55 protein-coding genes (1 of these 55 running past the window's edge) are annotated in these 57671 nt (G+C 59.3%); 21 read left to right on the forward strand and 34 right to left on the reverse strand.

Annotation, left to right across the window (positions count from 1 at the left end; genetic code table 11):
• Positions 1-139: 139 nt before the first annotated feature.
• From E1297_RS22750 to E1297_RS22795, 10 genes are all read right to left on the reverse strand, one after another.
• Positions 140-892 (reverse strand): SDR family oxidoreductase, encoded by a 753-nt coding sequence (locus tag E1297_RS22750; RefSeq protein ID WP_155142576.1) that lies wholly within the window; start codon positions 890-892, stop codon positions 140-142.
• A gap of 42 nt (positions 893-934) precedes the next feature.
• Positions 935-1819 (reverse strand): dihydropteroate synthase, encoded by an 885-nt coding sequence (locus tag E1297_RS22755; RefSeq protein WP_155142578.1) that lies wholly within the window; start codon positions 1817-1819, stop codon positions 935-937.
• 23 nt (positions 1820-1842) lie between these two features.
• A complete protein-coding gene (folK, locus tag E1297_RS22760) occupies positions 1843-2367 on the reverse strand; it encodes a 2-amino-4-hydroxy-6-hydroxymethyldihydropteridine diphosphokinase (protein ID WP_368669648.1) in 525 nt (174 codons plus the stop codon).
• Between the two features lie 67 nt (positions 2368-2434).
• Positions 2435-2839: a dihydroneopterin aldolase gene (locus E1297_RS22765; RefSeq protein WP_155142582.1), complete on the reverse strand. Its 405-nt coding sequence runs from the start codon at positions 2837-2839 to the stop codon at positions 2435-2437.
• 113 nt (positions 2840-2952) lie between these two features.
• Positions 2953-4083, reverse strand: a complete 1131-nt coding sequence (locus tag E1297_RS22770) for a thiolase family protein (RefSeq protein ID WP_155142584.1) — start codon at positions 4081-4083, stop codon at positions 2953-2955.
• Entirely contained in the window at positions 4080-5534 is a 1455-nt protein-coding gene (locus E1297_RS22775; protein WP_155142587.1) for a class I adenylate-forming enzyme family protein, read from the reverse strand. Before E1297_RS22775 ends, E1297_RS22770 begins: the two co-directional genes overlap by 4 nt.
• Positions 5534-6088, reverse strand: coding sequence for a biotin transporter BioY (locus E1297_RS22780; RefSeq protein ID WP_155142589.1), 555 nt, complete (start codon positions 6086-6088; stop codon positions 5534-5536). The genes E1297_RS22775 and E1297_RS22780 overlap by 1 nt, the downstream gene beginning before the upstream one ends.
• Complete coding sequence (locus E1297_RS22785) at positions 6085-6771, reverse strand: energy-coupling factor transporter transmembrane protein EcfT (RefSeq protein WP_155142591.1); 687 nt, start codon at positions 6769-6771, stop codon at positions 6085-6087. Before E1297_RS22785 ends, E1297_RS22780 begins: the two co-directional genes overlap by 4 nt.
• Positions 6768-7544: an energy-coupling factor ABC transporter ATP-binding protein gene (locus tag E1297_RS22790; protein ID WP_155142593.1), complete on the reverse strand. Its 777-nt coding sequence runs from the start codon at positions 7542-7544 to the stop codon at positions 6768-6770. The genes E1297_RS22785 and E1297_RS22790 overlap by 4 nt, the downstream gene beginning before the upstream one ends.
• 86 nt (positions 7545-7630) lie before the next feature.
• Positions 7631-9034, reverse strand: a complete 1404-nt coding sequence (locus tag E1297_RS22795; protein WP_209015940.1) for a PLP-dependent aminotransferase family protein — start codon at positions 9032-9034, stop codon at positions 7631-7633.
• A gap of 90 nt (positions 9035-9124) precedes the next feature.
• Here E1297_RS22795 and E1297_RS22800 point away from each other — a divergent pair, with 90 nt between their 5' ends.
• The gene (locus E1297_RS22800; RefSeq protein ID WP_155142596.1) at positions 9125-9721 is read left to right on the forward strand and encodes a LysE family translocator; all 597 of its coding nucleotides are present in this window, start codon (positions 9125-9127) and stop codon (positions 9719-9721) included.
• Positions 9722-9732: 11 nt separating this feature from the next.
• Here E1297_RS22800 and E1297_RS22805 read toward each other — a convergent pair whose 3' ends face one another.
• Positions 9733-9972, reverse strand: a complete 240-nt coding sequence (locus E1297_RS22805) for a hypothetical protein (protein WP_155142598.1) — start codon at positions 9970-9972, stop codon at positions 9733-9735.
• A 148-nt stretch (positions 9973-10120) separates the two neighbouring features.
• Complete coding sequence (locus E1297_RS22810) at positions 10121-11320, reverse strand: MFS transporter (protein WP_155142600.1); 1200 nt, start codon at positions 11318-11320, stop codon at positions 10121-10123.
• A gap of 169 nt (positions 11321-11489) precedes the next feature.
• On the opposite strand from E1297_RS22810, the gene E1297_RS22815 reads away from it, so the two are divergent.
• The gene (locus E1297_RS22815) at positions 11490-12422 is read left to right on the forward strand and encodes a LysR family transcriptional regulator (protein ID WP_155142602.1); all 933 of its coding nucleotides are present in this window, start codon (positions 11490-11492) and stop codon (positions 12420-12422) included.
• A 24-nt stretch (positions 12423-12446) separates the two neighbouring features.
• Here the strand turns inward: E1297_RS22815 and purU are convergent, their stop codons facing one another.
• The 3 genes from purU to E1297_RS22830 form a co-directional block, all read right to left on the reverse strand.
• Complete coding sequence (purU, locus tag E1297_RS22820; protein WP_368669649.1) at positions 12447-13304, reverse strand: formyltetrahydrofolate deformylase; 858 nt, start codon at positions 13302-13304, stop codon at positions 12447-12449.
• A gap of 75 nt (positions 13305-13379) precedes the next feature.
• Positions 13380-14168, reverse strand: coding sequence for a 3-keto-5-aminohexanoate cleavage protein (locus tag E1297_RS22825; protein WP_196223388.1), 789 nt, complete (start codon positions 14166-14168; stop codon positions 13380-13382).
• A 4-nt stretch (positions 14169-14172) separates the two neighbouring features.
• Positions 14173-15489, reverse strand: coding sequence for an aspartate aminotransferase family protein (locus tag E1297_RS22830; RefSeq protein ID WP_155142605.1), 1317 nt, complete (start codon positions 15487-15489; stop codon positions 14173-14175).
• A 245-nt stretch (positions 15490-15734) separates the two neighbouring features.
• Between E1297_RS22830 and E1297_RS22835 the strand changes: the two genes are divergently transcribed.
• Positions 15735-16151 (forward strand): D-Ala-D-Ala carboxypeptidase family metallohydrolase, encoded by a 417-nt coding sequence (locus tag E1297_RS22835; RefSeq protein ID WP_155142606.1) that lies wholly within the window; start codon positions 15735-15737, stop codon positions 16149-16151.
• Positions 16152-16160: 9 nt separating this feature from the next.
• On the opposite strand, the gene E1297_RS22840 is transcribed toward E1297_RS22835, so the two are convergent.
• Positions 16161-16520, reverse strand: coding sequence for an ArsC family reductase (locus tag E1297_RS22840; RefSeq protein ID WP_155142607.1), 360 nt, complete (start codon positions 16518-16520; stop codon positions 16161-16163).
• A gap of 128 nt (positions 16521-16648) precedes the next feature.
• Between E1297_RS22840 and E1297_RS22845 the strand changes: the two genes are divergently transcribed.
• The 8 genes from E1297_RS22845 (at position 16649) to E1297_RS22880 (ending at position 26645) form a co-directional block, all read left to right on the forward strand.
• Complete coding sequence (locus E1297_RS22845) at positions 16649-18397, forward strand: adenylate/guanylate cyclase domain-containing protein (RefSeq protein ID WP_209015941.1); 1749 nt, start codon at positions 16649-16651, stop codon at positions 18395-18397.
• Positions 18398-18438: 41 nt separating this feature from the next.
• Positions 18439-19590: an acetylornithine deacetylase gene (gene argE / locus E1297_RS22850; protein WP_368669650.1), complete on the forward strand. Its 1152-nt coding sequence runs from the start codon at positions 18439-18441 to the stop codon at positions 19588-19590.
• Between the two features lie 134 nt (positions 19591-19724).
• On the forward strand, positions 19725-21311 hold the full coding sequence (locus E1297_RS22855) for an ABC transporter substrate-binding protein (protein WP_155142608.1): 1587 nt from the start codon (positions 19725-19727) through the stop codon (positions 21309-21311).
• 70 nt (positions 21312-21381) lie between these two features.
• The gene (locus E1297_RS22860) at positions 21382-22356 is read left to right on the forward strand and encodes an ABC transporter permease (RefSeq protein ID WP_155142609.1); all 975 of its coding nucleotides are present in this window, start codon (positions 21382-21384) and stop codon (positions 22354-22356) included.
• A gap of 13 nt (positions 22357-22369) precedes the next feature.
• Positions 22370-23317 carry an ABC transporter permease gene (locus tag E1297_RS22865; RefSeq protein ID WP_155142610.1) on the forward strand — a complete coding sequence of 316 codons (948 nt, stop codon included), beginning with the start codon at positions 22370-22372 and terminating at the stop codon, positions 23315-23317.
• Positions 23318-23321: 4 nt separating this feature from the next.
• Positions 23322-25043 (forward strand): ABC transporter ATP-binding protein, encoded by a 1722-nt coding sequence (locus tag E1297_RS22870; RefSeq protein ID WP_155142611.1) that lies wholly within the window; start codon positions 23322-23324, stop codon positions 25041-25043.
• Positions 25044-25385: 342 nt separating this feature from the next.
• Complete coding sequence (locus E1297_RS22875) at positions 25386-25667, forward strand: SCP2 sterol-binding domain-containing protein (RefSeq protein WP_155142612.1); 282 nt, start codon at positions 25386-25388, stop codon at positions 25665-25667.
• A 144-nt stretch (positions 25668-25811) separates the two neighbouring features.
• Complete coding sequence (locus E1297_RS22880) at positions 25812-26645, forward strand: oxaloacetate decarboxylase (RefSeq protein ID WP_155142613.1); 834 nt, start codon at positions 25812-25814, stop codon at positions 26643-26645.
• A 69-nt stretch (positions 26646-26714) separates the two neighbouring features.
• Here E1297_RS22880 and E1297_RS22885 read toward each other — a convergent pair whose 3' ends face one another.
• Positions 26715-27884: a citrate synthase family protein gene (locus tag E1297_RS22885; protein WP_155142614.1), complete on the reverse strand. Its 1170-nt coding sequence runs from the start codon at positions 27882-27884 to the stop codon at positions 26715-26717.
• Positions 27885-27966: 82 nt separating this feature from the next.
• Here E1297_RS22885 and E1297_RS22890 point away from each other — a divergent pair, with 82 nt between their 5' ends.
• Both E1297_RS22890 and E1297_RS22895 read left to right on the forward strand, forming a co-directional pair.
• On the forward strand, positions 27967-29079 hold the full coding sequence (locus E1297_RS22890; RefSeq protein WP_155142615.1) for a citrate synthase/methylcitrate synthase: 1113 nt from the start codon (positions 27967-27969) through the stop codon (positions 29077-29079).
• Between the two features lie 166 nt (positions 29080-29245).
• Complete coding sequence (locus E1297_RS22895) at positions 29246-30427, forward strand: glycoside hydrolase family 3 N-terminal domain-containing protein (protein WP_155142616.1); 1182 nt, start codon at positions 29246-29248, stop codon at positions 30425-30427.
• Between the two features lie 10 nt (positions 30428-30437).
• On the opposite strand, the gene E1297_RS22900 is transcribed toward E1297_RS22895, so the two are convergent.
• Together E1297_RS22900 and E1297_RS22905 are read right to left on the reverse strand one after the other, a co-directional pair.
• Positions 30438-31208, reverse strand: coding sequence for a class II aldolase/adducin family protein (locus E1297_RS22900; protein ID WP_155142617.1), 771 nt, complete (start codon positions 31206-31208; stop codon positions 30438-30440).
• A complete protein-coding gene (locus tag E1297_RS22905; protein WP_155142618.1) occupies positions 31205-32335 on the reverse strand; it encodes a TauD/TfdA family dioxygenase in 1131 nt (376 codons plus the stop codon). Before E1297_RS22905 ends, E1297_RS22900 begins: the two co-directional genes overlap by 4 nt.
• A 171-nt stretch (positions 32336-32506) precedes the next feature.
• Here E1297_RS22905 and E1297_RS22910 point away from each other — a divergent pair, with 171 nt between their 5' ends.
• The gene (locus tag E1297_RS22910; protein WP_155142619.1) at positions 32507-33406 is read left to right on the forward strand and encodes a LysR substrate-binding domain-containing protein; all 900 of its coding nucleotides are present in this window, start codon (positions 32507-32509) and stop codon (positions 33404-33406) included.
• Here E1297_RS22910 and E1297_RS22915 read toward each other — a convergent pair whose 3' ends face one another.
• The gene (locus E1297_RS22915) at positions 33407-34285 is read right to left on the reverse strand and encodes a LysR family transcriptional regulator (protein WP_155142620.1); all 879 of its coding nucleotides are present in this window, start codon (positions 34283-34285) and stop codon (positions 33407-33409) included.
• A 112-nt stretch (positions 34286-34397) separates the two neighbouring features.
• Between E1297_RS22915 and E1297_RS22920 the strand changes: the two genes are divergently transcribed.
• From E1297_RS22920 to phnX, 7 genes are all read left to right on the forward strand, one after another.
• Positions 34398-35372 carry an NAD(P)-dependent oxidoreductase gene (locus tag E1297_RS22920; protein WP_155142621.1) on the forward strand — a complete coding sequence of 325 codons (975 nt, stop codon included), beginning with the start codon at positions 34398-34400 and terminating at the stop codon, positions 35370-35372.
• A gap of 24 nt (positions 35373-35396) precedes the next feature.
• On the forward strand, positions 35397-36821 hold the full coding sequence (locus E1297_RS22925; RefSeq protein WP_155142679.1) for an aldehyde dehydrogenase family protein: 1425 nt from the start codon (positions 35397-35399) through the stop codon (positions 36819-36821).
• A 269-nt stretch (positions 36822-37090) separates the two neighbouring features.
• Positions 37091-38347, forward strand: a complete 1257-nt coding sequence (locus E1297_RS22930) for an MFS transporter (RefSeq protein WP_155142622.1) — start codon at positions 37091-37093, stop codon at positions 38345-38347.
• A 40-nt stretch (positions 38348-38387) separates the two neighbouring features.
• Entirely contained in the window at positions 38388-39635 is a 1248-nt protein-coding gene (locus tag E1297_RS22935) for an SLC13 family permease (protein ID WP_155142624.1), read from the forward strand.
• Positions 39636-39674: 39 nt separating this feature from the next.
• Positions 39675-40562 carry a LysR family transcriptional regulator gene (locus E1297_RS22940; protein WP_155142627.1) on the forward strand — a complete coding sequence of 296 codons (888 nt, stop codon included), beginning with the start codon at positions 39675-39677 and terminating at the stop codon, positions 40560-40562.
• A 120-nt stretch (positions 40563-40682) separates the two neighbouring features.
• Positions 40683-41810 carry a TIGR03364 family FAD-dependent oxidoreductase gene (locus E1297_RS22945; RefSeq protein ID WP_155142629.1) on the forward strand — a complete coding sequence of 376 codons (1128 nt, stop codon included), beginning with the start codon at positions 40683-40685 and terminating at the stop codon, positions 41808-41810.
• A 10-nt stretch (positions 41811-41820) separates the two neighbouring features.
• Positions 41821-42603 (forward strand): phosphonoacetaldehyde hydrolase, encoded by a 783-nt coding sequence (gene phnX, locus E1297_RS22950; RefSeq protein ID WP_155142630.1) that lies wholly within the window; start codon positions 41821-41823, stop codon positions 42601-42603.
• A 43-nt stretch (positions 42604-42646) separates the two neighbouring features.
• On the opposite strand, the gene E1297_RS22955 is transcribed toward phnX, so the two are convergent.
• The 14 genes from E1297_RS22955 to E1297_RS23020 form a co-directional block, all read right to left on the reverse strand.
• Complete coding sequence (locus E1297_RS22955) at positions 42647-43288, reverse strand: DUF1062 domain-containing protein (RefSeq protein ID WP_155142632.1); 642 nt, start codon at positions 43286-43288, stop codon at positions 42647-42649.
• Between the two features lie 492 nt (positions 43289-43780).
• Positions 43781-45382, reverse strand: coding sequence for a TRAP transporter large permease (locus E1297_RS22960; RefSeq protein WP_155142633.1), 1602 nt, complete (start codon positions 45380-45382; stop codon positions 43781-43783).
• Between the two features lie 6 nt (positions 45383-45388).
• Positions 45389-46021: a TRAP transporter small permease gene (locus E1297_RS22965; protein ID WP_155142635.1), complete on the reverse strand. Its 633-nt coding sequence runs from the start codon at positions 46019-46021 to the stop codon at positions 45389-45391.
• Between the two features lie 122 nt (positions 46022-46143).
• A complete protein-coding gene (locus E1297_RS22970; RefSeq protein WP_155142637.1) occupies positions 46144-47145 on the reverse strand; it encodes a DctP family TRAP transporter solute-binding subunit in 1002 nt (333 codons plus the stop codon).
• A gap of 230 nt (positions 47146-47375) precedes the next feature.
• A complete protein-coding gene (gene sigJ, locus E1297_RS22975; protein ID WP_155142640.1) occupies positions 47376-48299 on the reverse strand; it encodes an RNA polymerase sigma factor SigJ in 924 nt (307 codons plus the stop codon).
• The gene (locus E1297_RS22980) at positions 48299-48730 is read right to left on the reverse strand and encodes a carboxymuconolactone decarboxylase family protein (RefSeq protein WP_155142642.1); all 432 of its coding nucleotides are present in this window, start codon (positions 48728-48730) and stop codon (positions 48299-48301) included. Before E1297_RS22980 ends, sigJ begins: the two co-directional genes overlap by 1 nt.
• Positions 48731-48804: 74 nt before the next feature.
• The gene (locus tag E1297_RS22985; RefSeq protein ID WP_155142643.1) at positions 48805-50148 is read right to left on the reverse strand and encodes a sigma-54 dependent transcriptional regulator; all 1344 of its coding nucleotides are present in this window, start codon (positions 50146-50148) and stop codon (positions 48805-48807) included.
• A gap of 4 nt (positions 50149-50152) precedes the next feature.
• The gene (locus E1297_RS22990) at positions 50153-51943 is read right to left on the reverse strand and encodes an ATP-binding protein (RefSeq protein WP_155142645.1); all 1791 of its coding nucleotides are present in this window, start codon (positions 51941-51943) and stop codon (positions 50153-50155) included.
• A gap of 8 nt (positions 51944-51951) precedes the next feature.
• Positions 51952-53073 carry a molybdenum ABC transporter ATP-binding protein gene (gene modC, locus E1297_RS22995; protein ID WP_155142646.1) on the reverse strand — a complete coding sequence of 374 codons (1122 nt, stop codon included), beginning with the start codon at positions 53071-53073 and terminating at the stop codon, positions 51952-51954.
• Complete coding sequence (gene modB / locus E1297_RS23000) at positions 53066-53773, reverse strand: molybdate ABC transporter permease subunit (protein WP_368669652.1); 708 nt, start codon at positions 53771-53773, stop codon at positions 53066-53068. The genes modC and modB overlap by 8 nt, the downstream gene beginning before the upstream one ends.
• Positions 53774-53792: 19 nt before the next feature.
• Positions 53793-54569 carry a molybdate ABC transporter substrate-binding protein gene (modA, locus tag E1297_RS23005; protein ID WP_155142648.1) on the reverse strand — a complete coding sequence of 259 codons (777 nt, stop codon included), beginning with the start codon at positions 54567-54569 and terminating at the stop codon, positions 53793-53795.
• Positions 54570-54646: 77 nt separating this feature from the next.
• Positions 54647-56251: a GMC family oxidoreductase gene (locus tag E1297_RS23010; RefSeq protein WP_155142650.1), complete on the reverse strand. Its 1605-nt coding sequence runs from the start codon at positions 56249-56251 to the stop codon at positions 54647-54649.
• Positions 56252-56349: 98 nt separating this feature from the next.
• Positions 56350-56808 (reverse strand): DUF1203 domain-containing protein, encoded by a 459-nt coding sequence (locus tag E1297_RS23015; protein ID WP_155142653.1) that lies wholly within the window; start codon positions 56806-56808, stop codon positions 56350-56352.
• 78 nt (positions 56809-56886) lie between these two features.
• Positions 56887-57671: the 3' portion of a LacI family DNA-binding transcriptional regulator gene (locus E1297_RS23020; RefSeq protein ID WP_244327857.1), read on the reverse strand. Its footprint extends 244 nt past the window's final position; only the last 785 of its 1029 coding nucleotides appear in the window; the start codon falls outside the window, past its right edge — the gene reads right to left on this strand; it ends in the stop codon at positions 56887-56889.

The following is a 57671-nucleotide window of genomic DNA, read 5'->3' on the forward strand; positions in this document are numbered from 1 at the left end:
CTTATAGGCCCCTCACCCCAACCGGTCAACGGCCTTTTTGAATTTTATTCGACAAAAGTGTGACAAACGCCCAGGGCCGGTGGATAAGGTTGAATAGTAAGGGTTTGGTAAGGCGGGAAATGGCGGAAATCTGCCGATTTCATGAAATCGCGTTTCCGAAGCCCATCAAACGCTGCCCGCCATCAACCACCAGAGTGTGGCCGGTGACATGGCGTGCCTCCAAAAAATAGCGCACCGCACCGACCACATCTGCAGGCCCGAGCCCCGGCCCGCGCGGTGTCAGCGCCTGACGTCTGTCAAAGTCTTCCTGGGATTGATCACTGGGCAGGATCAGGCCGGGGGCAATCGCGTTGACGGTCGTGCCCCGTGAACCCAATTCATAGGCCGCGAGCCGCATGGCACCGTCGAGCGCATACTTGCTGCAGAAATAGCTGAACCGGTCCGGCGAGGCCGAAGTCATCTGGGTATCGAGCATGTTGATGATGCTCCCCTCCGCCGGATAGGGGGTTTGGCGGGCAAAGGCCTGCATCAGGAAGGCGGGAGCTGCCGCATTCACATTCATCAAAAAGTGCCAGCTGCGTTCCGACAGGGTTTCAAGGTTATCCGTATCGAAGGCGCTGGCCGAGTTGACCAGAACCGAGACGGGCCCGCCGAGCGCGGCAGACGCCCTTGAAATCAAGTCACCGGCGGTCCCGGGCTCAGACAGGTCCTGTCGAATGCAGTCTGCCCGGCCGCCCTCCGCACGGATGGCATCTGCAAGGCTTTTGGCACCGGCTGAGGACGCATTGTAATGCAAGGCCATGACATAGCCGTCCCTGGCCAGACCTTCGGCAATCGCGCGGCCAAGGCGTTTGCCCGCACCGGTGACCAAGGCAATTTTCGGGTTTTCCATCACGCCCCCCCAGCTCCCATCAAGCTCGCTACTGCTGCGGCTTCAGGCAAAGTCCTGAAGATTGAGCACCGGCTGCACGCGCGGCACCTCGTGACTGCGCACCAGATTGGCCTTCGACAACACCGCAAGCGTGGCGGCACTGGTCTGGGCAACCCGGACTTCATCGCGGAACAGATAGACCGCGCCTGTCAATTGCACGGTAACGGGCCAGCCAAGCGCACGCAAACGGAAGGACTGCAGGATGCTGTCGGTCTGGTAGCGGATCCGGTCGGGTCCGTCCGGCAAATTCAGCGCAAACCCGAAGCCCGGATCGACCCACAAACGGGTCACGCCAGCGGCTTCCGCGATGGCAATGCGGTCCTTGAAGAACACCAGCTGATGGTCGAAAATATCTTCTGCAGGCGGCAGATAATCCCCCGAGCGGGCATTCTCGCCGGGCGTATAGCAAAGAACCACACCGGCCTCATGGCGGGCCACCGCTTCATAGAAGGCGGGATCATCGACCCGGCCGGTCAGATTGACAACGCCGGCGCCCGCTTCCAGCAGGGCCACTGCCACCTCCGGGTGGTAGGTCTCGACCGATACGAGGATCTTTTCCTCCGCCAATGCCGAAACCACCGGGCGCATGCGATCAATCTGCCGGTTGACCGAAACGATATCCGCAGTCTCGCCGGTGGATTCTGCACCGATATCGACCATCGCGGCCCCTTCAAGCGTCATGCGCCGTCCGCGATAGAGCGCGGCTTCAAACGTATGGCACACCGTTTCGCGATAGGTGCTGTCGGGAGAGAGGTTCAACACCCCCATCTGGTAGGTGCGGTCCTCGAAATGCTTGTTGAATTCCGGAAAGGAAAACGACCGGATGGGCGTTTCGAGTGCATCCCGGTAACGCTCCCATAGCGGCAATAGGCGATCGGCAGTAATCATCAAAATATCCTTTTTGTCTCAAATCATCCGGACAAGATCACACCAGTTGCCCAGTCCCTGTCCAGAAGAGTGAGGTCTCCGGGGTTCGCGGGCAGAACCGCTGCCAGATCGCTCAAGGGCCGGGACAGCCGTGGGTGTACATAGGCCGGGGCAATATCGGCGGCCGGGACCATGACGAACCGGCGTTCATGCATGCGGGGGTGCGGCAGGACGAGGTCCGGATCATCGCTGACCTTATCGCCAAATGTCAGAATATCGAGATCAAGCGTTCTGGGGCCCCAGCGGATCACGCGTTCCCGGTGCTGCGACTTCTCGATCTGCTGCAGCGCTGCAAGCAGTACCCTTGCGCCCAGAGCCGTTTCAAGGGCTGCCGCCGCATTCAGGTAAGGCCCCTGATTGTCCGGCCCCCCGACAGGCGCGGTCTCGTACACCGGTGACACGGCGGTTACGCGGGTGTCCGGCAAGGCGTTCAGACCGGCAAGACCTGAAAGCAGGTTGTCCATGCGGTCTCCGAGATTGGAACCGAGGGCGATCAGGGCAGGGGTCACAGGCGCGGTCTTTCTTGAAAAATCAGGTTTGGAGAGCGGCGGACCGTCAATGCGCAGAGTGCAGCATTCAGGCCCGTTGCCGGGTGATGCGTATACCGACCCCGGCAGCCTTGTCGAAAATATCCGGTTTGGTCACCCGAACCGCCACCTTCTCCGCCAACGGGTTTTGCAAGACGAAGGCGGCAACTTCCTCGGCCCATTCCTCCACAAGCTCGACATGCTCACCGGACGCGGCCTTGCCTTCAATAAACCCGACCGTATCGGCATAGGACACATACGCACCGGTCTCTTTCACGGTTTGCGCATAGCCCGACGCGGTGTGGATCTCGACGTCGAAACAGACGCGCTGTGTCCGCCCGTGCTCACTGTCCAGCACCCCGATATGGGTTTCGACAATCAGCTGCTCAATCAGAATGACATCCGGTACCGGAAAGACATGGGCAGGGCGTGGCGGCGTTTCGCCAGAAGTCATTGGATAATCCTTGGATGAAAAACGTCCGGAATGCGGTTTGGCGAGAATTAGACCAGTGCGCGGCGGGGTCAAGGGCAGCCGCCGGAGAGGACGCCATGTCTGCCCCAAAACACCTACGAAAACCGCAAACCAAGACCGGCCCCCAGACCACCGGCGGCTGCGATCACCGCAAGGCCATCGCCTTTTGCACCTAGACGATGGCTCTCGAACAGATTGACGGCTAGAATCGCGCCGGATGCACCGATGGGATGTCCGCGTGCCAATGCCCCCCCAAACGGGTTGACCACCCCCGGTGCAAACGCAAGGTCTTCAATCGTGGCCATCGCCTGCGGGGCGAAGGCTTCCATCACCTCCGCGTGGGACAAGCGCGCCCGATCAACAAAACCTCTCTCAAAAAGCCTTGCGGCGGCAGCCGTTCCGCCTTCGGCCGGCCGTGCGGGATCGACACCCGCGGACACACCACCCGTGATCTCGAGGCCTTCATGATCCGAGCGCACCAGAAGAACAGCCGCGGCAGCATCGGCTTCCACGGCAATGGTCGCCGCTGACAAGCCGGTTTCCCCGTCCCCGGAAAGCACCGGCGCGCGGTGTGCGGAACGGCCTGACAGATTGCGGGAAAAGGGGTCGATTGTGATCCCGGCCCCCTCTGGCGTGATCAGTCTCCGCTCGCGGCCCGGCTTTTCTGCAAACTCCATGGCCTTGCGATGACTGGCGACAGCAAAATCCGCCTGTTGCCCGCGTGCATAGCCCCTTGTCCGGGCAAGATCGGCTGCAGCCTCCGCCAGATCCGGATCGCGGTCAGGGCAGGGGGCAAAAGGGGGGCGCAGGTATTCTTTCGGACGCTCCTGCCGGGAAACTGGCCGGGTCATGCGGATCGGCGACCGGCTGAAGCTTTCAAGCCCCCCCGCAATCACGGCCCCGGCCGCGCCGGACCCAACAAGACGCGCGCCCCAAAGGATTGCATCCAGCCCCGAACAGCATTGGGTGTCAATCGTCATCGCCGGAACGTGGTCCGGCACACCGGCCCGCAAAGCGGCCATGCGCGCAGGATTTCCACCGCCGTAAAGCGCATTGCCCATGATGACATGATCAAGGCTTGCCGCCACAATCCCGGCATCCTGCAATAGCTGCTTGAAAACCGGAGCGGCAAGCTCGTCAGCCTGAAGGGATTTGAAGGCACCGCCGCGTGGCACAACCGGCGTCCGGCCCGCAGCAATCATCCGCACTCCGGAAATCCCGCTCATGCGGCCCCTCTGGACGAGAGCGTCGCGATCAGCTCGTGTTCGATCCGCTTGAGGTCGGTTTTTCCGCCCGGTGTCAGCGGCCACTCCTCCCGGACAACGAAATGAGAGGGAACCTTTGCCCGTCCGATCCGCTCCGCGCAAAACACCTGCAAGTCCGGAATGTCGACCGGCGCGCGCAAGAGCAAGGCCGCCACGGGACGGGCCCCACGCACAGGGTCGGCAACACCGAACACCGCGACATGCTCGACGGCGGGATGGCGCGCAAGACAGCGTTCGATTTCTTCCGGGTAGATATTGAGCCCTGCTGACAGCATCATCCGGTTTTCACGGCCCTCGACAAACAGGAAGCCGTCCGGATCAAGAACGCCCCGGTCGCCAACCGAAAGCCAGCCGTCCCGCCATTCGGCTGCACCCGCACCGCAGATATATCCGGAAAACAGCAGGTCGCTTTTGACAAGGATCCGTCCCGGGGTACCGGCCGGAACCGGGTGCCCGTCCGCATCGCGGATGGAAACAGCAACTCCGGGCGCGGGCTTGCCGACCGACCCTTCGGGAACAGCACCGTCAAAGGTCGCGATTGCAACAAAGCTTGTTTCCGATGCGCCGTAGAATTCGGCGAACCGGGTATCAGGAATCAGCTCCTGAAGTGCAGCCCGGTCGGCATCGTCCCATTTCGCCCCGCTTGCCATGATCAAACGCGGAGGGCGTGGATCGGACATCCGCTCAAGGGTTTTGGCGAGATAATGAAGCTGGGTGGGTGTTGCGTAATACACCGCCGCAGCGGCACGCGTCATGTCTTCGGCCAGTTGCCGGGGCCGGAAAGCGTCATGAAGAGCAAGGGCAGCCCCGGCTTCCAGAGCCTGAACAGCGCCATAAAGATGAAGCGAGTGGTGCAGCGATCCGGCGATGAAGACGGTGTCGCCGGGGCCAATGCCGAAGACCGCGTCCGACAGGGCAAAACTGGCTGTCCAGGACTTGTGATCGCGGATATAGCCCTTTGGCACCCCGGTCGAGCCTGAGGTGAACCCGGCATAAAACAGATCGTTCGGGGCAGGTGTTCCGGAAAGGGCAACGCCTGATGCGGACTTGAACCCGGGCATCCGCCAAACCGGTGCATCAATGACAAGCGCCAGATCGATGTTTTCAAGAACCGCGCGGTATTGCGCTTGCGGCCAGTCCGGATTGATCAGGACAGCCACACATCGGGCGCGGGCACAGGCAAAAAAGGCGATCAATGCGTCGGCTGGATCAGCCAGAGCCACTCCGATCAGGGCGCCGGGCACATGATTTTCACCAAGATGGTCCGAAAAAGCCGAAACTTCGAGGAACAATGACCTTCGGCTCCAGGATCTGGAGCCCAGGACCAGCGCGGTCTCATCAGGCCGGAGCCGGGCATGATGATCAAGCCCGGCACCAACAAATGACCGGAGATCTGGCCCCAAGGGCTGCATCAGGCGCGCGAAACCAAAGCGCCGGGCAATCCGCGTGCGACCGTTTGCGCCACCACCGCAGCAATCGCCACCTTGATCAGGTCACCGGGGATGTAGACCGCGCTGCCGATCAAGGCCTTGCTGAAGGACAGGTCGGCCATGAGGACGAGGCCCGGAATTCCGAACAGATAGACCACGCCAATGCCGCCGACGACAGAGGAAATCGCCGCTGAAGGCAAAACGGCAAGCGATTTCGTGCGCTGCATGATCAGCCCGGTCACAAAGGCCCCGATCGGCCAGCCGATTAGGAAACCGACCGATGCGCCGGCGAACACGCCAAGACCGCCCCGGCCGCCTGCAAGCAGCGGAGCACCAAGCGCAACAAGGAACAATAGCAACAAGACAGCCAAACCACCACGGACCGGCCCGAGCATCACACCCGCGAGCATCACGCCAAGTGTTTGTGCGGTAATCGGCACCCCGCCAAGAAAGGGAATGGCAACCGGCGGCAACAAGCCAAGCGCTGCAATCAAGGCCGCGTAGAAGGCGATTTGTACGATAGAACGATCTGTCATTTCCGAATTACCATCCCTTTATTATTTGCTGGCGCTTGCAGGCGCGCCCATCGCTTTCTTTCGATCTGTTTTTCGATTGGAGCCATCCCCCGGGCCCCTCCACGGGCCGTCAGCGCCTCGGCAACGTTTTCCGACATGCGCAGGGACTGGAGGGCAAAGGGCGCAATCAACCGCCAATGTCCGCGCCGTCCGCCGCGTGCGCGAAAACTGTCCGCAAGGCTTGCATATACCGACATCAGGACCGGCGCAAATCTCAGGACGAGGGCCACCGCCAATGCGGGTGTTCTGGGGGATCCGCCGAACCAGGAAAGCGGCCGGAACAAGGGTTGCACCGCATCCATCATGTCGTCCATGCGCGTCGTCACCGACACGAAATTCGCCAGAAGCACCATGGCCGCCAGCCGCATGAGAACAACAAAACCGGCTTCCCAGGTTCCCGAAAGGCCATGCAGTCCCAGGATTATGGCAAAGAAGAACAACAACGGTTTCAAAAGCAGGATCTGCCTCAGGCCGTCGCGCCCCAGGGAGCCGTAAAGCCCCAGTGTTGCGGCCACACTGCCACCGAGCAGGAGCGGGCTTTCCTGCGGAAACAGAAAAACACTCACCACAGCAAGCGTAACCAGTTTCAGACGGGCAGGCAGCCGGTGTGCCCAGGTCTCGCGCTGAAGGTAGACCGAAATCAAAGGGCTTCTCCGGTCATCTCCTGCCCCGCGCGGCGTTCGACATCGACCACAAAGGCCGGGAGAACATCGCCGGGCGCACTGTCCATCCGGATATCGCCATCCTCGATCCAGAGGATCCGGTCGAAGCCTTCCAGAAACGACAAGTCATGGCTGATCATCAGGATTTTCTGATCAAGCGCGTTGATTCGTTGCAGGATCTTCCGGCTCGCCAGTCCGTCGAGACTTGCCATCGGTTCGTCCAGAATCAGAACCTTCGGGTTCATCACCAGCACCGCCAGAATGCAGATCAGCTGCTTTTGCCCTTCCGACAGCTCCGCAAACGGCCTTTCGGCAAGAGCGGCACAGCCATGACTTGCCAGGAACGCCCGGGCCTTATCCTGTGCCGGCAGCTTGTCCTCGCCGAGCTGACGCAGCCCGAAAGCGATTTCCTCGGCAACCGTCGGAAAGATCGCCTGATGATCCGGGTTTTGAAACACAAACCCGATATGCCGGGGCAGTTCCGCCGCGACCTCGTCCAAAGGCGCGCCGAATATGCTGACATCGCCACTGTCCGCCCGGCGCAAACCGTTGATCAGCCGCACGAAGGAACTCTTGCCGGACCCGTTCAGCCCCACAACGCCGATACGCTTTTCGGACAGGGACAGGCTGATGTCCTTCAGCACGTCCTTGCCGCCAAGCGACAGGCTGACCTTGTCGAAGCGGGCATAGGTCTCGTGCTCCGGATCGATCGGGGCTGCTGTGTTCTTGCGGCGGAAGGAGTGCCAGAGTGTCATGCCATTTCGTTCGGGGTCGGCGGTTGATCGAATGGCCCGCTTATTCACGGCCGCACCACACTTGTCAAAGCCTCAATAGGTAGAGCTTACCCAACGGGTCCATAATCTCCGGGCACCAGGCAAGCGTGAGTGTCCAGCATGGCAGCCACCCGGTCGATGCCGAAACGGAATTTCTGATCATCGGCAACAGACCCGAATGTCAGGCGCATGAACCCTGCGGACCGGAGCGCATTGACCTGAAAATGCCGGGCGGCCAGCACGCCGACGCCTTGCTGGCGCAGGCTTGCCTCCAGAACATCCGCGTCAAGGCTATCCGGCAGCGCCAGCCATCCGAACACCTTGTTTTCGGCGGTTTGAAGCCGGTCCTCGCCGAGGCGTTCGACCACATAGGCAAACCGGCTGCGATTGGACCAGCGTTTTTTCTCGATTGTCTTCATGAGCGACCCGTCGCGGATCCAGCCCGAAATCAGCTCCGCCGTGATCGGCGAGGCCATCCATGTGCTTTCCCCGATCCGGTTGCGCACTGCAGTTCCGTTCTTGGCCGGAACATGCACAAAACCGATCCGGCTGCCCGGCGAGATCAGTTTGGAAATGCTGGCGATCGACCCGGTGCATTCGGGCGCGAGCGCGCCGAAGCCGGGAGGCAAATCGGTAATGAACGGCGAATAGGGATCGTCCTCAATGATTGCGAGCCCGTATTTGCGGACCGTTTCCACCAGAGCGGCCCGTTCATCCAAAGTCATCGTGTGCGTCGTCGGGTTTTGCATGTTCGGCATGAGGAACACGCCCCTGACATTGTCCTGAACCGCCGCCCGTGCCAGCGCGTCCGGATCCATCGCCAGAAACGCGCCCGTTTCCGACCGGCTTGCCGGAACCGGCACCAGCCGTAACCCCAGATGCGGGGCGGATGTCAGGATCGACGGATAGGTGAATGCATCTACCGCAATCGCGTCACCGGGCCGGAACAGGGATTGCAACAGCACCTGTATCCCGTGCTGCGCGCCACAGGTGATCGCGATCTGGTCCGGATTGGCCTCCAGCCCGAACCGGCCGAACAGATAGGCTCCGGTCTCCCGGTGGGTGCGCAGACCTTCGGACGGTACGAAGCCGTTCAAGCGGTCAATGCCGGAGGTCCGGGCCAGCCGGACGAGCCCGCTGCCCAGATCCGGGTTGAGGTGAGGATAGGCAAAATTGCGCGCAAGATCGATCTCGCCGTCCTCTTCTTCGTCACGCGGGATCAGGGGAGAAATCGGCTGGCTTTCCGGCGCGACATAGGTTCCGCGGCCGGTTTCGCCGCGCAAAAGCCGCCGCCGCTCCGCTTCCCTGTAGGCACGCGTCACCGTTCCGAGCGTGACCCCCAGCTGGTAGGCAAGTTCGCGCTGCGGCGGCAAGCGTTCGCCACGCTTCAGCACACCGGACTGGATATCGGTTTCAATGGCATCGGCAATGGCAAGGTAGATCGGCCCGCCTGATGCCTCGAGATTTGGCACCCATATTGTCATGGTGACAATAAATACATTGACCCAATAAAAAATGCAAACAATCTAGAAAACACCTTAATTGTATCGATTGTGTGCATCATGGATCTCTCAACGCTTGCAGCCTTTGCTGTCTTTGTCATCATCATGACCGGAACACCGGGACCGGGAAATCTGACCTTCATGGCGATTGGCGCCGCGTCCGGATACCGGACCGCCTTTCCGGTCATCATCGCTTCTCAGATCGGCTCCATTCCGCTCAAGCTCCTTGTGGCCTATGGGCTCGGCCACTTCATGGCGGAAGGCGGACTGATTGTTACCGTTTTCAAGGTGCTGAGCATGGGATACATGACCTACCTCGCCTGGCGCATTATTTCGCTCAGCATCAGTCCGAAAGGAAGTGTTGCCCTGCCGAGTTTCTGGGAAGGACTGTTAATTCATCCCCTAAGCCCGAAGACATGGGCCATGTGTTTGGTCGCTTTTTCCACCTTTTTGGCCGGCAACAGCTTGAGCATTCACGAGAATGCCCTCGTTTTAGCCACTGGCTTCACACTCGGCGGCCTCGTGTTCCATTCGCTATGGGCCCTTGTCGGAGCCTCGATCCTTGCGGTCTTGGGAGAGGGTGCTGTCCTGCGCACGGTCACCGTCGTCATGGCCATCGGCATGCTGGCAGCAACGCTGTGGGCGATGCTTCTGTAACCAAGTGCGGATCATCTGGACCGAGTGTCCAATTCGCAAGTCAACTTGTCATTCAGGGACCGGCTGCATTCATAGCCGGTCTCGAACCCGATATCCTTCGCAAGGTGCGGCGGCAACCGTCTCATGTCCTGAACCTTGCGCCGTCCGGTCTTGGTTCCAAAGCCGAACAATGCAGCGATACGGCCAAGCAAATTGACACCATGCGAATGCTGCAAGGGGGTGGATGGGGCGCAATTATCTATGTGTGCCATTGGTGTTCTCCATTTTCGGTTGCTCCCAATCTGGGGAAAATGGAGAACAGGTTCCAACTAAAAGAAGCGCACCATCCATAAGGTGGATTTATCACAATCAAGATCAGCGCGAGGGCCGGATCTCCTGAAAGCCATGATTTCCGGCGGCTCAGACCCTTTGCGCAACCTCAACGCGCACACGGCTTGGCCAAAGGGCAAGCAGAAGCCCGGCCAATGCGGTAAACGCCGTCAGGCCCAGAACCAGCCAGCCCGTATCATCGACCGAAGGCACCAGTCCGACCAGGAAACCGGACAGGGGCAAGGTGATATTGTTAAACAGGATCGCCAGCCCCGTCGTCTTGCCGTAATCCTCCGGCGGAATGATCTTTTGACGCGCTGTTCGAATATAGACGTTGAACATGCTGTCAAAGCCCAGAACCAGGCAATACCCGGCCAGATAGACCCAATATTGCTCCGCCAATCCCGTTATCAGTCCCCCAAGGACTAGGGCACTAAAGGATATCAGTCCGATCCGGTTCACTCCGAGGCGGCTCACCCCGGTCAGAACAAGGACCGTAAACGTCACAACAGCGCCAGCCGATTGCAGCAGGGCATAAAGGCCATCGGATTTTTGCAAGTAGCCTGTCACGACGCTTGCGGAGGTCGCCAGTGTCACGCCGAACACGAGATTGACCAGCGAGGTCAGCGCGATGATCCGCTTCAACCCCGGCAAATGCAGGATATGCGTCATCGCGCGCCGGTAAGGCAGGCTCCAATGCCCCTGTGACGGGCGCACCGGCTTGATCTTGTGACCATCTTTCCGGCTCCACAGGATCAGGAAGATATCGGCCAGAAAAAACAGGGTGCCGCTGACCGCCACCACGATTTCCCAGCCGAACCAGCCAAACAGGGCCGCCGCCAGAAACGGTCCGAGCACGATACACGCCTGATCCACGGTCTGGGCAAAGGACTGGACCTTGGAAAAGGCCACGTTTTCAAAGATCTGCGGCAGCATCACTTCCCGCGCCATGAAGCCCTGGGTCGTCAGCAGGCCACAAATGGCGGAAATCGCAACAATCCAGCCGACATGCCCGAACAGGTAAGCGCCACCAAGCCCCGCCAGGCAAATGGCCGCCCGCCCGGCCTGACTGATCCGGCTCAGGACAATCGGCGAAAACCGGTCCGACAACACGCCGCATACGGGAAAAAACAGGACCCGCGGCAGGGTTTCAGCCGCAAAGGCCAGCCCCGACAGGGACACGCTGCCCGTGGTCTGGAACACCACGAGTGGAACAACAAACAGGAGTAGCTGGTCTCCGAGCCGGGACCCGAACATTGAAGAGAAAAACAGGATGACAGAAGGGTTCATGTGTGATCGCATGCTGGAGTTGCGAAAACCGGCAAGTGGCCCCGCAGATTACGCGAGGTACCGCCGGGCTTTCGCTTGACCCGGGCCAAACTCCACGAGACGGTTCTGGAACACCAACAAAAAGAACGCTAAAATCGATAAGCCCTGCTTATAATACGATAAGAGAGACATGCGCCAGCCACTCCCCCCCTTGACCGCAATCCGGGCTTTCGAGGCAGTTTCCCGCCATTTGAACTTCACCAAGGCCGGTGAGGAGCTCGGGATGACGCAGGCGGCGGTCAGTTATCAAATCCGCGCCCTTGAGGAAAAACTCGGGTTCCCGGTTTTCACCCGCAAGGCGCGGCAGATCGAACTGACAGAAAACGGAAAGCAATTGTCCCAGAAGGTAATCGACGCCTTTGAAACCCTCAGGGACACCTTCGATGATGTGCGCAAGAACAATGACTGCCAGCTCGTCGTCACCAGCAACACGACCTTCGCGCTGAACTGGCTCGCCTCCCGTCTGACCCATTTTCAAATGGAGAACCCGGATCTGGCGGTGCGCATCATTCCCTATGGCACGCTGGAACGGCCGGAATTCATCAATTCGGACATTGCGATTTCGGCCTGCTATGCGCCGCCCAAGGACTGGTGCAGATACCGTTTGGTATCGGCCAGCTTCACACCGCTCCTCAGTCCGCAATTGGCAGACTCAATTGGCGGCATTCAAACACCCGAAGACCTTCTGAAACTCCCACTGATCGATCCGGGTGATCATTGGTGGAAACTCTGGTTCGCCAAGGCGGGTCTGCCTGATGTCGATCTTAGCGGACGTCCCGATTCGCGGATGGGCTCGCAGGCACTTGAAGCCAACCGTGCCATTGCCGGGCAGGGCGTCGGCATTCTGACACCCTATTTTTCCAGGCAGGCGCTTGAAACCGGCCTTTTGATCCAGCCTTTCGATATCGTTGGCAAGATTGAAGAGGAATCCTGGTACTTGAGCTACCGGCCGGTCCACAAACACGCAAGGAAGGTTCGCCGCTTCCGAGACTGGATGCTCGGCGAGCTGAAAAAAGACGGAGCCCTGGCGGAACAACACGCCGAAGATTTGCAACCGGCCTGACAAGTCAGGCCGGCGCATGACGCTTTACTGCGTGAACACGATCGTCTTGTTGCCGACGATCATCACGCGGCTTTCGAGATGAAATTTCACGGCCCTCGCCAGCACGCGGGATTCGATGTCGCGGCCGCGCGCCACGAAATCGTCGGCAGACAGGGAATGGCTGACGCGCTCGGCGTCTTGCTCAATGATCGGGCCTTCGTCCAGATCCGGTGTGACGTAATGCGCGGTCGCGCCGATCATCTTGACCCCGCGCTGGTGCGCCTGGTGGTAGGGCTTCGCGCCCTTGAAGCTCGGCAGGAACGAGTGGTGAATGTTGATCACCTTGCCGAACAAACGCTTGGACAGGGTGTCGGACAAGACTTGCATGTAGCGCGCCAGAACAACCAGATCCGCGCCCGTTTCCTTCACGAGCCCGAGCAGTTTTTCCTCCTGTTCGGCCTTGTTTTCCTTGTTCACCGGCCAGTGGTGATAGGGAATGCCCTCGATTTCGGCGGTCCGGCGGCTGTCCGGGTGGTTGGACACAATGGCGGCCACATCCGCGTCCAGCCAGCCGACGCGGATCTGATACAGAAGATGCAGCATGGCGTGATCGAACTTCGACACCATGATGATGATTTTCGGGCGCTGCGCGCTGTCGGTCAGCGACGTCTTCAGGTCAAACCGGTTGATCGCAGGCTCGATCGCCTTGTGAACCATCTCCCGCGTGACATTTTCCGGGGTCAGGATCGCAATGCGCATGAAAAAGCGGTTCGACACCTGATCCCAGAACTGATCACTTTCGGCGATATTGGCCCCCAGATCGGCCAGCTCCGTGGTGACGGCGGCAACGATACCGGGGCGGTCCTCACAGGACAGCGTCAGGACATAGTGGCGGTTAGACACAAGCAAGTCTCCAAAATGCGCCCGGCACCGGCTGGCCCGGGATGTTCAAGTCTTCAGATTTTCAATGAGTTGGCGTTAGTTCAGGGCACTGACCAGATCCCGCACACGGTCCGCATTGTCGCGCGCAAGCGAGCCGTCGCGGTTCCAGAGGCCGTTCTCGAAGCCAATCCGTGCCTTGCCGCCTCGCTTGACAGCCTCTACCAGACAGTCGGTTTCCCGCCGGCCGAACGCACACACCGCCCAATCGGCCGCCCAACTGTCCCGGGTCTTCTCCAGTTCCTCCAGGAACGGCTCAAGGTCGGAAGGCGCACTTTCCTGATTATCCTTGTAGCGCCCCAGAACAAACAGGATCTGATGGTCGGTTCCCGGAACGGCCTTGGAAGCAATCAGCTCCGACAGGCGCGTCAGGTCATCGCTGCTGTAAAGAATGTGCTGCACTGCAATCCCCGTCTCCCGCGCCCAGCCGTAGAAGGCCGATGCACGCACCAGATCCCCGTCCGACAGCATCTCCGCAACCGAGATTGAAACGGATTGGGGCACCACGTCGCGCACCAGCTGGCGCTGGTCCCGCGGACTGTATTTTCCAACAGCTTCGGTGGTGATCTGGACCTGCATTTGCGGCACTGCAGCATTCATTTCCGACAAGAGATCCAGATAGAGCACCGGATCAAGCACATGGGCACCGGTCTTGTCACGGACATGGGCATGCAGACCGTCCGCGCCCGCCTCGAAGCAGGCAAGAGCTGCATCGACCGTCTCTGAAACGGTCAAAGGCAGGGCCGGATGATCAGCCTTGGTCCTGCGGGCCCCGTTCGGGGCAACCATGATTTTCGGCAGGGGCGGCAAGGAAGGATCGCGCGCCATCGGATCAAAACACCGTCTTGAAGGCTGCGGCGAGTTTATCGGTCACTTCGCCGATCTGGGCCTCGGTCATGATAAAGGGGGGCGCAAGAAGAACATGATCGCCCCTGACACCATCAATGGTACCGCCCATGGGATAGCAGGCCAGACCGGCCTCGAACGCAGCCTTTTTCAGGGCCTTGTTGATCCCTTTCTTCGGATCGAAGGGAGCTTTGGAGGCTCGGTCCTCGACGATTTCAAGACCGCGGAACAGCCCACGGCCCCGAATGTCCCCGACATGAGGATGCTGGCCAAAGCGATCTCGCAAGGCATCATCGAGCTTTTCGCCCATCGGCGCGACCCGTTGACCGACTTCGCCAGTGAGCTTGGTCAGGACAGCGAGTGCGGCCGCGCAAGCCGTCGGGTGACCGATATAGGTGTGGCCATGCTGGAAAAAGCCGGACCCGCTCTCGATCGCTTCATAGATGTCGGCGGAGCACAACATCGCGCCAATCGGCTGGTAACCGGCCCCGAGCCCCTTGGCAATGCACAGGATATCTGCGGTGACCCCATCCTGTTCACAGGCAAACAGGGTCCCGGTCCGGCCCATGCCGCACATCACTTCATCAAGAATGAGCAGGATGCCGTAATGGTCACAGATCTCGCGGATCCGCTTGAAATAGCCCTCCACCGGCGGCACGGCCCCGGCGGTCGCCCCCACCACCGGCTCCGCAACGAAGGCCATGACATTCTCCGGCCCAAGGCGCCGGATTTCCGTCTCCAGTTCGTTGGCAACACGCTGGCCATACTCGAAGGCCGTTTCGCTCTCCAGCCGGTCCCGATATTCATAACAAGGCGCAACATGCGAGGTTTCGATCATCATCGGCGCAAAGGGTTCGCGGCGCCACAGGTTGCCACCGGTCGCCAGTGCCCCCAGCGTGTTGCCGTGATAACTCTGGCGCCGGGCAATCACCCTGTGGCGCGAGGTCTCGCCCTTTTCGAGAAAATACTGGCGCGCCAGTTTCAGCGCGGCCTCCATCGCCTCAGACCCGCCGGAGACGAAATAGACCCGGTCAAGACCCTCGGGCGCATGTTCGATCAGGAGGCCGGCAAGCTGTTCTGCCGGTTCTGATGTGAAGAAGCCGGTATGCGCAAAGGCAATCCTGCCGATTTGCGCCTGGATCGCTTCCGTGACCTCGGGATCACCATGTCCAAGACAGGACACGGCGGCCCCGCCGGACCCATCGAAATACTTTTTTCCATTTGAATCAATAATATAGCATCCATCACCGGCAACAGCGACGGGAGGATTGGCTTTGGTGTGGCGCGGAAAAACGTGAGACATGGCCCTGATGACCCTCGGGTCTGGTTTTGTTCTGACAGCTGAGACGCTCAGCAAAAAAGGCCTACACCGATGTTTCAGCCGTTTCCAGTGTCCTTTCGCGCCGTTTGCGCCTCATAAAGACGACGAAATCGCACTATCCACCGCCGTTGGGGCATCGCACACAAGCGTTAACCCTGTTTCTCATGAGTTTTTTAATCAATTTTGACGATTTTCGGCGCAAAGGACTAACCGATTGAGACGGATTGATGTTTACGCGCGCGGTACGAGTAGCTCTGGTGATCGGCCTGTGTCTGGGGCTTGCCGGATGCGGAACCTATGCGGGCGTCACCGGTCTTGGCTGGATGACGGGATCGCATAATTCCATCGAATATGATGACACGTCCTGGTGCGTGCCGCGCAAGCTCAAGAAGGTGCTGAACCGGGTCGCAAAGCGCTATGGCAAGGTCCAAGTCCACTCCACGAAACGCTGGTGGCTTGAGAACTGGTGGAAGGGCGGTTCCCGGAATTCCTATCACCTGAACTGCCGTGCGGTCGATTTCTCGGTCAACGCCAGTCCGTCTTCGGTCCTTGCCTTCCTGAAGGCGCAGCCGGAGGTTGGAGGTTACAAATACTATTCCTCCGGCCACTTCCACATCGACACCGGCCCGCGCCGGACCTGGTAGACAGGGACGTTATTTCAACTCGTCCATTTCCAGCGCCGTTTCCCAGGACACCGGATCAAAGCCGATAAAGTTCTTGGCGGCCGCTTCGACAATCGGGCGCTTGATGACCGAAGGGTTGTCCAGCATGACCGCCATCGCGCTTTCGGCATCGCTGACACTGTCCTTGATCTCGTCGTCCAGCTTGCGCCAGGTGGTGCCACGCTTGTTCAGGACCGTGTCCCAGCCAAACTCCTTGACGAAGGCGCGCAGCTTGTCTGCATCGACACCGTCCTTCTTGTAGTCATGGAAGGTGTAGTCAATCCCCGCGTCCTCGAGGAACTTCCGCGCCTTCTTGACCGTGTCGCAATTCCTGATTCCGTAAACAATCATCTGTCGCTGCCTTCTCCTTAATGTGCCTTTCTAAGATCAAGACGCATGCCGGGTTTCAAGGTCAAACAGGTTGTGACTTCAGTTTTGCGCTTGATTTCCATTGGAAACCAAGCCACGCATGACCCGAAATGCGCGGCACTGGCCGCCTCACCGGTTCCGATTATCCGTTCATGACTAATGCTGCGCCCAATTCCCTCCGTTTCATGACCCGGCTCACAAGGCGGCTGGAGATCGGCAACTGGCAACAGAAACTGCGGCTCTGGAGCGGACTGGCCCTGTTCGCATTCTGCCTGTCTCATTTCACCAATCATGCACTCGGGATCATCTCCATCGAAGCAATGGATCGCGGGTCGGTCTACCACTACGCGCTTTGGCACAACACCGCGGGATTGGCGTTTCTGGGTCTGGCGGCGTTCACCCATATGTCCCTCGCCCTCTACAAGGCTTCCACCCGGCGCACCTTCAAGATGCCGGCATGGGAATTCCTGCAGTTGGCGCTCGGACTTTACATTCCCTGGACACTGATCCCCCATGTGGTCGCAACGCTTGGTCTCTACAATGCCCATGACCTGGCGCCGACCTACCAGCGTCTTCTGGCACAGCTGTGGCCGCAGGGGGCCATCATGCAGTCCGTTCTGCTTCTTGTGGTCTGGACCCACGCAATGACCGGCCTGCATTTCTGGCTGAGGATTTACCGGGTTTACCGGAAACTGCGCGCACCAGCCCTGAGCTTTGCCGTCGGATTTCCCCTGCTCGCCCTGTGGGGCTGGATCGAAGGCGCCCGCCGTCATGCAGCCAATGACGCCTATACACTACCCGTCACACAAGCCCATGTGGATTGGCTCTACACAACCTCCGGCCAGATCCGCGCAATTGTCTACGGCCTTATCATTTGCAGCCTTGTGGTGGTGGTGTTCCGTCTGATCTCCGACGCGCTCCAGCGGCGGATCAAGGTCACATATCCCGGCAACAAGGTGGTCCAGACTGTTCCGGGGCCATCGCTTCTCGAAATCAGCCGGATGAGCGGTATCCCTCATGCCGCCGTTTGCGGCGGACGCGCCCGTTGCTCGACTTGCCGGATCAAGGTCACGGGCGGCGCGGATGCATTGCCCGTGCCGGGCAGTGCGGAACAGGCCGTCCTGCAACGCATCGGGGCTGATGAAACAATCCGGCTGGCCTGCCAGATCCGCCCGCAGGCCGATCTCGAAGTTCAGCCACTCGTCCCCGCGCAAGCCCGGGATGTGGAACGGACCGGAGGCGGAGACGCCTATTATTGGGGCGTCGAACAGGCCGTGACGATCATGTTCGTCGACCTGCGAAATTTCACCGGAATTACAGAAAAGAACCTCTCCTACGATGTCGTCTTCCTGCTGAACCGCTACCTGAGCGGCGTCTCCGACGTGATCAGCGCCGAGGGCGGATATGTCGACAAGTTCATCGGCGATGGTGTGATGGCGATTTTCGGCATGCAGACCGGCGCGCAAACCGGTGCACGTCAAGCGCTGAGGGCCGCAATCCGGATCCGGAAGGTCCAGGACGACATCAATGCCGGCCGCGGGCCCCAGTTTCCCGATCCTTTCCGTTTGGGGGTGGGATTGCATGCCGGAACAGCGATCCTGGGACGTATCGGCGCGGCGGGATCCGGCAATCATAAGTCCGCGATCACGGCACTTGGCGATGCGGTCAACACCGCCAGCCGGCTGGAGACGGAAAACAAGGCACATGGCGCGTTTCTGACCGCATCGGACGATGTCTTCAAAACCGCCGATATGGGGGGACCTGACTTCCCGGCCTTTGAAATCACATTGCGCGGCAAGTCGAAACCACTCAAGTTCTATTCCTTTGAAGATATTGAAGATTTGGCCATTCCAGCTTAGTCTGCCCTGTCTTTTGCGGAGCAATGGAGGTGGGTGTGCAGGTGAAGTTGACGCCTCGGGAAATGCTAGAACGGCTGGTGGCCTTTGACACGGTGTCACACAAATCCAATCTGGACCTGATCGCCTTTGTCGAGGACTATCTGGCGGAGCATGGCGTTGAGACCCGCCGGGTTTACAATGACGATGGCGACAAGGCGGCCTTGCATGCCGTTATCGGGCCGAAAGTCGACGGCGGCGTGGTCCTGTCGGCCCATACCGACGTTGTACCGGTCGCGGGCCAGAACTGGGACACCGATCCGTTCCGGCTGACCGAAAAGGATGGCCGTCTTTATGGCCGCGGATCCGCCGACATGAAGGGGTTTGCCGCAACCGTGCTGGCGCATGTGCCGCACTTTCTCGCCAGCGACCTCAAACAGCCGATCCACATCGCCTTGTCCTATGATGAGGAAGTCGGCTGCCTCGGCGCACCTCGCATGATTGAGGACATGATCTCAAGCGGCCCCAGACCCGCGACGGCGATCGTCGGCGAACCCAGCCTGATGAAGACCGTCACCGGACACAAGGGAGTCACTGTCTTGAAAACGAGGATCAAAGGCTTTCCCGTTCATTCCAGCAAGTTGGATCAAGGTGTCTCCGCGATCTCGGTCGCAGCCCGGCTGATCTCATGGCTCGATGGCAAGACAGCCGAAAACAAGGCAAAGGCCTCACCGGATTGTCTTTTCGATCCGCCTTACACCACGCTGCATTCCGGCATGATCTCGGGCGGCAGTGCCCACAACATCACAGCCGAACACTGTGAATTCGTCACCGATATTCGAACGCTGCCGGAAGAAACCTGTGAAGACTGGCATGCCCGATACAAGAATTTCATCACAACCGAAGTCTTGCCGGCCATGCGGGCGGTTTCGCCCGACTGCCAGGTGAACATTGACGTGGCGGCCAACGTCCCGGCCTTGAAACCGGAGCAAAACGGTGCCGCCGAGCAGTTCGTGCGCTCGATAACCGGTGACAACAGCGAAAACGCCGTGGTCTTCGCGACGGAAGGTGGCCAATTTCAAGCCGCCAGTATATCTACAGTTGTATGCGGGCCAGGATCCATTCTTCAGGCGCATCAGGCCAACGAGTACATCGAAATCACCGAAATCGAGAAGTGTTCCCGGTTCTTGATGAAGCTGGCCGGTCGCCTTGCATAATAAAACGATGATCAGCGCCCGGAGCTATTGCGATAAACCGTTAATCGTTTCAAACTAAATGTCTAAGGAGGACTACCTATAAGGTCCTCCAGATTCCTGCTCCACAGGAACTATATATAAAATGTGAGGGGTAAATGGCTCATAAACTGATCGCGGCAGCAACGGCCGCATTTGCAGCCGGTTTGGCTGCATCGAGTGTACAGGCAGAAACACTCAAATTTGCCTTTCAAGGATCGCTGAACGCACTTGATCCTTACAGCCTGAACGAGACGTTCACGCTCTCGGCTCTGGGCAATGCTTATGAAGGCCTGACCCGCCGCGGCAAAAACCTGGAAATCGAGCCGGGACTTGCGGAAAGCTGGGAAGTCGTCGAGCCGAACCGCTGGCGCTTCCATTTGCGCGAAGGTGTCAAGTTCCACAACGGCAACGATTTCACAGCCGAGGACGTGGCCTTCTCGGTTGACCGTGTTCGTTCGGAAGGCTCCGATCTCCGGACATACGTTAATCCCGATGTAAAAGTCGAAATTATCGACGACTACACTGTCGATTTTGTTTTACCCGGCCCCAATCCGATCCTGCATTACGAGTGGGACAACCTCTTCATTATGGACAAGGAGTGGACCGAAGCCAACGACGCGGTAAAGGTGACCTCGGCTTCCGACACCACGCCAAACTACGCGGCGCTCCACGCCAACGGCACCGGCCCCTTCAAGATCGTCAGCCACGAACCGGGCGTCAAAACCGTCTACGAGCCATTCGACGGCTGGTGGGACACGCCGGAACACAACCTGACAAAGGTCGAGTTCACGCCAATTGCTTCAGATGCCACCCGCGTGGCTGCCCTGCTGTCGGGCGAACTGGACATGGTCTATCCGATCCCGGTTCAGGACATCCGCCGCGTCAACGGCAACAGCGGCACCTCCGCCCTGACCGGGCCGGAACTGCGCACCATTCACCTTGGAATGGACCAGATGCGCGACGAGCTGCTTTATTCCGATGTCGAGGGCGCCAACCCGTTCAAGGACAAGCGCGTTCGTCAGGCGGTTTATCAGGCCATTGATGTGGAGGCGATTAAGCAGAAGATCATGCGCGATCTGGCCACCCCGGCATCGCTCCTGATCTCTCCGTTCCTCTATGAGCGCGCGGGTGAAGTTGAGCGCTACCCTTATGACGTTGATGCCGCCAAGGCCCTGATGGAAGAAGCGGGCTACGCGGATGGCTTCACGGTCAGCATGGACTGCCCGAACGACCGCTATGTCAACGACGAAGCGATTTGCCAGGCCGTGGCTGCGATGCTCGCACGCATCAACATCAAGGTCGATCTGGTTGCGCAGCCGAAGGCAAAATATTTTGCCAAGGTGCTCGCATCCGGCGGGTTTGACACCTCGTTCTATCTGCTCGGCTGGACCCCCGGCTCCTTCGACAGCTGGAACATTCTGGAAAACCTGATCCAGTGCCGCGATGAAGCCGGCAAGGGCGGCGCCTTCAACCTGGGTGGCTATTGCAATCCGGAAGTGGACGCCTTGAAGGACAAGATCCTGAGCGAAAACGATCCCGAGACCCGCAATGAACTGATTTATCAGGCCTACAAGCTCGCCCATGATGACGTGTCCCACATTCCGCTGCATCAGCAGGGATTGGCCTGGGGCATTTCCGACAAGCTGGACGTTGCCCAGCGTGCGGATAACCAGTTCAAGTTCCGGTTCGTGACCAAGAACTGATGATGCAACGCGTCTCCGGCTTCTGGCCGGAGGCGCATACTGTCCCATCACAACGATAAAAAGAGCCGATATGATTGGTTTTGCAATACGCCGCCTGGCTCAGGCGGTGGTTGTCATGTTCGTGGTTGCGCTTCTGGCCTTCACCCTGTTCCGCTTTGTCGGGGACCCGGTCAACCAGATGGTCGGGGTTGAGACCTCGCTGGAACAGCGCGAGGCCTTGCGCGAAAGCCTCGGACTGAACGATCCGATGCCGGTGCAGTTTGCCCGGTTCATTTCGAACGCCGTGCGGTTCGATTTCGGAACCTCCTACCAGTTCCGCCAGCCTGTTTCCGATCTCTTTGCAAAACGCATCCCGGCGACACTGGAACTGAGTTTCACATCGGCTCTTTTTGCACTTCTGGCCGGCGTGCCCATGGGGGTCTATGCGGGCCTCAACCGCGAATCCGCCCTGTCGAAGTTTTTCCTGTCCGTCTCCCTGATCGGTATATCCCTCCCGACCTTCCTGATCGGGATCTTGCTGATTTTCGTCTTTTCGGTGAACCTTCAATGGCTGCCGAGTTTCGGCCGGGGCGAAACCGTCCAGATCGGCGACTGGTGGACAACCGGCTTCCTAACGGTCTCCGGGCTCAAAGCCCTTGTATTGCCGTCGATCACCCTCGGGCTCTACCAGATGACCCTGATCATGCGGCTCATCCGTGCCGAAATGCTGGAGGTGATCCGCACCGATTACATCAAGTTTGCAAAGGCACGCGGCCTGCCCGACCGGCTCGTCCATTTCCGCCATGCGCTGAAGAACACACTCGTGCCGGTCATTACCATCACCGGCCTGCAACTTGGCTCGATCATCGCGTTTGCCACGATTACGGAAACCGTTTTCCAGTGGCCGGGAATGGGGCTGATGTTCCTGCAGGCTGTGCAAAATGTCGACATCCCGATCATGTCCGCCTACCTGCTACTGACCGCTTTCCTGTTCGTTGCGATCAATTTCATCGTCGACATCCTCTATTTCCTGATCGACCCGCGCTTGCGGGCCGGGCGCACCTGAAGGGAGGCGTGACATGACCGATATCCCAAGCAAGGCTGCGCCCGTGGCCAAAGGCCCGCTGACCCGGTTCCTCGACAGCGACCTGTTCCACTCCTTCCTGAAATCCAAGGTGACGGTCGCTGCGGCTACCGGAACGCTAATCCTGTTTCTGGTTGCCATTCTCGCCCCCTGGATCGCTCCGCACGACCCGTTCGACCTCGCGTCGATCTCGATCATGGATGCCCGTGTCCCGCCGGTCTGGATGGACTATGCCGACCCGCGCTTTTTGCTCGGCACCGATGATCAGGGCCGCGATCTCCTGTCCGGCATCTTCTATGGCATGCGGATTTCGCTGATTGTCGGCTTCTGCTCGGTGATCGCAGCCGCAATCCTCGGCATTTCCCTTGGTTTGGTCGCCGGGTACATGGGCGGCCGTGTCGATGCCGTCATCATGCGGATCGCCGATGTCCAGCTGACCTTCCCGGCCATTCTGATCGCCCTTCTGATCGACGGCGCCGCACGCGGCATCTTCGGGTCGCTCGACCGGGAAGTGTTCTCCTTCTACATCCTGATCTTCGCGCTGGCCCTGTCCTTTTGGGTGCAGTACGCAAGAACCGTGCGCGGCTCGACCATGGTGGAGAAGAACAAGGAATATGTGCAGGCCGCCCGCGTGATCGGCATCCCCTCCGTGATCATCATGGTCCGGCATATCCTGCCCAATGTAATGGGCCCGGTTCTGGTGATCGCGACGATCAACCTCGCGCTGGCGATTGTGACCGAGGCGACCCTGTCCTTTCTTGGTGTCGGCATGCCGCCCACCCAGCCGTCACTCGGCACGCTGATCGCGATCGGCAACGACTTCCTGTATTCCGGCGAATGGTGGATCGCGATTTTCCCGGGCCTGGCGCTGGCGCTTCTGGTGCTCAACGTCAATCTCCTGGGCGACTGGCTGCGCGATGCCCTCAATCCGAAGCTGCGGTGATCCCATGAGCGTTCTTGATATCCGTGATCTCAGGGTCGAATTTCCCGGCCGCAAATCAACCTTTGTTGCAGTCGAAGGCGTCACCCTTGAGGTCGAGGCCGGAAAAATTCTCGGCGTCGTTGGCGAATCCGGTGCGGGCAAATCGACCGTCGGCAACGCCGTGATCGGCCTTCTGCAGGAACCCGGCCGCATTGCCAGCGGAGAGGTTTATCTCCACGGCCAGCGCATCGATACCTTGACGGAAAAGCAGAAACGGCACATGCGCGGGCGGAAGATCGGCATGATCTTTCAGGACCCGCTGACCTCGCTCGATCCGCTGCAAACGGTCGAGTCCCAGCTTGTTGAAACCATCCGCACGCATCTGCCCCTGTCTGCAAGACAGGCCCGCGAGAGGGCAATCGAGCTGATCGACGCGGTCGGCATACCGCATCCGGAAGAGCGGATTTCCCAATACCCGCACCAGTTTTCCGGCGGCATGCGCCAGCGTGTCGTGATTGCGCTTGCGCTTTGTGCGGAACCGGAACTGGTCATTGCAGACGAACCGACGACGGCTCTGGACGTTTCCATTCAGGCCCAGATCCTGGACCTGATGAAAAAGCTCTGCACCGAGCGCAATGTCGCCATGCTGGTCATCACCCACGACATGGGCGTGATTGCCGACATCACCGATCATGTTGCGGTGATGTACCGGGGCGAACTGGTGGAATATGGCGAGACCACCCAGGTGCTCGGCGCACCGCGCCACGCCTACACCCAAAGCCTGATTTCGGCGGTTCCCCGGCCCGATATCCGCGTCAACCGGTTCCCGGTGGTCGACTATATCGAAAAGGCGGGCAAACCGACGCGCCAGATCGATATCTCGACCCACTGGCTCGGGAAAGCACGCGATTACCAGAGTGCCGGGGGGCCTCTGGTCCGCATCCGCGATCTCGACATGCGTTTTGAAACCCGCGGATCAATGATCCCTTCGCGCCGGAAGTATTTCGATGCGGTCAGGAACGTCAGCTTCGACATCCATGAAGGCGAGACCTTCGGGGTCGTGGGAGAAAGCGGATCGGGCAAATCCACAATCGCGCGGATCATCACCGGCCTTTATCATCCAAGCGGCGGCTCCATCAGCTTTGCCGGCACCGAACTGACGGCCCTGAAGAACCGCAAGCAGGTGCTGGCCATGCGCCGGCAGATGCAGATGATCTTTCAGGATCCCTATTCCTCGCTGAACTCCCGGATGCGGGTGCGGGACATCATCGCCGAGCCGATCAAGTTTCACAAACTGGCCTCAAGCAATTGGGAGGTTCGCCAGATCGTCGATGATCTGCTTGATCATGTCGGGCTGGGTGCGATGGCGGGCAGCAAGTTCCCGCACGAGTTTTCCGGCGGGCAGCGCCAGCGCATCTCGATTGCCCGGGCCCTTGCGACCCGGCCCCGGTTCCTGTTGTGTGACGAACCGACATCCGCGCTTGATGTCTCGATCCAGGCCCAGATCCTCAATCTACTGAAAGACCTTCAGGAAGAACTCGGCCTGACAATGATGTTCATCAGCCACGACCTCGCGGTGATCCGGCAAATGTGCAATCGCGTCGGCGTGATGAAGAACGGCGAGTTGTGCGAGGTGGCCGACTGCGACCAGCTGTTTGAAAACCCGCAGCATGACTACACCAAACATCTGCTCAAATTGATGCCGTCGATGGAACTGCTGTCACGGGCCAATCTGGCACCGGCATGAGCGGGCAGGACAAAAGCCTTTGAAAAGATAAAGGGAGCCCGATAGCGGATCGCAAATCCAAATTGTCAGACCGACCTGGGACCGGCAGTGGGAAACCCTCTCCCGCCAGTCACACGTTTGCAGCAGAGATACATGGCTCATGGCCTTGGAATGGTTCTGGAACCCGAAGTCGAGTCCCAGGATGTGGCTCAAAAAAGTGGACTTCCGCGCGACAATCCCTAAATCGGATGAAAAGATCCGCAAAAGGCTGGCGGGTGCGGATTTTTCTTGACGGTTACGTAAACGGCATGCTTGAAACGGAATGAACGGGGCGCGATCGCCTCACTGGTAGGGAGAAGAACAATGTCCTTGGAACAACTCACTGAAAGCGTCCGCTCGAAAGTTACCGGCGGTGGTATCGATGAAAGCGTGAAGTTCGACCTCGGCGATGCCGGCAAGATCTTTATTCAGGGCTCGACTGTGAGCAACGAAGACGCCGATGCAGATTGCACCGTCACCATGTCCGCAGAAGATTTCAGCGAGATGATGGCCGGCGACCTGAACCCGACCGCGGCCTTCATGGGCGGCAAGATGAAGGTCGATGGCGACATGAGCGTTGCCATGAAGCTGAGCACCATCGTCTGATTCAAATTTCGGACATTCGGATTTCGAAAGCGCCGGCTATTTGGCCGGCGTTTTTTTATTGACCTATAGGGACTTTCAATAGGATTCATAGGATTTGCCGAATGTAACTCCCATATCGATGCAAAACGAGGCAGGAGACGTCCGATGGAAACCATTGAAAAGCGCCGTGACCGGTTCAAGGCCCTTCATTCCGACCGCCGGGCATTTCTCATGCCCAATCCGTTCGATATCGGCTCCACCCGAATTCTGGAAGGACTGGGCTTCGAAGCTGTTGCCACCACCAGCGCAGGCCACGCCTTTACACTGGGCTGCAAGGATGTCGAGGGCTGGATTACCCGGGATCTGGCTCTTGCCCACGCCCAGGAGATCATCGGCGCAACCACCTTGCCGGTCAATGGTGACCTCGAAAACGGGTTCGGTGATGCACCTGAAGACGTCGCGGAAACGATCAAGGGTGCCATTGAAGTCGGTCTGGCAGGCTGCTCGATTGAGGACTATACCGGCGATCCCAAACAACCATTTTATGACCGTGAATTGGCCGTCGAACGGATCAAGGCCGCAGTTGATGTCAAAAACCGGCTCGCTCCGAATTTTGTTCTGACCGCGCGAAGTGAAGCCCCGATCCAGTCCGGGCATGAACTCGAAGAAGCGGCCACGCGGCTCAAGGCCTACCACGCAGCAGGTGCGGACTGTATTTATGCTCCGGATCTTGCCGAAAAAGACCAGATCGAGACCATCGTCAGAGCAATTGACGCCCCCTTGAACATTCTGGCGAGCCGGCGGAAGTTCCACATGACCCGCAAGGAACTGGCAGATATCGGCGTCGCGCGCGTTTCTATTGGAGCGGGGCTTGCGCGGATCGCCTATGGCGCTTTCATGGCTGCGGCAGAAGACATCAAGGGCGGAGGTTCCTTCGGGTGTTTCGACCGCGCTTCCAGGTACACGGCCTTTGATGCCTTCCTGAAGACCCGGATCTGAAGGATAGCCGCAATCCCCGTCCTCGGGGCGCCCGGACGAAAGCTGACGGAAAGGCTGGTTTACAGCGTATCAACGGGGCCTTTCCCCGATATAGGTTGCGCGCGGACGGATCTGGTCAACCGCCTGATATTGCTCCAGCGCATGAGCAATCCAGCCGACAATCCGCCCCGTGCAAAACAGGATCTTTCCCGCATCCGCAGGAAGATCAAACACCCGTTGCGCAACGGACAGGGCAAAGTCGATATTCGGGGACGACCCGTAAAGCGCCTCGGCCTGGCCAATCAGGTCCGGGACGGCAGCCATAAAGGGGCGGTCGCTGGCTGTTTCCGAAATGATCTGCAACAGCGCGTTCGCCCGGGGATCCTTGTCCTGGTAAATCCGATGCCCGAAACCCGGCAGACCATCGCCACGGGCGAGCCGCGCAGCCAGGACCGGCTCAATGTCCTCACGGCTCCTAATCTCTGAAAGCCAGGCGCTGACACGATCCGACGACGCGCCGTGACGGGGTCCCATGAACGCACCGAGCCCCGAGATCAGGGCCGCGTGCAATGGCGCACGGGTTGACGCGGCACACCGGGCCGCAAATGTGCTGGTGTTGAATTCGTGATCAGCGGACAGCACCAAAGCCGCGCGCAGCACACCCTTGGCATCCGGTGCGGTGCCCCATGCGCCCGCGATCTGGGAGTGAACGGGTGCGTTCGAAGGCGGCTGGCGCAGCATTGCGGCCACACCATAGCGCAGGAGTGCCGCCCCCTTTTTCTGAAGCAGCGCCGGAGACAGCGTATAGGCAGCCCTATCCTGCTGCGGCCACGCAGACAGTGCCATCATCAACCGGTCAAGCGGGGCCAATCCTTCCAGATCAATCGCAAAGGACTGCGGGGCAGGGGCGGCAAAAGGGTCATCGTCACACCCCCAAAGCAATGTCGCAACCGTTTCAAGCGTCGAGGATCGCGCCAATTCGGCCGCTGATTGACCCCGATAAAGCGGGCCCTCGTCAGTGATCAGGGTCAACCGGGTTTCAAGAACGGCCGTTCCCGACAATGGCCGCGGATCCGCAGGATCACCGGGCTCCTTGCGCTCCTGAAGCCGCCGGACATCGGAAGCGTCATAGCGCCGTTGCTTTCCGGGGCCGGGCACGGACCGGATCAGCCCCCGGCTGACATAGGCGTAAAGGGTCGCGGGCTGCACACCGAGTTCGGTGGCGGCTTCCTTGGCAGAGAGATAGACAGGTGTCGACATAACTTGATTTTATTTATCAACGTTGATTCAGTCAGTTTATCCCGCTTGGATAGTCCCGACAACTTTTAAAAGGACACCCAAGATGACCCAACGCCCCAGACCGCAAGCCATTTCCGTCGACCCCGGTGCCAGCCTCGAAGGCGTTGTCGCCGCCCACACGAAGCTCAGCCATGTGGACGGGCAAAACGGCACACTGATCCTTCGCGGCAAGCGCCTTGATCAACTGGCAGGACACTTGTGTTTCGAAGACGCGGTTGCGCATCTTTGGCAAGGAACTCTCCCTGTACCCGCCACCGGATTACGTGACGCTTTTGCGCAAGCACGCATGCAGGCAGCAGGTGTTGTTGATATCATGAGATCATCAGCACCCCTTCTGAGCACATTCGAACTGATGCGGCTCGGTCTTGCCGCCTTGCCCCTCAAGGATGCAGCCTCTCCGGCAGTTTCCATTACCGGCGCCTTGCCCGTCTTGATGGCCGGAGCTCATCGGTTAAAGACCGGCCTTGATCCTGTTTTACCTCAACCGGAGCGGTCTGCTGCAAGCGACCTCCTGCATATGCTGACCGGCCAAGACAACAGCAAACCGGCCATTGATGCACTCGACCGGTATCTCGTCACCATTCTCGACCATGGTCTCAATGCCTCGACCTTTGCCGCCCGGGTCATCGCGTCAACACAGGCCGACATGCGCGATGCCGTTCTTGGAGCGATGGGCGCTTTGAAAGGGCCCCTCCATGGAGGTGCCCCAGGGCCGGTGCTAGACATGATCGATGAGGTTGGCACGCCCGCCATGGCACGCCGATGGGTCAACGCCGCCCTGACGCGTGGAGAAAGGCTGATGGGTTTCGGGCACCGGATCTACCGGACGCGCGACCCCCGCGCGGATGTTCTTAAAGCCGGGCTTCAAACCTTACCGGCCTCACCACGGCTCGCGCTTGCGGAAACCGTTGAACGGGAGGCAATTTCAGCCTTGAAGGCCCGAAAACCGGAGCGGGCAATCGAAACCAATGTGGAGTTCTATACAGCTGTGCTGCTGGACGCGGCCGGGATTGACCGCACACTGTTTACGCCGCTTTTTGCCACCGGCCGATGCCCAGGGTGGTGCGCGCATGTGGCAGAACAGCAACAGACCGGCAAGCTGATACGGCCATCATCAATCTATGTTGGTGACCGGCAACCACCCTTTCATGCATAGAATTCATAGAGCCCGTCTTGTCAGACCTGTCAATTTCAAGCCAAACCGGTCTTGCGGGACACAATTTCCTGCACCTAAAAAATGTGTAATCTCAGGAACACAATTCAGCCCAGAAATTCAATGTAACACGAGAAAAACAAAATAAAACAATCAGGAAAGAACAAGCGTGCGCCTCCCCCGGAAAAGACCAATAATCCTCGGGCTTCTGGCTCTCATCGTAGCGGTATTGGTCTGGGCCGCCCTGAGTTTATGGAACCATTACGTACTTCTGGACAATCGGCGCCCGCTTTCCGAGACCCAGAAGAAGATCGGTCAAATGATACTTGTCGGGTTCAACGGCGTGGCGCCTGACGACTTTGGAAGCCGTGTGGCGTCAGCCCAATTGGCAGATGGCACCATCGGCGGTGTCATCCTGCTCGGCCGCAACATCGAGAACAGTGATCAGCTTGATCACCTTGTCGATCACCTGAAAGCATCGACCGATACCACACCGTTTATCGCGATTGACCAGGAAGGCGGGTCTGTCCAACGCCTTAGAGGCATTGACGATGTTCCGCTGTATCCTGGAGCCGTCACACTGGCCGAAAACAGCAATGGTTGCCAGGGAAACTCGGTGTACGAAACTTATGAGGCCATGGCCGAAAAACTTTGGCACTTCGGCATCAACCTGAACTTGGGCCCTGTGGTTGATGTCAACACCAATCCGAACAGCCCGGTCATCGGCCAATTGGGAAGAAGCTACTCCGCCAAACCGGCAATTGTGGAACAATGTGCCGAGGACTTTGTCGATGCCCACCGCAATGCCGGGATATTGACCAGTCTCAAACATTTTCCAGGACATGGAAGTGCGCGGGAGGACAGTCACAAACGCCTGCCCTCAATTGCCCTTAGTTGGCAGGAAGAGGAGCTTGAACCGTTTCGCTATCTCGCAAGAACCGGCCGGGCCGACATGATCATGCTGGGGCATCTCGTGCACCCTGACTTTTCCGACGGCCCCGACATGCCGGCTTCCCTGTCAAAAAAGGGCGTTTCGGCAGCCCGCCATATTGCAGGGCACGATACCGTTTTGATTTCCGACGATCTGGAAATGAACGCGATCTCTGACAGGCTTAATCCCGAAGACGCTGCTGTGCGTGCGATAAAAGCCGGCAATGACATGATCATCGTATCCGGCTATGGCCGCAATGACCCCGGCCTTGGCGACCGGATCAACAAGGCAATCTTCCGGGCTGTTCAAAACGGTGAAATCCCGGCTGTCCAGATCGACCAATCCTACGACCGCATTGCGGCGCTCAAGAGCCGGCTTGGCCACAGGCGGGCGGAGTTTTTTGCCTTGAATGAGTTTTGATTAGCCTGCCTCAGTCCCTGAAATCGGGTTGAACCCGGGCGAGCCATCGCTTCCAGTAGGCAAAATGGGCGTGGCCCATACCTTCATAAGGCTCCCATTCGGCTGCAGTCTTCGCCGCAAGATTGTCCGACATGACTGCAAGCGGCTGGCCGCTGGCATAGGCCTTGAGCAGGGTCGCTGCGGCGCGCTCGAAAAAATAGAGATGCTCGAACGCTTCCGGGATGTTTTTGGCAGCAATCGAAACTCCGTGATTGCCCATGACAAGGACGGGATTGCCCCCAAGTGTTTCGGCAATACGCCGCCCTTCCCCTGTTTCGTCAGCCATGCCGCCAAACCCGGTGTCGATCGCCACTTTACCAAAAAACCGCGCGGTGTTGAGGTCGATCGGTTTCATGGCGGGGTCTTGCAATGTGGCCAGGGCCGTCGCATTGGGCGGATGACAGTGAAACAGGACCCGCGCGTCCGGGTTCGTCCGGTGAACGGTGCCATGAATGCACCAGGCAGAGGGGTCAGGCGCGTTTTCCCCCTCCATCACCGTTTCGTCATGAGCATCCAGCAGCGACAGGTCACTTGCCCGGATTTCGGAGAAATGCCGCCATTTCGGATTCATCAGGAATTTCGAGCCGTCCGCCGAAACTGCGGCGCTGAAATGATTGCCGACCGACTCATGCCATCCCATCTCGACCGCAATCCGGAAAGCCACTGCCAAGTCCTCGCGCAGCACCTGTTCATCGGGTTCCAGCGGTTTGTGTTCCCCATCCGGGTAGGAATCGATCTTCATCTGAACCGCCCCTCTCCGGCGATCACCCGGTAGGTCGATCGCAACTCGCCCCGATCAATGTAACAGCCACGCAAATGCCGGTCACCGCTGTTGGCAACATATGCCGCCCGGCCGTGAACAATGCGATGGTTGTCAAAGGCAATACATTCGCCCGCCTTCAAACGGAAACGCATAAGATATTTCTCATCCTGCATCATCCGCCCGAACCGGCAGAACGCCGGGTAGTAGCGGTCAAGATCCCTTTGCGGCAGATCGAAAATGTCAGCCTGATGCTGGCTGATGGTGACCCCGGAGATCGCGCCGTGCTCGTCCAGCTCGATCACCCTTTGCCTTGCACGCATGTCGAACGTATCGTGTTCGCAATAATATGGAACATCCGTGTTGACCAGAAGATCAAAGTCCTCGGGATACCGTTCGCGGAAATCCTGTGCGATCGAAAGACCGTCGACGAATAGGCTGGCCCCGCCTGTGGCCGAGTTCGCCCGGCAATGCAGGAACTGGACACCGGGTGCAAAATCCTCCGACGGCAGGTCCGTGTGCAGCTCCAGCGCCTGAGAAGTAAACGCCAGATTGGTGGGATTGGCATGGGTTTTCACTTCAAAAACCTGCCCGAAATAGCTAGGACGCACATGACCGAGTAAACCGGCGGTCTGCAAAAGCGCGTCATCGGTGTCAGGCATATCCGAGATCAATGCGAGACCGTCCTGCAGAAGCGCATGAGCCCATTCGCCGACGCGGGTCCGGTCAGACGCAAGATCACACTGCGCAAACCTGGCAATCTTCGGGTAGTGGTCCGAATACCAGGGTACGCGGGTGACCCTGGCAATGTCCGCGCGTTTTTCACCGTTTGCATAGGATGCCAGAAACGTCAGAGGAAAACGGGACTTGTGCTGAGAATTATCCCAAGTGATTTCAAGAAACGCTCCCGATATCCACGCCTCCTTGATCCGCGGCGGCACGGCTTCTGCAAAGATGTCGTAGACCCGCTCCCGCGTCACCCTGTCGAACGAAGACGGACAATTGTCCCGAAGCCAATAGGCATTGAAATAAGCAAGCTTGCCATTGGCGAGTGGCACGTCCAGCCCGTTTTCACGAAGCAGAACACCGTCTTTTCCAGTCCCGAGCATGGGCAGATTTCCTAAATTTATTGAAATCGCTACCGTGTCCCAATCGCGGCCTGTTGACGGGCTGCACATTGTTACAAGACAGGTTTATAGCGAAGATGCGCTTGCATCCCGGTTTTGAAAAGGCGATAAAAACCAATACTAAAATAATCAATTGGTTAATTTGATAGCTGCATGGACCGACTTCCGCCCCTTAGGTTGCTCACTGTGTTCGAGACGGTCCATCGGGCTGGTGGCGTCAAACAGGCAGCCGGGGAACTGAACGTTTCGCAGCCGGCCATCAGCCAGGCACTCCGGCAGCTGGAGGACCATGTCGGGGCATCTCTCCTTGATCGCACCACCAGACCTGCAGGCCTGACGGAGGCCGGTGACATTCTTCTGAAAGCCGTCACCGAAAACCGCGAGAGGCTGACCTCTGCCATCGATGACATTCGCGCATTGTCTCGGACAGATGGATCGACCGTGACGGTGGCCTGCACAATCGGTTTCGCCACCTACTGGCTCATGCCGCGACTGGAAGGATTTTACCTCGATCATTCGGATGTCGCTGTCAATGTCCAGACCACACAACAGGAAGTTCCGACACTCGGCCCCGGCACCGACATCGCCTTGCGCTACGGCGGTGGCCGCTGGACCGATGGTGACGTCCGGTTGTTGTTCGAGGAATCCGTGGAACCGGTATGCAGTCCGGACCTAGCGGCCAGGCTCGGGGGGTCACCGCAAGATCTTGCCTCTGCTTATCTGATCCATGTCGACTTTGCAGACAGGCGCTGGATCACATGGCCGCAATATCTTGCCCGCACCGGGCAGAATATGGCCGGCTCTGCAAAGGGTTTGCGCTTTTCCAACTATGTGCAGGCCGCACAGGCCGCCATGTCCGGTCACGGGATCATGCTTGGCTGGCGCTCGATCACCGGAGATCTGGTCAACAAGCAGCAGCTGGTCCCGGTCGGCTTGCCCCGCTTGCAACCGGGCGATGCCTATTATGCCGTTCGATCGGAGCGCAGCCGCAACGCTGAAACAGCTCAACTGGTGATCGACTGGCTGGTCCGGACGGCGGGCGAAGAAAACTGATCACCCGATGAACAGATCCCTCAGCCAGTTACGGACAAGTTCCACGGCCAGACGCGGCGGGCGCGCGGTGGTCGGCTCGATCAGAAAATGCCCTTGGCCAAGCGGGATCCTGACATCCAGAACCCGTTGAACGCGGCCTTGCGCGGCCAGCCTGTCCACCGCGCGGTCAAGGATCAGGGCAGCACCACCATCTGCGGCAGCCATCTCAATCGCGGCCAGGGTCGTATCGACCGTGATCCGCCGCGCGGCCTTGCCGGGATCGAGCTGCACCGCAGAAAAATAACGGCTCCAATGATCTTCAAAACCCAGAATGTGAATGAGTGGAACCTTTGCGAGATCGTCCGGGTTCCTGATCTTGTCCGCGAGGACCCGGCTTGCAACCGGAGCAATGGCTTCTGCTCCGACCGGATCTGCATGGCAACCGGGCCAGCGCCCGTGCCCGAGCCGCAAGTCGATATCAATGTCTTCCTCCAGCTGGCTTTCCGCCCAGATCGAGGACACCAGCCGGATATTCAAGTGGGGATGGACGGCCAACAGGTCCGGCAGACGAGGCGCGATCACCAGCGCAGCGGTCGAAATTGGCGCCCGGATCGTAATCGACTCCTCGGACCAGCCGCCAAACAATCCGTCGGTTGACAGCATCAGGTCGTCGAAAGCTCTGCGTACAGCGGGCAGGTAGGCCTTGCCGATTTCGGTAAGCGCCACCTTCCGGGTCGAACGCTCGAACAGGGCATGTCCGAGGCCAGCCTCAAGCGATCCGATATGAGTGCTGATGGCGGCCTGTGTCAGCCCGAGTTCAGCGCCTGCCGCCGTAAAGCTGCCATGACGGCTAACGGCCTCGAAACTTCGGAGCCATTGCAAATTGGGAAGTCTGGACATCCCGGCAATTGATAATATTTTTTACGTAATGTCGATTGATTAATTCGTTTTTTCTTTTTCTCAGCCCGCAGCAGAATGGACGCAACAGTCAATGCGATGGGCGGAAACAGACATGCACGTCGGATTTATCGGATTGGGAAATGTCGGCGGCAAACTCGCGGGCAGTATCTTGCGCAACGGATTTGACCTTACGGTTCATGATCTGAACGAGGATCTGGTTGCGGCCTTTGTGGCCAGGGGCGCGCTACGGGGCACAAGCCCCCGGCAGATGGCAAAGGACTGCGATGTGGTGATCACATGCCTGCCGAGCCCGGCGGCCTGCGCTGCCGTTGTGGAGGGGCCCGAAGGCATTCTGGACGGGATTGGCCCCGGCACGATTTGGGCGGAGATGTCGACAACCGACGCAAATGACGTCAAACGCCTGTCCGGTCTGGTGATTGCAAAAGGGGCGGAAGCCATTGAATGCCCCGTATCCGGCGGCTGTCACCGGGCCGCCACCGGCAATATCTCGATTTTTGCAGGCTGTACGCGGCCAACTTTCGAAAAGGCATTGCCGTTTCTGACGGTTTTGGGACGCCGGGTGCTGCACACCGGCCCCATAGGGTCGGCTTCGGTGCTGAAGGTGGTCACCAACTATCTGGCCACCGCCAATCTGGTGTCGCTCGCTGAAGCGCTCGTCACCTGCAAGGCCGCCGGGATGGATTTGAACACTTCGTACGAGGCGATCCGGATTTCTTCCGGCAATTCCTTTGTGCATGAAACCGAAAGCCAGGTGATCCTGAATGGGTCAAGAGACATTTCCTTCACCATGGATCTGGTCGCCAAGGATGCCGGTCTGTTTCAGGCGATCGCAGAGGCGCATGATGTGCCGCTCGAGCTTTCCCCGCTGTTGAACCGGATCTTCGCAGACGGAATAGACCGGTTCGGGCCGAGGGAATTGTCGCCAAACATCATCAAGCGGCTGGAGCAAGCCACCGGGCTTGATATCCGGGCACCCGGTTTCCCCGCAGAAATGAAGGACGACGAACCGGAAGAACCGGGCTATGAAGTTGTTCCGAGGAACATCCGGCCTTTAGCTGCCGAATAGGCTGGGGGAGCTGCTGTGCAGATGATGATTGAAAAACGCGAATTCTACATCGACGGGCGCTGGGTCGACCCTTCCGTGCCGGACGCGTGTGACGTGATCAATCCGGCAACGGAACAGCCTGTTGCCGTGATTTCGCTTGGTTCTGCCGCTGATGTCGACAAGGCGGTGACTGCGGCCAGACGTGCTTTCAAGACCTTCGGCGAGACCCCCGTGGACGAGCGCGCCGCCCTTCTGGAGCGGATCATCAAGATCTATCAAGGACGGACATCCGAGATGGACGAAGCCATCCGGCTGGAAATGGGCGCGCCTCGCCGGTTTGCCCGGGAACAGCAAACGCCGGCCGCGATCGGGCATCTGACTGCAACACTTGACGCCTTGAAAGCCCATGTCTGGGAACGCCCGAGCCCACGTGGCGGCAGTCTTCTTCGCCATGAACCTGTCGGCGTTTGCGGTTTGGTCACTCCCTGGAACTGGCCGATCAACCAGATCGCGGCAAAGGTCGCACCGGCTCTTGCAGCGGGCTGTACCATGATCCTGAAACCCAGCGAAATCGCCCCGCTTTCCGCGCTGTTATTTGCCGAGATCCTGGATGAAGCCGGATGCCCGCCGGGTGTCTTCAATCTGGTAAACGGCGACGGGCCAGGGGTAGGAGCCGCCATGTCGGCGCACCCCGGGATCGACATGATGTCCTTTACCGGATCGACCCGCGCGGGAACCTCGGTCACCCGAAACGCAGCCCCAACGGTCAAGCGGGTGGCGCTCGAACTTGGCGGCAAATCGCCGAATATTCTGTTTGCCGATGCGGATCTGGAGACGGCTGTCCGTTTCTCGGTGGAAAGCTGCTTTTCCAATTCAGGCCAGTCCTGCGATGCGCCGACGCGGCTGCTTGTCGAACACAGTATTTATGACAAAGCGGTTGCGCTGGCAGGCCGGGCCGCGGATGAAACCCTCGTGGACACACCCGAAAAGGACGGCGATCACATTGGTCCGGTTGTCAGCCAGCTGCAATATGACCGGATCCAGACCCATATCGAAAAAGGCATCGCAGAAGGAGCCCGGCTCGCGGCCGGTGGTCTGGGGCGGCCGAATGGTTTGGAGACCGGTTTTTACGTCCGGCCCACCGTATTTGCAGATGTCACCAACCAGATGCATGTAGCCCGGGAGGAGATTTTCGGGCCCGTATTGGCCGTGATCCCGTTCGGATCGGAAGACGACGCCATCCGGATCGCCAACGATACGCCTTATGGTCTTGCCGCCTACATTCAGACAGGATCTCCGGAACGTGCAAAACGGGTCGCGCGGAAGCTCAGGGCGGGAAGCGTTTATATCAACGGGGCGAGCCCCGACTGGGACGTGCCTTTCGGGGGCTACAAGCAATCCGGAAACGGCCGGGAATATGGCGAATTCGGTCTGGAAGACTTCCTCGAACTAAAGGCTATCACGGGTTAGCAGGGGAGTGCCCCACCCGGTGAGAGCCATTGACGATCAGTTTGAGCCATTTCATTTTGCCAATCGGCGGTCATCCCGGAAAACCCGGGAGGTTTTTCAGGGATCTGAGAACCAAGGAAATCATTGATGCCTCAAGGGTCAATAATTCAGACAGCTGGTATTAAGCCTTCTTGAAAAAGTGTCTCTACAACGGTTCCATTCCGAGATTAAACCGGGTTAGGGTTGATTGACCTGCCGCATCGGAATGCAATCCGCCGGAGAGATCGTGAATGGTTCCAAAGCTCAACCGCACATTGCTCGGCGTCAATTTCTTTTCCGGCGACGTTGTTGCGGGTTTGGGGCCTTACCTCGCGATCTATCTCCTGTCCGCCTATCACTGGAAACCCGGTGGCATCGGCATGGCGTTGGCGGTGGGATCCATTGCGACCGTGATTGTGCAAACACCAGCAGGCGCCTTTATTGACGAAACCAGACGAAAGCGGCTGATCCTGGCGATTTGTGCGGTGCTGATCGGTGTCAGTTCGGTTCTGCTCGTCGTGACCGATGATCCTGCCTGGCTGGTTTACACGGCACAGATCGCCATCGGCATTTCAGGTGCATTTCTGGGTCCCGGTATTGCGGCCATCACACTAGGCATCGTCGGCCCGGACCGCTTTACCGCCCAAACCAGCGCCAATCAGGCATGGAACCATGCCGGCAACGTTTTCGGAGCCAGTATCGGAGCCGCCGTTGCCTTGCTTTGGGTACCTGGCGGGGTCTTCTGGCTGATCGCGGGCATGTCCGTGGGTCTTCTGGTGAACATTGTCATGATCGACGACCGGTCAATCGATCACAAGCTTGCCCGTGGCGGCGTCTCGGAGGAGATCACACACGGCAAGGAAGCCGAGGGCTTCGGGGCTCTCCTGATGGACCGCCGCTTGCTGACTTTTGCACTGTGCGTGGTTCTGTTCCACTTTGCAAATGCAGCCATGTTGCCTCTGGTCAGCCAGAAGCTTGCCGCAGGTGGCGATGCCGGTGACGGTATCGCGTTTGCATCGGCCTCCATCATTGCCGCGCAGTTCATGATGATTCCGATGGCCCTGTTGTGCGGGTCCAAGGCCGACAGTTGGGGGCGCAAGCCCCTGTTCCTGTTCGCCTTCATGATCCTGCCCTTTCGAGGCGTTCTCTATACGCTCACCGATGACAAGTTTTTGCTTGTCAGCATTCAGGCGCTCGATGGGATCGCCAACGGTATTTTCGGGATGATTTTCCTGCTGATCATTGCCGATGTCACCCGTGGAACCGGCCGCTTCAATGCAGCCCAAGGCGCATTGACCACCCTGATCGGCGTTGGCGCGACCCTGAGCAATCTGGTCGCAGGCTGGGTTTCGCAAGCCGCCGGTTATTCGACAGGTTTCCTGTTTCTGGCAAGCATCGCCGTTATCGGGGCACTGACCTTTGCGTTCCTGATGCCGGAAACGGCCCCGGCGCTGCAAAAAGACGCCAGGGACCCGGTCCTGCCAACCGGAGAAGGGGCATCAGAGTGACCGGAAACGTTCTGCAAGCCTATCGCTCAGGACGGCGCGCATGACCTTCAGTCTTGGTATTTCCATCGTCATTTTCCTGCTGATTTCAGTGCGTCAATGGCTCCCGGAATGGGTTCGCATCTGGCAGATCATGACCGCGGGTGCTGTAATCCTGCTTGTGACCGGGCAGATCGGGCCGGTACCGGCGTTCAAGGCCGTCGATTGGGATGTCATTGCGTATCTGTTCGGTGTCTTCACCATCTCACATGCCCTTTATGATTGCGGCATTGCCCATCGCCTCAGCGACTGGATCCACCGCGAGGAAAGCGGCACGACAGGCGCTTTGTTCCTGTTCATGCTGCTTGTCGCGCTGATTTCGGCTGTCCTGACAAACGATGCGGCAGCCGCTATCGGAACCCCGATCGCCATCACCATTGCGGCGCGTGCCGGCATTGCTCCGAATGTGCCGCTGATTGCGCTTTGTGCTGCCGTAACCGTCGGCAGCATGATGTCACCGGTCGGAAATCCGCAAAATATCCTGATCGTTACCGACGGGCACTTCACCAATCCGGTCGGTACGTTTCTGGCCTGGCTTCTGGTGCCGTCCCTGCTGTCGATCCTGTTTGCTTTCATGTGGTACCGCTTCTGCTTCTCAAAGGCCGAAAAGGTGGATGCAGACACCCACACGGACCTTCCCGAGCCCTCAAGCGAACGGCTATGGCCCGCATTGACCGCAACGGGCATTCTGGTGGTGCTCGTTCTGACGAAAAGCCTGTTTCAGGAGCAAATCCCGGCCCTTGGGGTGTCTTTGGGCATTATCAGCCTGATCTCCTGCCTGCCGGTGTACCTTTTTTCAAGGGAACGGCTGACCATATTGCGTCAGGTCGATTGGCACACGTTGATCTTCTTTGTCGCCATGTTCGTCGTCACCGGTGCCATCCTTGAATCCGGAGCGCTCCAGAACCTGCTCGGATCCTGGCAAACCCGGCTGAACGAGCCCTTTATCGTCGCCAAGGTGAGCTTTTGGGCCAGCCAGTTGTTTTCCAACGTGCCGGTGGTGGAGATTTACCTCAACCTGCTTCACACCAAGGACACCGCGACACTCATGTTGCTCGCCGGGATCAGCACGCTTGCGGGGAACCTCTTCATCATCAGTGCGGCGAGCAATGTCATCGTCGTTCAACAAGCCGAAAAACTCGGAACCAAACCCTTCCAGTTCTGGGAGTTCAGCCGGCTGGTCATCCCGGTAACGATTTTTTCCCTCGCCGTCTGTTATGGCTGGGTGGTCTATATTTATCCGATGCTCTAAAGCGTAATTGTCTAATGGCAGATCGGGCGACTGGAACACATGGCAGGACGTGACGGCGGCAAACTCAGTCTGAGCCAATTGCGCGCATTGGAGGCCGTGGTCCGCACAGGGAGCTTTTCGCTCGCAGCCAAGGAACTGGGTGTCTCCCAACCATCGATCTCAAATCACATCCAGGCGCTTGAAAACCGGTTCAAGACCCGGCTGCTCAAGAAAACCGGCTATACCGTGTCCGCCATGCCGGCACTTGATGCGCTCCTGCCGAGGATCCGGGCAGTTCTGGCCTTGTGCATGGATATCGAAACCGAACTTGTTCAAAAGGAAAGTCTGGCGGGCGGGCAGCTGCGGATCGGATACTCGACTTACCAGATTGCAATTCCGCGCATCTCGGCCTTCATGAACCGCTTTCCGAATATTTCCATTGAAGCCCGGGCAATGGCCACACAGGACCTGCTCGATCTCATGGACACCGGCGAGATCGATGTCGGCTTCATCACGGCCCGCGAAATTCCGAGCCAACTCGCGGGCGTTGAACTGTTGCGCACGCGGATCGTTCTGGCCGCCCGTCCGGATCATCCTCTGGCAGGCCGTGGACCGGTCTCCTGGCGCGATGTTGAAGATGTTCCGCTTATCCAGCGCGAGGGCTCGTCCGGCACACGGAAGATCTTCGATGCCGCGGCAACCGTTGCCGGCGCCAGCCCCCAGACCGTTCTCGCGCTCGGGTCATGGGGATCAATTGCCACCTTGATCCAGTCCGGTGTCGGACTTGGGGTCGCCATGGAGGCTGAAATCACCGAACGGGACGGCTTTGTTCCGGTCCCGCTTGATGATCCGGCGCTTTACGCCAAACATTTTCTCGTTTGTCCGCGGGAGATGGCAAAGGTGTCCGCCGTACAGGCCTTCTTCGACCATTCCGATGCACCTGTCTGACGTTGTCCGCCAGCCGGTACTCCATAACCAAAACCTATATTGCCGGTTTTTTCATGGATCTGTCATCGGGCGGCGCCTAAGGCTGAGCCTGTCCTTCTGACAGCGATACGTGAAAAAACAATGGTTCAAAAGGCTTATGACCTGGCCGTGGTCGGCGCAGGCATTGTCGGGCTTGCGCATGCGCTTGCCGCAGCAAAACTTGGAAAACGCGTGGTCGTGATCGACCGCGACGCCGCGGCAAACGGCGCGTCTATCCGGAATTTCGGATTTGTCACCATCACGGGGCAACAGGCTGGCGATTGCTGGCAGAAAGCTTTCAGGAGCCGGGAAATCTGGTCTGATGTGGCGGAAGGGGCCGGTATTCCGATCCTTCAGCGCGGCCTGACCATGACGGCCCGGTTGCCTGAATCCGAAGCTGTCATCGACGCCTTTCTTCAAACGGAAATGGGCGCGACCTGCAAGCGGCTTACCCCGGAACAGGCGCAGGAAGCCGCACCTTGTCTGCGAACCGGCAGGATCTCGGCCGCGCTTTTTTCTCCCCTCGAACTCAGGGTTGAATCCCGGAACGCACTGCCCCGCCTCGCAGGCTGGCTCGGTGACAGCCATAATGTGGATTTCCTCTGGAGAACCAGTGTTAATTCGGTGGATACCCCGAGGATATCGACATCGCGCGGACCGGTGGAGGCCGAAACCGTTGTCGTGTGCCCGGGAGACGATGGCACGGCCCTGTTTGCCGACCGGATCGCCGCCTATGACGTCACACGGTGCAAACTGCATATGCTTCGGGTGACCCCCCGCACCCCGCAGAGACTTGGAACCGCCGTGATGTCCGACCTCGGTCTGGCGCGGTATCTCGGCTATGCAGAGCTTCCTGAAGCGGTCGCCCTGAAACAGCGGCTTGACCGGGACATGGCCGCTTACCGCGATAACGGCATCCATCTGATCGTGGTGCAGTCCGAAGATGGCAGCCTGATTGTTGGCGACAGTCATCATTATTCGGACACGCCCGATCCGTTCATCGACAAGACGGTCAATGACCTCATTCTCAGCGAACTGGATACGGTTCTGGATCTGGGGCCATATGACGTGACCGAAACGTGGCTTGGCACCTACGCGTCAGCGCCGGACCGGTGGCGCTTTACCGACAAACCCGACGATGCAACACGGATCGTGATGGTCACCGCCGGATGCGGAGCCTCGACGGCCTTCGCCATCGGCGAGGAAACCATTGGCGACCTCTACAGATAGGGCGGCAGACATGAGCAAGTTCAAGGCGGTTGTCTTCGATTGGGCCGGGACCATGATCGACTTCGGGTCCTTCGCGCCTATGGGCGTCTTCGTGAAGGCGTTTGAAACGTTCGGGATCACGGTCACGATCGATCAGGCGCGCGCGCCGATGGGAAAGCCCAAATGGGATCATATCCGTGCGATGATGGACATTCCCGAGATCGCCTCGCAGTGGCGCGAAAAATACGGGGCGGCTCCGGCAGACGTAGATGTCGACCGGGTCTACGAGATATTCGTCCCGATGAATGAAGAGGTTGTCACGGACTATGCCGATCTGGTTCCCGGTGCTGCCGAAACCGTCACGGTCCTCAGAGCCAACGGTCTGAAGATCGGCTCGACCACCGGATACACCCGCTCGATCATGGAACGGGTTCTGCCGGTCGCCGCCCGCCAGGGGTACGAACCGGACAATCTGGTGTGCGCCGACGATCTTCCTGAAGGGCGCCCGGGACCGCTCGGCATGTATAAATGCTTCGTTGATCTGGTGGCCTACCCCCCATCGGCGGTGATCAAGGTCGATGATACCGAGCCGGGCATTGCCGAAGGTGTTGCCGCCGGTTGCATCACCGTCGGTCTGGCGCTGTCGGGCAATCATGCCGGAAAAACCGCCGAGGAACTTGACCGTTTGCCGGAGCACGAAAAAAACGCCATCCGCCAGAAGGCAACCGAGGCCCTGAAGAACGCCGGGGCAGACCACGTTATTGATACCGTCGCCGATCTTCCGGCCTTGATCGAGACGCTTGAGATGCAGTGAATGAAAGGCCCGGGCGTCCCGGGCCTTTCGCGGTGCATTGCCGTTATCGGGAGCCAACCACGGCAAGCCATTGCGCCCGGCCGGGGCAGCCCTGCGGTGGCCTGATTGTGATCAGCGTGCCATCCCGCACCGGCCGCCTCATGGCCCGGGACGCGTCAACCGGCCACTGGATGGTCAGGACTTGTTCCTCGATCAGTTTCCGGCAGGCATCCCGGGACAGCGTCAGCGCTTGCCCCAAGAGCCGGTCCAGCCGCAGGCCGGACGGTCTGGGCAGCCGGATCACAATGTCGATTCCCGCCCATGCGCTATCGCCCGGCTCAACCAGAAACGCCTTCTCGACCCTGATACCGCTTGCCGGATCAATACGGTTTGTGAAGCCCGAGAGCCCGGCCAGATCGAATTCAATCCCGGCCACCGCTTCTCTTTGCGACCCTTCCAGCGCATCGATTTCTGCGCTGGAAAAGTCTTTCAGGGGAACCCGGTCATGGACCGGCCGGTTCCAGGTCGCTTCGCAATAGCTGCATTTGTATATCAGCCAGGCATCCAGCCGCTTGCCATTGGCATTAAGCCTGACCTTGCCGCTAGAATGAAACGGCCTGACCGTTTTGCATGATGAACAGTTCAGATAAGGACGCGGCGCTGTTTCGGCCAGCACCGTCCAGACAACAGAAATTTGGTGTGACATTCCGTCTTGATCTTCCTTTGGGAAGTCCACCAAGAGGGCTGACACGGTTGCCTATAGGGGCACGGAATGGCCGATTGAAAAAATGCAAGATCGAAAACGCAAGGCCCGGAAGCAAACAGGATGCCGCCCGGCACGTGTGACGTGGCCAAACCGGTCTCAGCCTGCTTCCCAGTGGACACGTCAACAAGGGACGGCTTTCGGCCATCCTTCGCGTTATGGGACTATTGCGTGAGACCGGTGTTTAAGACGGCAAACCAAGAACCTCTGCGTGTCACTGCGCTTTCGCAATCACCACTATCACACGAAGTCAAAATTCGCCACACGCAAAAATACCGGAGCAGATGCCCCGGTTTTCCTTGAAATTTGCAGCGCCCTGTATCTTCAGGCGGTGGTGTACAACGTGTGACTACGGACTTGGAAAGATCTGGAAAACCTGTGTTCAGTCAGGGGATGAATGCCGCCGGGAAACACCGCCCGGCGGCTCAGGGCTCATTACCGGGTGATAATCTCCGGCCCCATCAACGTGTAGGGCAACCAGGTGGACAGAGCCGGTACGTAAGTAACCAGGATCAGGAACACGAACAGCACCATTACGAAGGGAGCTGCGGCCTTGACGACCTGAACCAGACTCATGCCCGTAATGCCTGAGGTGACAAACAGGTTCAACCCGATCGGCGGCGTGATCATGCCGATTTCCATGTTCACAACCATCAGGATGCCGAGATGGATCGGATCCACACCAAGCTCCATGCCGATCGGGAAAACGACCGGTGCAACGATCAGGAGCAGTCCGGAAGGCTCCATGAACTGGCCACCTATCAACAGCAGGATGTTGACCGCAATCAGGAAGGTGAACCAGTTGAAGCCGGCATCGACCATCCAGTCGGTGATCACTTGCGGGATCCGTTCCGCCGTCAGCGTGTGGGCGAAGAGCAGGGCGTTGACGATGATGAACATCAGCATGATTGTCGTCTTGGCTGAATCAATCATCACTTTCTTGGTGTCCTTGTGGACAAGAGCGGGGAAAAATTTCCAGCCGATCATTCCAAGATTGCGGGCCCAGACCTTCAGACCGACGCCATAGGCTGCAGGAAGCTGGGCCGGTGACAGACCACTGCGCAGCACCGGATAGCCGATCAGGGCGGCAATCAGCACCAACAGGCTGTCCAGCTGCAAAAATGCCGTCCGCTCGGCTACCAAGGCACCGATCCCGGACCACGCCAGCATCGCAATCACGGCATAGGTGATGGTCTTGAAGCCGGACAGACCATATTCGCCGTCCGTTTCCTTGACCCAGCCGTATCCGGCCATTGGTCCCATGTCCCGATAGACGAACAGGGCGATCAGGAAGGCGTAGACCGCCGCAACCGCTGCGGCTTCCGTCGGCGTGAAAATGCCGCCATAGATGCCGCCGAGGATGATCACCATCAAAAACAGGCCGACAGCCGCTTCGGACAGCGCACCCCAGATTTCCTTGAACCCCGGCCAGGGCTGAGCGGGCAGGTTCTTGACCCGCGCCATGATGTAGATCGCGGTCATCAGCATCAGCCCCGCCACGATGCCCGGGATGACCCCGGCCATGAACATGCGCCCGACCGACACGTTGGTGGCAGCCGCATAGACCACCATCACGATGGAGGGCGGGATCAGGATCCCGAGCGTGCCCGCATTGGCGATCACGCCTGCGGCAAATTCCTTTGTGTAACCGGCCTGCCGCATTCCGGCGATGGCGATGGTGCCGATGGCCACCACTGTTGCCGGGGACGAACCCGATAGTGCTGCAAACAACATGCAGGCAAAGACGGCCGCGATTGCCAGCCCGCCCCGGATCGAGCCGACAGAAGCAATGGAGAACCGGATGATGCGCCGGGCAACTCCCCCGGTTGACATGAAACTGGAGGCCAGAATGAAGAACGGGATCGCCAGAAGCGTGAAGTTCTGGGACGCGTTGAACAACTGCACCGCCACCGAACTCATGGAGTCATGGCTGAACAGGGCGATATAGAGAACGGCAGACAGGCCGAGGGAAATCGCAATCGGAACGCCGAGGAACAGAAACGCGAAGACGAAAAAGAAGAGAAATGCGGTTTCCATCGGGCCTCAGTCCTTCAGCACATCTTTGTTTTCGGCCACCAGCTCCTCCGCCTCGTGGGCGGCGATGATGGCTTCCTTCTTGCCCGTGGCGATGAGGACAAAGGCCTGGACTGCCCGAAACGCCAGAAGCAGCAACCCGATAGGCAGGATGATGTAGGGGATCCAGCGCGGCACGCGTTCGCGCACGCCGAACCACTCCTGAATGAAGCCTGGCCATTTCAGGTCTTCCATGCCGATGGGCAGGCGGTAAAAGCGCTCGACATAGGCATAGGCGCCACCGGTCGATCCCTTGTTTTCAAGTCCAAGGAGACCGCCAAACCAGGCCGCATCGAACAAGAGCGCTGCGTAGAGCACGGTCAGGGCAGCCCCAAGAAGGGCAGCCGCCCGAAAAAGCGGCTTGGGCAGCAACCTGATCACCGCGTCCACCCCCAGATGGGCGCCGATCTTGATGCCGTAGCTCATGCCGAACAGGATCAGCCAGGCAAACAGGACCCGTGTGAATTCAAGCGCGCCTCCCCAGCCTGCGTTGAACCCGTAGCGGGCAACGACCTGACTGAAGGTGACAATCGTCATCAACGCCAGCAGCAGGGCAATTATGGTTTCTTCCAGGGAATCGACGAACCGTCCGATCCGGGACATTAAGACCTCCCTTGCTCCGGCGCATTTCAGCGGCCGGAGGCTCCCCGCTTAGGTGCGGCTTATTGGTTTTGTGGACGTCAAACGGCAAGGGTCCGAAAACGAGACCCTTGCCCTTTCGCAGATCAGCTTGCGTTGTTGGACGCAACGGCTGCATCAATGACATGCTGGCCGATGTCATCGCGGAACTTGTCCCAGACCGGCTTCATGGTCTCGACCCACTGATCCCGCTGAACCGGCGTCAGCTGGCGCACAACCCCGCCATTGTCGAGAATCTTTTGCTTGTTCTCGGCATTGATATCGGCCGCACGGGCATTGTACTCGTCGGTGACATTGTTGAAGATCTCCAGGAACTGGGTGCGGACATCATCGTCGAGGCTGTCCAGCCATTCCTGCGAGGTGACGGCCAGATATGTCAGCAGCTGGTGATTGGTTTCGGTGATGCCGTCCTGCACCTCGAAGAACTTCTCGGTGTAGATATTGGACCAGGTGTTTTCCTGACCATCGACAACACCGGTCTGCAAGGCACCATAGACTTCCTTGAAGGCCAGCTTCTGGGCATTGGCTCCAAGCGCCTCGATCATGGCAACAGCCACGTCAGATGTCTGAACCCGGAATTTCAGGCCCTTGGCGTCGGTCGGCTCGATCAGCGGTTTGTCGGCGGAAAACTGCTTCAGCCCGTTGAAGACATATCCGAGCCCGACGAACCCGTAGTCGGACATGGCCCCGAGCAATTCCTGCCCCGTATCGCCCTTGGTGAAGGTGTTGACCGCGTTCATGTTGGTGAACAGGAACGGCAGGTCGAAGACGCGGTATTTCAGGGTGTAGGATTCAAACTTGGACAGGGACGGTGCCGCTAGCTGCACGTCGCCAAGCAGCAGGGCTTCCATCACCTTGTTGTCGTCGAACAGCTGCGAGGACGGGAACACCTGCATGCAGGCCTTGCCGTTCATCTCGGTATTGATCCGGTCGGCAAGCGCCGACGCCATTTCCCCCTTCGGATGGCCCTGGGCCGCGACAACGTGGCTGAACTTGATCACGACTTCGCCGTCATCGCAGTCGGCATAAGCGGTTCCGGACAAGGCAAGGGTTGCGGCCGCGGTGGCGGCGAGAAGAAGTTTTTTCATGGATGTCCTCCCAGACATTTTTTGACATGACGGCTGCGGCGGCAGCCGGACAGCGTGAGTGCCGGTCACGCACTTGTTCGCAATCAGCATGCCAGTTCGGGAGGTTTTCCGGAAAATCGCACAATTCTGCGCAAGTTCAGCGCGAGAACAACTGTTCCAGCTCGTAAAACGTCACGAGCATGGGTCGGTTCCGACACATGCGCCGCGCCAGTCGTGTCGATTCCGACACATCAAGCGTCCAGGCGCAACGCGCCACTGCGGGCATCGTGGTGGACTGTCGCCGTGAGCATGCGCAGCTTGTCCGGATTGCGGATGTTGTAGATCTGGTCGATGTGCCCGTCGGCATCATAACCGAGGGTCATGGCCGTCAGGATGTCCCGGCCGTCATGCACAATCAGCCCATGGATCCCATTGATCTCGTAAGGCTTCAGGCAGGCATGCGACCAAAGCCGGCCGAGGATCCGGGCCACATATTTGCCGACAGGCTCAGAGCCCGTAATGATCCGCCTGAGTGCGGTTGCCTTGCCGCCGCCATCGGTCTGAAACCGGACATTTTCCGCAAGCAATCCCTCAAGCCGTGATGTCGATCCGGTTTCCAGTGCGGCCAGAAACGCCTTCAGGGTCTCGGTCTGATGCGCCTTGGACGGTACAAACCGCGACACCGGGCTTGCAAGATGCTTGCGCGCCCGGCTGACCAGCTGACGCGCGGCGGATTCGCTCGTTTCCAGCGTCCCGGCAACGTCGTCATACGCCTTTCCAAACACCTCATGCAGCAGATAGGCCGCCCGTTCCTTGGGCGACAACCGCTCCATCAGCGAGAGAAACGCAATCGTCAGCGATTGCGCCCGCTCAAGATCCGTTTCCGGTGACTGGTCAAGTTCGATATGCAGCGGTTCCGGGATCCACGGGCCGACATAGTCGACCCGCTTCTTGTGTGCGGATTTCAGCAGGTCAAGACACCGGTTTGTGCACACGGAGGTCAACCAGGCTTCCGGGTTGCGGATCCCGCCGGTTTCCGCCATCTGCCACTTGACGAAAGTGTCCTGAACCGCGTCTTCCGCATCCGCGAGAGAGCCAAGCATCCTGTAGGCCAGCCCCAACAAGCGGGGCCGGTTGGCTTCAAACTCGACAAGGTCTCTGCCGGGCTGTCGCATCAGTGGTTCGATACCTGTATCCGGTTCCAAAGGTTGATCATGGACACCGCGGTTGTGATGGCGCTGATCTCCCGGTCCTCAAAACACGCCCGCAGATCTGCACGCAGAGCGGCATAGTCGGTTTTCGGATCCAGCTCCGTCAAGGCTTCGGTCCAGGCGAGAGCCGCGCGCTCGGCCGGTGAATAGTCGGCGACATGGCGCCAGACTGTCAGGCGCTCGATCCGCTCGCTGGTTTCGCCATCCTTTTTGGCCTCTTCGGTATGCATCTTCACGCAAAAGGCGCATTTATTGATCTGCGAGGCGCGCAAGTCGATCAGATGCCGCAGTTTCGGTTCGAGCCCGGTTTCTCCGATTTGTGTATGGGCAGCCACGAACTTCTGAAATACATCGGGAACAAGGGTGTAGTGATCAAGGGAGGCCTGGCTCGTCATGTGTCATTCCATTCTCAGGTTTCATTTGTTGACACTGCTTCGACGAGCCAACTTCGGCACCTGTGACATATCCCTCAAAAATCCGAGGCGGCTTCGGGTTCCTGTTTACCCAGCCCGTATTTGCGCATCTTTTCATAGAGCGCCTTGCGCGACAGACCGAGATTTTCATAAGTCGGCTTGATCGCGCCCTCATTGCGTTTCAGTTCCGCAGCAATCAGCGCTTTTTCATAGGCTGCCACCTGTTCGAACAGGGTCTCGCCCTGGGCAGCGGCTCCAACCGGCAAATGCTCGAGCCCGAGCACGAACCGGTCCGCGACATTGCGCAATTCCCGGACATTTCCGGGCCAGTCGCGCGCCATCAGTTCAGCCATGTAGCCTACCGGCAAATCCGGAATTTCACGGCGGTAGCGGGCACGGGCTTCTCTCGCCAGATGATGGAACAGCAAGGGAATATCCTCTCGCCGGTCCCGGAGCGGCGGAATGCCGACACTGACCACATTCAGCCGATAGAACAGGTCCAGCCGGAACCGCCCGGCACGGCCTGCCGCCTCCAGATCCTCCTTGGTGGCCGCGATAAAACGGACATCCAGATCAATCGACTTGTTTGATCCGAGGCGTTCGATGGTGCGGCTTTCGATCACCCGCAACAGCTTGACCTGCAATTCCAGCGGCATGGATTCGATTTCGTCCAGAAACACGGTGCCCCCATGAGCATGTTCCATCTTGCCGATGCGTTGGCCGCTCGCCCCTGTGAATGCCCCCTTTTCGTGCCCGAACAATTCCGATTCAATGATTTCAGCCGGCAAGGCCCCGCAATTGAGCGCGACAAAGGGTTTCTTGGCACGCGGCCCCTCGTCATGGAGCGCTCGGGCGACGACCTCTTTCCCCGACCCGGTTTCGCCGAGAATAAGAACATCTGCATCGGTTGCCGCCAGCGCCACGACCGTGCGCCGGAGCCGCTCCATGGTCTGCGCCTTGCCGACAAGCCGCCCCTCGATCCCGGTACGCTCGGAAAGCTCTTCCCGAAGGGCCCGGTTTTCCAGAACCAGCCGCCGCTTTTCCAGCGCGCGCTCGATAACCGAGGCAAGACTTGCCACGGAAAACGGTTTTTCCATGAAGTCATAAGCGCCCGCACGCATGGCTTCGACAGCCAGCGGCACATCGCCATGTCCGGTAATCAGGACCACGGGCAGGGCAGGGTCGATCTCGAAAGCCTTGCGCATGACTTCAAAGCCGTCCGTGCCGGGCATGCGGATATCGGTCACAAGAACACCGTAAAAATCCCGCTGCACATGCTCCAGAGCCGCTTCCGGCACCCCCGAGGCGAACACGGTCTTGCCGCTCAGCTCCAGCCCTTGTGCCAATGACGCGCGCAGGTCTTCTTCGTCATCAATCAGGAGAACGCAGGCTTCATCCATCAGGTCATTCCGCCGCTAGTATCGCGCCTTCGGCCAAGGGCAGGCGCAGTTCGAATTCCGCCCCCCTTTCCGGCCGGTTCCGGGCGGTCAGGGTGCCTGCGAAGTCATGGACGATCTTGTAGGCAATCGACAAGCCCAGTCCGAGCCCGGCTCCGCTGTCCTTTGTGGTAAAAAAAGGTTCGAAGATTTGGGGCAGGGCCTCCTGGTCAATCCCGGGACCATTGTCCCGGACAATTAACACCGCAAACCCGCCATCACGCAGCACATGCAGGCTTATTGCCGGATTTTCCCGGTGCTTGATCGCGTCGATGGCATTTGCAAGGAGATTGACGACCACCTGTTCCAGCCGGATCCGCCCTCCGGCCACCACCAGCGTTTCATCTTCGAGGTCCGTGGTCAGCGCGACCCCGCTGCGCTTGACCTCGGGCATCACCATCAACAGCGCTTCATCGATCACCTGGCGCAGGGAAACCGGCCGCACATCGGTCCCCGACTTGCGGGAAAACCCCTTCAGCGTTCGCGCGATCTCCGCCATACGGGCGACCATGTTGCCGATGCGCGTGAGATTGCCGAGCGCCTTGTCCGGCGTGCCGCGTGCAATCAGCATTTCAGCGATTTCAGCATCCGAGCGGATCGCCGCCAATGGCTGATTGTATTCGTGGCTCAAGGCCGCCGACATCTTGCCGAGCGTTGCCATTTTCGCCGCCTGAACCAGATCCGCCTGCGCCCGGCGGAGATCGTCCTCCGCCTGAAGCCGCTCGGCGACTTCCTGTTCAAGCCGCATATTGGTCTTGCGCAGCTCCGCCGTGCGGGTCTGAACCCTTCGCTCCAGCCGCAGGGCTGCAAGCCGGTCGTGGCGGATCTTACGGGCGAGTTCCCGGCGCCGGTTCAGGACAATCCAGAGAATGCCTGCCGCGATGACGGCAAGCAGAAACGCGATCACCATCGCCCGTCCCGACTGGCGCTTGGCCTCGGTCGTATCGGCAAAGGTCAAAACGTCCCATCCGAGAACGGGCAGGCGGGTCGAGAGGTCCAGATGGCTGCGGGTGCGTCCGGGCACCGACAGGCCGGTCAGATCGCTCAACATGTTCGAGGTCGACGGTCCGGCCAAATGGGTTTCCGGGGACAGGTCGCGAATCAACCGCCCGCGCCACTCCGGCACGTTGGTCACGACTACCCGGCCTGCCGCGTCAAGGGCAACAATCGGGTCCTTGGTCAGAGCCCAGGCCTGTTCGATGTCATCAAGGCTGACCCGCACAGCCAAAACGCCGATCTGGCCGTTCGGATCGCGGATCGGGGATGCAAAGACATAGTTTGCAGGCCGCGACGGGGTGCCCGGAAGAAGCTCGCGGCCCAGCTGGCCCTGTTGCGCCTGCCGGAAAGCTTGCGGGATTGCTGTTGCCCCACGCTTGGCAATCGATTGACCGTTTTCGAGACTGGAGGCAATCGGACGGCCATTGGCGTCAAGAAACCAGACCTCCTCCGCCCCGGACATGCCTGCGGTGAGGGCGGCGACCTGCCGCGCAAGCTCAAGATCCCGGCCGGTCACGACGGCGGCGGCCTCCGGACCACGCGCCAGAAGCGGCGACATGAGCCGGAACTTGTCGAGCAGACGCTCCAGCACCGCCGATTGAACAGCAAGTGTGGCTTCCGAGCGCGTCCGCACCTCGGCCATCACGATGTTCCGGCTGGTCAGTCCGGTTAGCCACACCAACCCTAGCGCCACAGCCACAAACACAAGCGCTGCGGCAATGCGGACACGATAGGCAAGTTGGCGTTTCTGGGCGCGTTTCATCCTGAAAACTATAACAGGCTTTGTCCGCCCGGCGCAGCCAAACGTGCTCCCGGCCCGCGTTGACGCCGATCAATGGCCACGCTCTTGATCAGAAGCGTCACCGGCTTGCCGGGGGCAAGTCCCAGTTCAGCGGCAGATGCCCTTGTAATCCGGGCGCGCACAAGTTGACCGCTGACGATACAAAGGATTTCCGTATATGGCCCGGTTTCCGCCGTGATACTCTTGATTTCACCCTCCAGGATATTGCGGATGCTGAGCCCGTCCGGGCGTCCGAGGGCGAGCGCCACATCCCGCGCCCTGATCCGCAGCCGGATCGCATCGCCAATCGCGCCTTCCAGACCGGGCACTTGCATCATCTGCCCGCCGATATCGACTGTCGCAAGACCCCACACGTCGTCATGAGCGGACACCCGGCCTTCCAGCAGCGCACTTGCCTCATGCCGGCCTGTGGCCTTTCCAAGATCGGTTCGCGCCAGCATGTCGGCGACCGGACCATATCCAAGGACCCGGCCATCCGAGACAATCACAAGGGTCTGGGACAACCGCGCAACCTCTTCAAGCGCGTGACTGATATAAAGGATCGGAGTGCCGGCTTCCGCCCCGAGCCGGTCGAGATAAGGCAGGATTTCGGATTTGCGCGCGTGATCCAGCGAGGCGAGGGGTTCGTCCATAAGCAGCAATCTCGGAGCAGAGAGTAACGCCCGGCCAATGGCAACACGCTGTTTCTCGCCCCCGGAAAGGCCTCCGGGCTTTCGGTCAAGCAAATGGCCAACCCCCAAGAGGTCGACAACTTCCCCCAAAGCACGCTTGTCGGAACGACCTCCGGCCCACCGCGCGAAGGTCAGGTTCCGCTTGACCGACAGATGCGGAAATAGCCGGGAATCCTGAAAGACATGGCCGACCCTGCGGTCTCGCACGGATAGACTGATACCGGCGGCGCTGTCGAACAGCACCTCGCCCCCGGCAACAATCCGCCCGCTCGATGGCGTTACCAGACCGGCAATCATGTTCGTGATGGTGGATTTTCCCGCTCCCGACTGTCCGAAGAGCGCGGTCACAGCGTCGCCGGACTGAAAACTTGCGGCAATTTCAAAAGCCCCGACCTTGCCGGTCACATCGACCTCAATCATCTCCGCCTCCCAGCCGCGCGCGCATCCGCCGCGCAAGAACCTCGGACGCGATCAGGGCCCCAAAGGCGACAATAGCCGCCAGGATGGTCAGGCGGATGGCAATCGGCCCACCGTCCGGGGTCTGTGTTGCCGTGTAAAGGGCGAGGGCAAGCGTGCGGGTTTCACCGGGAATGTTGGAGACGAAGGTGATCGTGGCCCCGAACTCGCCCATTGCCTTGGCAAAACCGAGGATCGCGCCCCCCAGAATACCCGGAAAGGCCAGAGGCAGCGCCACAACACAGAATGTCACGAGCCGTGGCGCTCCAAGCGATGCCGCCGCTTCTTCGAGTTTCGGGTCAACCGCTTCGAAGGCAAGCCGGATCGGACGCACGATCAGCGGAAAGGCCATGACACCGGCAGCAAGGGCTGCCCCCGTCCAGTTGAATGCGAAGCTGAGGCCAAGCGTTTCTTTCAGGAACACCCCGGCAGGTCCGCGCGGACCAAAGCCGAGCAGGAGCAGATATCCCGTAACCACCGGCGGCAACACAAGAGGCATGTGCACAACGGCATTCAACACGCCATGCCCGGGGAACCGGTAGCGCGCCAGAACATAGGCAACGGCGATTGCAAGCGGGACCGCAAACAGCAAGGCCACCGCGCCGACACGCAGCGTGAGGCTGAGCGCCTGCCATTCATGAGGCTGCAATTGAAAGAAACTCACGCGGGCGGCCTGATCCGGTTCAGTTGGGGTTCTTGTCGTGTAGCACTGTAAATCCGGATTGTTCAAATATCCGTTGTGCTTCAGGCGTCATCAGGAACCGCAAAAACCCGTCAGCGCCCGGCTTGGCCCAGGGCGTCAACGCGGCCGGATAGCGGATGGGCGGATGACTGTCTGCCGGGATCCGCGCAACAGTCGCGACATTCGGGTCGGCATGGGCATCGGATGCATAGACCAGCCCGAGCGGCACATCGCCCCGGCCAACGGTTGCGAGCGCGACGCGAACATTCTCCATCGGGGCAAGCTGGCCTTTCACCGCCTTCCAAAGCCCGAGTGCCTCAAAAGCCTCCTTGCCGTAACGGCCTGCGGGTACGGTGTCCGGATCTGCAATCGCAAGCCGCCCGTCACCGAGCCGTTGTTCAATCGCAGATGCCTTGAGCGGCAGTGGCGATGCTCCAGCCGGACCGATCAGAACCAGCTGATTGCCCGCCACGATCTCGATCGTATCGGCCTGAACCGCCTGCCGCTCCCGCAAATAATCCATCCAGGCCTCATCGGCAGACACAAACACATCCGCCGGAGCACCTGCTTCAACCTGACGGGCGAGCGTGCCCGTGCCTGCAAATGAAAACACGATGTCTGTATCAGGGTCCGTGCCCTGTGCCTTCCGATAGGCTGAACCGATGTCTTCCAGCGCATCGGTCATGCTGGCGGCTGCAAAGACGGTAATCCGCTCGGCTGCCTGTACCGCACTCAGAGCCCCAACAGCCAAAAGCAGAACAAAAAACAATAGACGCACGGCAAGTCACTCATTCTCGGGCTTGAAACATCAATCATAAGACGGCGGGCCGCGCCGGGACAACACCGGCATACCGGCTAGCGCCGGTCCGACCGGATCATGTCCGCGCCTTTTTCGGCAATCATGATGGTCGGCGCATTGGTGTTGCCGGAGGTGATCGCCGGCATCACCGAGGCATCGACAATCCGGATACCGGTAACTCCTCTCAGGCGCAGCCTTTCATCGACGACAGAATCCGCGTCCGATCCCATCCGGCAAGTGCCAACCGGGTGAAAGATGGTGGTACCGATATCCCCCGCCGCATTCGCAAGATCATCGTCAGTCGCGTAGTCCGGGCCCGGCAGATATTCTTCCGGCTGGTGCTTCTGTAGGGCGGGAGCCGCCATGATCCTTCGGGTCAGGCGGATGCTGTCTGCGGCCACCTTCCTGTCGGTTTCCGTCGAGAGATAATTCGGCAGGATCTCGGGCTGCTTTGTCTTGTCCGGCGACGTGATGTGGCAATGCCCGCGGCTGTCGGGTCTGAGATTGCAGACACTTGCGGTAATCGCCGGAAACCGGTGCAGGGGATCGCCGAACTTGTCCAGCGACAGCGGCTGAACGTGATATTCGACATTCGCGGTTTCAAAGGAGGCATCGGTCCTGGCAAAGACCCCAAGCTGGCTTGGTGCCATCGACATCGGCCCGGACCGTGTCAGGGCGTATTGCAAACCGATCCGGGCCTTCCCGATCCAGGAATTGGCCATCTGGTTCAAGGTCACGGCATTGCGGACCTTGAAGATCGTCCGCAGCTGGAGATGGTCCTGCAGGTTCTTGCCCACAGCAGGCAGCGCAAGACCGGGCTTGATCCCCGCCGCCGTCAATACGTCAGGGTCGCCGATCCCGGACAGCTCCAGCAGCTGCGGCGACCCGATGGCACCTGCGGACAGGACCACCTCTCCCGATATGCGGAGCTTTGCGGGTTCTCCCTTGATCTCCAGCTCCAGTCCCGAGGCGCGGCCCTCTTCCAGAACAATCCGGCCAACATGGGCTTCCGTCACGACTTTCAGGTTCCGGCGCTTGCGGGCCGGCCGCAAGAATCCCTTGGCAACGTTCCAGCGCCAGCCGGATTTCTGGGTCACCTGAAAATAGGAGGAGCCGAAATTGTCGCCGCGATTGAAATCGTCGATCTTCGGTATCCCGGTTTCAGCGCAAGCTTCCCGGAAAGCATCCAGAATTTCCCAGGACAAGCGCTGTTCTTCCACCCGGACACCGCCGCCCTGCCCATGCATGGCATCGTTCCGGGAATAGTGATCCTCGGACTTCCGGAAATAGGGCAGCACATCGTCCCATCCCCAGCCGGGCAGTCCGAATTGCCGCCAGCGGTCATAATCCTGCGCCTGGCCGCGCATGTAGATCATGCCGTTGATCGAGGAACAGCCGCCAATCAGTTTGCCGCGCGGATACATCAGCGACCGGCCATTGAGACCGGGATCCCTTGCCGTGTGAAAGCCCCAGTCGGTACGCGGATTGCCCATGCAGTAGAGATAGCCGACGGGAATGTGGACCCAGATATAATTGTCGTCCTTGCCCGCTTCGAGCAGCAGCACCCGGACGTTTGGATCCTCGGACAGCCTGTTGGCCAGCACACAGCCCGCCGACCCGGCGCCCACGATCACATAGTCCCACGTCCCAAGATCCTGCATGCCGCCTCCCGATGTCCTTGCTCATCAGGAGGCATTGCCGCAGCCATATGGTCAAGAGGCTCATGGCACCGTTTTACGGAATACCGCGCTCACATGGCTCACCGGCGCGTCACCCGTGCCGCAAAGCAGCCAGGACGGGCAAAGTGCAGATGTATCTCGTCAACAGTGTTGTTCCCCAACATTTTTTCAATCAGCGGAGCGACAGATTTGCCCTCCACCACATCGGCTTCGATCATATTGCCCTTGGCGTCGAAGGCCCTGACGGACAGCAATCGGGCTGCAATCGACACAGGAACGGCCCCGGGCACTACCGATGCGGTTCTTGCCTGCTCACGGACATAGACGGCATGACAGGATCTGTAGGGCGATGCTGCCGGCTGATGTTCGTGGTTCACCAGGAACACCCGTTCACCGGCCGGCGCATCTTCGAGGCTGACCCTGCACGGAAAAGACCCGTCGGAAATGTGTACCTGTATGTTCCGGGCGGCGCGCTCATCGTCCGAAAGCGCACCCAGACCGGCAAAGAGTTCGGCAGACAGGGGATGTATCTGAAACATTTGAGGTCTCCAATATGCGTATCGAGACCTTCTAGGTGTCCGGGATTTTCAAACGACCCGATTTGCGAGCGGCTGTAATCAGGCCTTGGCGGACACATGTGCCGTGGACTGTCCAACCTTCAAAACCGGATTGACGTGGTGGATACCCGGCGCCTCAGCAGTTGATGGATTGTAAAGCAGATCAATAATCAGTTCACCGGCGCGTTGGCCGATCTCGGAGGCACGCGGGTCGAGGGTGGTCAGGCCGGGCACGCTGACCGCCGCAATGTCTGTTGCTCCGAAACCGGCGATCGCAATATCTTCAGGAACGCGGATATTCCGGCGCTGGCATTCGGTCAAAGCGCCAAATGCTGCGTGATCGAAGACACCGATCACGGCATCGGTTTCCGGGCAGGTATCGAGCAATTGTGCCATCGCCGCGGCTCCATTTCTGAAGTCCGACGGGCCGCCCAGCGGGATGAGTGCGGCAGGCTCAAGGCCCGCTTGTTTCATGGCATCAAGAAAACCGTGCCGGCGCTCCATGCCACGCGAATCTCCGTCAAAGTCGCCGCCAATGAAGGCGATGTTCTTTCGTCCGTCGGCTACGAGATGCGCAACCATCTGTGCCGAGCTGGCCCTGTTGGAGAAACCGACCACATGGCCGATCGGCTTATCCGGCATGTCCCAGGTTTCGATCACCGGGATACCGGCTTCGCGCAACAAGCGTTCCCCGCGTTCGGTATGGCGGCCGCCAGTGACGACTATAGCCTCCGGCCTGCGGCCCAGCAGCCGCGCGATCAGACGCTCTTCTTCGGCAAGATCATAGCGGTCATACCCCAACAACACCTGAAGGCCTGCCGCAGACACCACATTCGACAATTCAT

The sequence above is a fragment of the Roseibium sp. RKSG952 genome (assembly GCF_009711355.1).

What these genes read in the sequence shown, in the direction of transcription:
- E1297_RS22905 (WP_155142618.1), bottom strand. Translation starts at nt 32,335, where the DNA reads ATGCTCGGGACTGGAAAAGACGGTGTTCTGCTTCGTGAAAACGGGCTG.
- E1297_RS22960 (WP_155142633.1), bottom strand. Translation starts at nt 45,382, where the DNA reads ATGGAAACCGCATTTCTCTTCTTTTTCGTCTTCGCGTTTCTGTTCCTC.
- E1297_RS22970 (WP_155142637.1), bottom strand. Translation starts at nt 47,145, where the DNA reads ATGAAAAAACTTCTTCTCGCCGCCACCGCGGCCGCAACCCTTGCCTTG.
- E1297_RS22935 (WP_155142624.1), top strand. Translation starts at nt 38,388, where the DNA reads ATGACCTTCAGTCTTGGTATTTCCATCGTCATTTTCCTGCTGATTTCA.
- E1297_RS22875 (WP_155142612.1), top strand. Translation starts at nt 25,386, where the DNA reads ATGTCCTTGGAACAACTCACTGAAAGCGTCCGCTCGAAAGTTACCGGC.
- E1297_RS22880 (WP_155142613.1), top strand. Translation starts at nt 25,812, where the DNA reads ATGGAAACCATTGAAAAGCGCCGTGACCGGTTCAAGGCCCTTCATTCC.
- E1297_RS23010 (WP_155142650.1), bottom strand. Translation starts at nt 56,251, where the DNA reads ATGCAGGATCTTGGGACGTGGGACTATGTGATCGTGGGCGCCGGGTCG.
- E1297_RS22815 (WP_155142602.1), top strand. Translation starts at nt 11,490, where the DNA reads ATGCGCCAGCCACTCCCCCCCTTGACCGCAATCCGGGCTTTCGAGGCA.
- E1297_RS22945 (WP_155142629.1), top strand. Translation starts at nt 40,683, where the DNA reads ATGGTTCAAAAGGCTTATGACCTGGCCGTGGTCGGCGCAGGCATTGTC.
- E1297_RS22920 (WP_155142621.1), top strand. Translation starts at nt 34,398, where the DNA reads ATGCACGTCGGATTTATCGGATTGGGAAATGTCGGCGGCAAACTCGCG.
- E1297_RS22750 (WP_155142576.1), bottom strand. Translation starts at nt 892, where the DNA reads ATGGAAAACCCGAAAATTGCCTTGGTCACCGGTGCGGGCAAACGCCTT.
- E1297_RS22990 (WP_155142645.1), bottom strand. Translation starts at nt 51,943, where the DNA reads ATGAAACGCGCCCAGAAACGCCAACTTGCCTATCGTGTCCGCATTGCC.
- E1297_RS22890 (WP_155142615.1), top strand. Translation starts at nt 27,967, where the DNA reads ATGACCCAACGCCCCAGACCGCAAGCCATTTCCGTCGACCCCGGTGCC.
- E1297_RS22925 (WP_155142679.1), top strand. Translation starts at nt 35,397, where the DNA reads ATGATTGAAAAACGCGAATTCTACATCGACGGGCGCTGGGTCGACCCT.
- phnX (WP_155142630.1), top strand. Translation starts at nt 41,821, where the DNA reads ATGAGCAAGTTCAAGGCGGTTGTCTTCGATTGGGCCGGGACCATGATC.
- E1297_RS22860 (WP_155142609.1), top strand. Translation starts at nt 21,382, where the DNA reads ATGATTGGTTTTGCAATACGCCGCCTGGCTCAGGCGGTGGTTGTCATG.
- E1297_RS22985 (WP_155142643.1), bottom strand. Translation starts at nt 50,148, where the DNA reads ATGGATGAAGCCTGCGTTCTCCTGATTGATGACGAAGAAGACCTGCGC.
- E1297_RS22940 (WP_155142627.1), top strand. Translation starts at nt 39,675, where the DNA reads ATGGCAGGACGTGACGGCGGCAAACTCAGTCTGAGCCAATTGCGCGCA.
- E1297_RS22965 (WP_155142635.1), bottom strand. Translation starts at nt 46,021, where the DNA reads ATGTCCCGGATCGGACGGTTCGTCGATTCCCTGGAAGAAACCATAATT.
- E1297_RS22845 (WP_209015941.1), top strand. Translation starts at nt 16,649, where the DNA reads ATGCGCGGCACTGGCCGCCTCACCGGTTCCGATTATCCGTTCATGACT.
- E1297_RS22910 (WP_155142619.1), top strand. Translation starts at nt 32,507, where the DNA reads ATGGACCGACTTCCGCCCCTTAGGTTGCTCACTGTGTTCGAGACGGTC.
- E1297_RS22800 (WP_155142596.1), top strand. Translation starts at nt 9,125, where the DNA reads ATGGATCTCTCAACGCTTGCAGCCTTTGCTGTCTTTGTCATCATCATG.
- E1297_RS22835 (WP_155142606.1), top strand. Translation starts at nt 15,735, where the DNA reads ATGTTTACGCGCGCGGTACGAGTAGCTCTGGTGATCGGCCTGTGTCTG.
- E1297_RS22840 (WP_155142607.1), bottom strand. Translation starts at nt 16,520, where the DNA reads ATGATTGTTTACGGAATCAGGAATTGCGACACGGTCAAGAAGGCGCGG.
- E1297_RS22775 (WP_155142587.1), bottom strand. Translation starts at nt 5,534, where the DNA reads ATGCAGCCCTTGGGGCCAGATCTCCGGTCATTTGTTGGTGCCGGGCTT.
- E1297_RS22780 (WP_155142589.1), bottom strand. Translation starts at nt 6,088, where the DNA reads ATGACAGATCGTTCTATCGTACAAATCGCCTTCTACGCGGCCTTGATT.
- E1297_RS22805 (WP_155142598.1), bottom strand. Translation starts at nt 9,972, where the DNA reads ATGGCACACATAGATAATTGCGCCCCATCCACCCCCTTGCAGCATTCG.
- E1297_RS22755 (WP_155142578.1), bottom strand. Translation starts at nt 1,819, where the DNA reads ATGATTACTGCCGATCGCCTATTGCCGCTATGGGAGCGTTACCGGGAT.
- E1297_RS22770 (WP_155142584.1), bottom strand. Translation starts at nt 4,083, where the DNA reads ATGAGCGGGATTTCCGGAGTGCGGATGATTGCTGCGGGCCGGACGCCG.
- E1297_RS22810 (WP_155142600.1), bottom strand. Translation starts at nt 11,320, where the DNA reads ATGAACCCTTCTGTCATCCTGTTTTTCTCTTCAATGTTCGGGTCCCGG.
- E1297_RS22900 (WP_155142617.1), bottom strand. Translation starts at nt 31,208, where the DNA reads ATGAAGATCGATTCCTACCCGGATGGGGAACACAAACCGCTGGAACCC.
- E1297_RS22870 (WP_155142611.1), top strand. Translation starts at nt 23,322, where the DNA reads ATGAGCGTTCTTGATATCCGTGATCTCAGGGTCGAATTTCCCGGCCGC.
- E1297_RS22955 (WP_155142632.1), bottom strand. Translation starts at nt 43,288, where the DNA reads ATGTCACACCAAATTTCTGTTGTCTGGACGGTGCTGGCCGAAACAGCG.
- E1297_RS22830 (WP_155142605.1), bottom strand. Translation starts at nt 15,489, where the DNA reads ATGTCTCACGTTTTTCCGCGCCACACCAAAGCCAATCCTCCCGTCGCT.
- E1297_RS22885 (WP_155142614.1), bottom strand. Translation starts at nt 27,884, where the DNA reads ATGTCGACACCTGTCTATCTCTCTGCCAAGGAAGCCGCCACCGAACTC.
- E1297_RS22855 (WP_155142608.1), top strand. Translation starts at nt 19,725, where the DNA reads ATGGCTCATAAACTGATCGCGGCAGCAACGGCCGCATTTGCAGCCGGT.
- E1297_RS22915 (WP_155142620.1), bottom strand. Translation starts at nt 34,285, where the DNA reads ATGTCCAGACTTCCCAATTTGCAATGGCTCCGAAGTTTCGAGGCCGTT.
- E1297_RS22980 (WP_155142642.1), bottom strand. Translation starts at nt 48,730, where the DNA reads ATGACGAGCCAGGCCTCCCTTGATCACTACACCCTTGTTCCCGATGTA.
- E1297_RS22865 (WP_155142610.1), top strand. Translation starts at nt 22,370, where the DNA reads ATGACCGATATCCCAAGCAAGGCTGCGCCCGTGGCCAAAGGCCCGCTG.
- E1297_RS22765 (WP_155142582.1), bottom strand. Translation starts at nt 2,839, where the DNA reads ATGACTTCTGGCGAAACGCCGCCACGCCCTGCCCATGTCTTTCCGGTA.
- E1297_RS22825 (WP_196223388.1), bottom strand. Translation starts at nt 14,168, where the DNA reads ATGGCGCGCGATCCTTCCTTGCCGCCCCTGCCGAAAATCATGGTTGCC.
- E1297_RS22790 (WP_155142593.1), bottom strand. Translation starts at nt 7,544, where the DNA reads ATGACACTCTGGCACTCCTTCCGCCGCAAGAACACAGCAGCCCCGATC.
- sigJ (WP_155142640.1), bottom strand. Translation starts at nt 48,299, where the DNA reads ATGCGACAGCCCGGCAGAGACCTTGTCGAGTTTGAAGCCAACCGGCCC.
- E1297_RS23015 (WP_155142653.1), bottom strand. Translation starts at nt 56,808, where the DNA reads ATGTTTCAGATACATCCCCTGTCTGCCGAACTCTTTGCCGGTCTGGGT.
- modC (WP_155142646.1), bottom strand. Translation starts at nt 53,073, where the DNA reads ATGATTGAGGTCGATGTGACCGGCAAGGTCGGGGCTTTTGAAATTGCC.
- E1297_RS22930 (WP_155142622.1), top strand. Translation starts at nt 37,091, where the DNA reads ATGGTTCCAAAGCTCAACCGCACATTGCTCGGCGTCAATTTCTTTTCC.